Raw genomic sequence first — 57671 nt, 5'->3', positions numbered from 1 at the left:
CCACCCGGTCACTCCCGCGGAGAGCCTGTCCCAGCTGGACCGCGTCGCCGACGGACTCGCCATCGCGCCACTGGTCACCGCTGTCCACGCCCGGCTGGTCCCCAAGGGCGGCGGCAGCTGGCACGCGGCGTGGTCCAACGCCGGCCACCCCCCGCCGCTGCTGCTGCCCGCCGACGGACCGCCGCGCTATCTGGAGGGCACCGGTCCCGACCTGCCGCTGTGCGTCTCGCCGTCCCACCCCCGTACCACCTGGCATCACGACCTTGAGATAGGCGACACACTGCTGCTCTACACCGACGGGCTCATCGAGGTCCCCGGCACCGACCTCGCCGAGGGCATGGCCCATCTCGCCGTGCACGCCCACGCCGCCCAGCGCGCCGGCGTCCCGCTCAGCACCCTGTGCGCGCAGCTCCTCGCGGCCATCGCCGAGCGCCGCGACGACGCCGCCATCATCGGCTTCCGCCCGGTCCACGAGGCGAACGCGGTGGTCTGACGGAGACCCTCCGCGCGGTACGCGCCGGGCCGGGGGCGGTCAGGGCGGTCAGGTGCGGGCGGCCATGAGGACGCCCAGGGTGAGCATCGTGGCGGCGATCAGCGCGTCCAGCGCCCGCCAGGAGCCGGGACGGGCGAAGGGGCCGCGCAGCAGCCGGGCGCCGGAGCCCAGCGCGGTGAACCACAGGACGCTGCCGGTGGCCGCGCCCAGACCGAACGGCCAGCGGCCGGCGCCGTAGCCGTTGGCGACGGAGCCGAGCAGCAGGACCGTGTCGAGGTAGACGTGCGGGTTGAGCCAGGTCATCGCGAGACAGGTGAGGACGGCGGCGCGCAGGGACCCGCCGGTGTCGTCGGCGGCGGTGAGGACGGCCGGACGCAGGGCCCGGCGGCCGGCCAGCAGGCCGTAGCAGACGAGGAAGGCGGCGCCCACCCAGGAGGTGACGGTGACCGCCGAAGGCCACCGCTTGACGACCGTGCCGATCCCGCTGATCCCCACCGCGATCAGCACCGCGTCGGACCCCGCGCAGATCGCCACCACCGGTGCGACGTGTTCGCGCCGGATCCCCTGCCGGAGCACGAAGGCGTTCTGGGCCCCGATGGCCACGATGAGCGACAGACCGGTGCCAAGACCGGCCAGGACCGCGACAAGGACTCCCTGCATGCCCCGAGGCTAGGAGCGGTCCGGTCATGAGGCCAGCTCATGATTCTCACGTAGCATCAGCGCAGCTTCATCTGCTGCCGACCGCGGAGAGGACCGCTCGGTGCCCGAACTGCCGCTGGACCAGGTACGTACGCTGCTCGCCGTGGTCGACGAGGGCACTTTCGAGGCGGCGGCCGAGGCGCTGCATGTGACCCCGTCCGCGGTGAGCCAGCGGATCAAGGCCCTGGAGCAGCGCACCGGCCGGGTCCTGCTGCTGCGCTCCAGACCGGTGCGGCTCACCGACTCCGGCGAGGTCGTCGTACGGTTCGGGCGGCAACTGGCCACGCTGGAACGGGACGCCGGGAGCGAACTCGGACTCGACGAGGCGGCGGGTCCCGCCACGCTGCCGATCGCGGTCAACGCCGACTCGCTCGCCACCTGGTTCCTGCCGGCCCTCGCCGAGGTCGCCGCCCGCCGCGACATCCGCTTCGACCTCCACCGCGACGACCAGGACCACACCACCCGGCTGCTCCGCCAGGGCCGGGTGATGGCCGCGGTGACCTCCTCGCCCGAGCCCGTCCAGGGCTGCTCGGTCCGCGCTCTCGGCACGATGCGCTACCGGGCCATGGCCACCCCGGACTTCGCCGCCCGCCATCTCGCCGGCGCGCCGCTGCGGCACCTGCTGGCCGGCGCGCCGGTCGTGGTCTTCGACCGCAAGGACGACCTCCAGGACCGCTTCCTGCGCGGTCTCGCGCCGCACCGCACACCGGCCGGCCGGTCCCGGAGCTACGTCCCCTCCTCGGAGGCATTCGTCGAAGCCGTCGCGGCCGGCCTCGGCTGGGGCATGATCCCCGACGCCCAGTCGGCCCCCCACCTGTCTGCCGGCACCCTCACCGACCTCGCTGAGGGCCGCTTCGTGGACGTCCCCCTGTACTGGCAGCAGTGGAAGCTGGACTCACCCCCGCTCGCCGCCGTCGCGACCGCCGTCGCCGCTGCGGCGGCCCGCTCCCTGGCCCCGGCCCCGGACCGCCGCCGAGGCCCCCGGGCCGCACCGGGCGCTCCCGGGTGACGCGGTCGGACCGGGGCCGGACCCGCGGTCAGACCACCTTGCGGCGGACCAGGGCGCCCAGCGTGAGGGCGGCCGGGAGCAGCGGCAGCCAGACGGTGACGATGCGGTAGGCGAGGACCGCAGAGGTGGCCGCCGCGGTGGGGGCGCCGGCCGCCACCAGCGCGATGGCCAGGGCCGCGTCCACGGAACCGACCCCGCCCGGAGCGGGTATCCCGGCCGCCAGGCAGGTCGCGGCGAGATAGGCGATGGCGACATGGGCGGCCGGCACCGGAAGCCCGAGCGCGTTGGTGACCGCGACCAGGGAGACCGCCTGGAGGGCGGGGAAGGCCAGCGAGCCGCCCCACAGTGCCAGCGCGCGCGAGGGCCGCATGTGCAGCGAGCGGACATCGGTCAGCGCGGTGAGCAGGAAATCCCGGATGAAAGCCCGTACCCGGCGCAGCGACACCAGGACCAGCGCCGCCGGCAGCAGCCCCGCCGCCAGCACGGCGCCGAGGAAGAGCAGGGTGTCCCCGCCGGGCAGCAGCCCGTTCAGGCGCAGCGCGTGCGGGAAGACGGTGAGGAGCACCAGCAGCAGCGTCACCCGGCCGACCGACTCGGCGAGCGCGTAGAGCGCCAGCGCCGCCGAGGTCCGGGCCAGCGGCAGTCCGCAGCCGCGCAGGAAACGCAGGTTCACCGCGCCGGCGCCGATGCCCGCGGGCGTCAGCTGGTTGGCGGCGGTCGCGGCGAACTGGGTGGCCAGCAGCCGCCCGGTGGGCAGGGGTTCGAGCACCGTGCCCTGCCGGGCGCAGGCTATCGCCACCCAGCCGAGGCCGGTCGCGGCCAGCGCGCCGAGCAGCCAGAAGCGGTCGGCGGACAGCAGATCGTGGCCGCCCGAGACGAGCAGCGTGCGGTGGCCTGCCGCCCACACCCCGACGGCGAGCGCCGGCACCAGGCAGGCGATCGTCCGCCAGGGCAGCCGGCGCCACCGTGGCACGGCCACGGCCCCCTGGGGGACTGACGGATTGCCCATTGCTCTCGCTGGTCCCCGCTCGTCCGCGCGCCGGCAACCGCCGACGATCCGGTCCTGTCGCGGGCAGCTTCCCCGTCCCGGAATACGTCCGGGCATCGTACGGCCGAGGGGCAGTGGTCGGTGCGGTGACCGCGAGAAGTCGGGGCCGCGGCCGGAACAGCCGTATCCCCGCGGCACGTTGGGCTCACATGAGGTCCCGACGCGACTCCCCTGCGTACTACGCGGCGGCCGTGCTGCTGTCGCCGCTCCTGCTGGTGGCCGGCGACCCGCTGCAGCGTGCGGTACGCCGTGCCCTGCTCGGTCCGCGCCGTGCGGGCGCCTTTCACGTGACCGGCCGGCGCGCCCGCGTGCTGCCGTTCTTCTCCAACCAGCTGGTGATCGCCCTGTCGGCCCCCAGCCGCTGGGCCGGCGACCGGCTCCGGCGCCCTTAGCGGTCCTGCGGGTCTCCGTCCTCGTCCGGTTCCCCCATCGCGCCCGGGCTGCTGAAGTCCGGGCTGGAGAAGCCGGGGCTGGAAAAGCCGGTCCTGTCGTCCTCGCCTGCGTCCTGTCCGGCGTCCTCTGCCTCGTAGTCCGGGCCCTCGAAGGGCGGCACGACGAAATCGGGCGGGGTGTAGTCCGGGATGTGCGAGTCCGGGCCGCTGAAGTCAGGACTGGAGAAATCGGGGCTGGAGAACCCCGGGCTGGAGAAGTCAGGCCCCTCGGACTCTGGCCCCTCGGACCCGGTCCCGTGCCCCTCCGACCCGGGCCCCTCGTCCTCGGCGGCGCTCCCGGCCGGCTGCTCCGTCGCCCCCGGGGGCCTGGTTTCTTCCTGGCTCATCCCGGTCCCCTCTCGCCCGCCGGCCCTGGAATGAACGGGGGGCCGTCGCGGTTGACACGCGTGAACAGAACAGTACGAGCAGGAAGGTGCCCCGAATGAAGGTCCGTAACTCGCTTCGGTCGCTGAAGAACCGCCCCGGGGCCCAGATCGTCCGCCGTCGCGGCAAGGTCTACGTGATCAACCGCAAGGACCCCCGCAGCAAGGCGCGCCAGGGCTGACCCCGTCCCGCGCGGCACCCGCACTCCGCGGGACAGACGCGCGGCGGTGTGCGCAGCACCGAAACCGCATACGAAACGCACATACGAACGCCGCCGGCCGGGCCTCAGCCCGGCCGGCGGTGGTGCGTACGCGGCCCTCAGGGCGCCGCGGTGCGCAGGACCGGCCAGCAGATCTCGGTCCGCCAGCTGTCCTGGTCGGTGACCTCCGGGCCGCCCACCAGATAGCGCTCCCGGACCGGCCCGTCCACCGCGATCAGCCGCTCGGCGACGAAGGCCCCCAGCTCGCCGTAGGTGCGTCCGGCGTTGTCGTGCGACCCCTCGTGGAGGGCGACCGCCAGCTCAGCGGCCGGCAGCTCGGTCATCGCCACCCGGCCGGACGCGGGCAGCTCGGCGCCGGCCGGTACGTAGACCGTGGCCGCGCCCTCCTCGTCCGCGAACAGCTCGGTGGCGTAGAGCCCACCGGGCGGCCCGGCCGGTTCGGCCCCGGCGGCGCGGATGGCCGCGTACAGCTCCTCCAGCGCGGTGCCCCACCACTCACCGACCTCGCCGCGCCGCACCACCGCACTGATCGCGGGAACCCGCAGCGCCGGCACCGAGCGGAACTCCACCGCGATGGCCGGGCGGGGCGCGGCGCCGGGGTCCAGGAGTTCGCGCAGCGCGCCGACCGACTGCCGGGTCTGGTCCAGCTGGCTCTCCATCCGCCGCAGATGTGCGGCGATCACCTCGTTGCGGGCGCCCACGTCCGGTGCGGCCAGCACCGCCTTGACCTCGGCGATCGGCATGTCGAGCGCGCGGAACCGGCGGATGATCTCGGCGGTGCGCACCTGCGAGGTGTCGTAGTGGCGGTAGCCCGTCACCGGGTCGATCGAGGCCGGGGCGAGCAGCCCCGCCTCGTGGTAGTGCCGCAGCGTCTTCCTGCTCAGCCCGGTCATCACCGAGAACGCGCCGATCGGCACCTGCGCGGCCATGGTGCTCCGCCTCCTTTTCTCCCCCCGTCGCTCCTTGCCCGACCATCATCACCGGGCCGCGGTCGTCACACGATCCGCAGCGCGGCGATCCGGTCGTCACGCAGGGTGAAACCGAACCGCAGATCGGCCACGCCGCCGGGGAAGTCGCCTTCCACCCGCACGTTCAGCCGGTACTCGCCGTCCTCGCCCGGCTCCTCGACGCCGGTCACCGTGCTGGTGTACGTGAACTGCCCGGCCAGCGCGGTACGCCAGCCGGCGATCTCGTCCCGGCCCCGGTAGGTCTTCCCCTCGTCCAGCACGGTGCCGTCCGGTGTGAAGCAGTCCGCGACGGCCTGCGCGTCCCGGCTGTCGGCGGCCTTCAGATAGCGGTCGACGGCCGGGGGAGTGGTGGTGCTCATGGGAATCTCCTCGTTCCGTTCCGTTGCGGCGACGGCAACGGGAGCGGCCGCCGCGACGATGATTTCTCCTCCCTTGAGCCTCAACCGTCCCCCAGGGGGAAGGTCAAGCGACACGTCCCGGGCAGTTGTGCGAAAGTGTCCTGGCCCGCCCGGCCTGCGGCGCGGGCAGAACCGCCGGGGGGCGCGGGGGCGTCCCCTTCCGGTGGGATGACGGTGCGGCAGGGGCCGCACCGCACGGCGCTCGGGGAGGCGTGCGATGAGTGCGGAGATCTACTTCAGCAACAACTACCGCGATCTGTGCCAGGAGCACGGCACAGGAGCGGGTTTCCAGTTCGAGTTCTCCTGCAACCGGTGCTACGACACCTGGCGTTCGCCGTTCGAGGCGTACACCAGCGGACGGGCGGCCAGTTGGGTCGGCAAAGGGGTCAACGCCGCCTGGGGGATGCTCGGCAGGACCGGTTACGGCATGTCCAGCGCGGCCGACGGCCTGGCCGGCATGGGCTACGGCAGCGCGCGTGACTCGGCGTTCCAGCGGGCGATCACCCATGCGCAAGGGCACTTCAACCGCTGCCCGCGGTGCACAAGTTATGTCTGCAACCGGTGCTGGAACGCGGGCCAGGGCATCTGTCTGAACTGCGCGCCGGACACCGCGGCCGAGGCGCTCGCCGCCCAGCAGCGCGGTCTCAACGACGCCGTCTCGGAGCGCGCGTACGACGCGGGCCAGCAGTCGGCCCAGCAGTTCGACGTGGGCACACCGCGGCAGCTGGTCTGCCCGCAGTGCCGCACCGAGACGCACGGCACCCCGTTCTGCCCGGGCTGCGGTCACCGGATGGCGCAGGAGCAGACGTGCGGGTCGTGTTCCGCCACGGTGCCCGAGGGCGCCGCCTTCTGCCCGGGCTGCGGCACCCGGCGCTGAGACCCCGGCCGGAAAGGCCCGCGGCGCCGTACTCAGGACACCATGAGCGGTGTCCCGAGTACGGCGCCGCGGCGGCTCACCGGGCCCGGGCGGTCAGCGGCCGGTGCCCGCGGTGACCCGGGTCAACTGCTCACGGCTGACCGAGGGCAGGCTGCTCGGCAGCCGCGCGGAGCGCAGCCCGGCCAGGTGGATGTCGAGGTGCCGCTGCCACGCGTCCGGTACGACGCCGCTGCCGGTCTCCACCACGCCGCGCAGCCCCCATACCAGCGTCATGATGTCGCCGAGGGTGACGTCCGGACCGATCTTGCCGAACTCCTGTGCCTGGGAGAGGAGTTCGACGATCAGGTCCCGCAACTGCTCGACGCAGCCGGCCTTGGTGTGGCCGACCAGCTTGTCGGCGTAACCGTGGTGGACGGTCATCGAGCGGCCCACCGCCCACAAGAAGACCTCAAGACCGGTGCCGTCCCCGCGCTCCAGCGCCTGCTGCGCCTCGTCGGCGAGCTCGGACAGGATCTGCGTGGCGATCTCGTCCACCAGCGCCTCCTTGTTGGGGAAGCGCCGGTAGACGGTGCCGACGCCGACCCCGGCCCGGGAGGCGATCAGCTCCATACTGGCGTCGGTGCCGAACTCGGCCAGCACCGCACGGGCCGCCTCCATCACCAGCTGATGGTTGCGTACCGCGTCCCGCCGCATCGGCCGGGGCTGCGTGTCGTGCGGTGCCATCGTCAACTCCCGGTCGATGCGGCAGAGCGCGACCCGGGGGTTCGCGCCCGGGGTCACTCCGACTTGTCCCCCACGACCGTACCGCCCGGGACCAGCGCCGGCTCGGCGTGTGCGGGCCCGGCAGCTTCGGCGGCCTCGGCGGGCTCGGAGAGCGTGATCCGGGTGCTGCGGCGGGAGGCCGGGATCAGCGCGGCGGCGAACGCGGCGATCAGCAGCGCACCGCCGAGCATCGCGAAGCCGTTGGTGTAGCCGGACTCCTTGGGCAGGCCGTCGGCGGCCGGGCTCGCGGTGACGACACTCGCCATCAGGGCGGCGCCGATGGAGCCGCCGATGGTGCGGATGTTGGCGTTCATCCCGCTGGCCACACCGGTCTGCTCCGGCGGCACCGCGTTGACGATCAGGCTGGACATCGCCGAGAAGGCGAGCCCGAAGCCGATGCCCATGACGGCGGTCGCCACGTACAGCTCCCAGGTCTGGGTGTGGGCGAAGGCCAGCAGTGCCATCGAACCGGTGCCGATCAGGGTGCCGAGCAGCACCACCGTCTTGCCGCCGATCCGTGCCGCGAAGCTGCTCGCGCCGAGGCCCACCAGGAACATCGTCACGGTCATCGGCAGCAGGATCAGGCCGGACTCGGTGATGCTCGCGCCGAAGCCGTAGCCGGTGGACTTCGGGGACTGCACGAACTCCGGCAGGAAGGCGAAGACCGCGTACATGCCGATACCGAAGAGCAGCGCGACCAGGTTGTTGGTCCACACCGCCGGGCGGCGCATCATGTTCATGTCGATCAGCGGCTGCGCGGCACGGCGCTCCACCTCGACCCAGCCGGCCGCGAGCACCACGGCGGCGACGAACAGGCCGATCACCTTGCCCGAACCCCAGCCCCAGACCGGAGCCTGGCTCAGGCCCACCAGCAGGGCGACCAGCCATGCCGAGAGCAGCACGGCGGGCAGCCAGCTGATCCGGCCGGCCGTCCGCACCGGCGACTTCGGGATGAAGAACGCGGCGGCCACGGCGGCGGCGATGGTGAGGATCATCGGCAGCCAGAAGAGCCAGTGGTAGTCGAGCGCGTTGACGATCGGGCCGGCCAGCACGATGCCCAGGCCCGCGCCGACCGCGATCAGCGAGGCGATGGCGCCGACCGCGCCGTTCAGCTTCTCCTTCGGGAACTCGTCCCGGACGATGCCGAAGGCCAGCGGCAGCACACCGCCGCCGATGCCCTGGATCACCCGGGCGATGATCATCACATCCACGTTGGTGGCGAGCGCCGCCAGCAGCGAGCCCAGGGCGAGCGCGGCGAGCGTCGCGACGAAGACTCTCTCCTTGCCGAGGATGTCGCCTATCCGGCCCATGATCGGCGTGAAGATGGAGGCCGACAGCAGATAGGCGGTCAGCACCCAGGTGACGGTGTTCTGGTTGGTGTGCAGGTTTTCCTGGATCGTCGGCAGGACCGGGGTGACCAGGGACTGGAGCAGCGCATAAGCGGTCACGCCGGCCGCGAGCACCGCGAACGTGACCTGATAGGGCGTGCGCCGCGTCTCGGACGCCATGGATCTCCTTCAGCAAAAAGAGGGGAACCGCTCGGGAGAGCGGGGAAAAGCCGTGCGGGGAAGTGCGGAAAGCCGGTGCCCGCAAGAAAGCGGAATCACAGTTCCGTTACGAGGGCAACAATATCCCATCGGGAATGACGATTCCGTTTCCTTGCGATGAGGTCTTGCGCACACCCGAAGCACGTTCGCCGTACCCCCGCGCGGGAGTGCGCGACCTACGCCACCGGTCAACCGCCGGGGGCCTCTCGGTCTTCCCGGCCCTGCGGTGGCGCAGGCCGGAAGCGACGCAGATCACATGTTTACCGGTCCGGCCCCGCCGCCCGTCCCCGCTTCCGGGACCGCCTTCCGGCGCGGGGGCACGCCCTAGGCTCACCCCCACGCGGACAGACCGTGCCGGGGACGGGCCGGCGCGGCACGGAAGGACGGCACGCATGCGGATCTCCGCTCCCCTGTACGGCCTCTACACGCGCCGGTTGCGGCAGAAGGTACGCGGCTCGGGGGCGCTGCCCCGGCACGTCGGCCTGATCATCGACGGCAACCGCCGCTGGGCCCGGGAGACGGGTCTTGCCAACCCGAGCCTCGGCCACAAGTACGGCGCCGAACACATCCACCACGTGCTGGCCTGGTGCGGCGCCCTCGGCATCAAGCACGTCACGGTCTTCATCTGCTCCACCGAGAACCTGCGGCGCCGCGGTGACGGCGAAGTCGCCTTCCTGATGGGGCTGATCGAGCAGGTCGTCACCAACAGGCTGGCCCGCCCCGGCGGCGCCTGGCAGGTGCACATCGCCGGGAGACTCGACGGCCTGCCGGACAGCACCGCGCACGCGCTCAAGGAAGCGGTCGAGGCGACCCGGGACCGGACGACCGGCGCAAGCGTGACGCTGGCCATCGGGTACGGCGGCCGGCAGGAGGTGACCGACGCGCTGCGCGGGCATCTGACCGAGCGGGCCGCGGCGGGGGAGACGCTGGCCGACCTGGCCGAGAGCATCGGGCCCGAGGACATCGCCCGGCACCTGTACACCGCGGGCCGCCCCGACCCGGACCTGGTGATCCGGACCAGCGGCGAGCAGCGGATGTCCAACTTCCTGCTGTGGCAGAGCGTCCACTCCGAGCTCTACTTCTGCGACGCCTACTGGCCGGCCTTCCGCGAGATCGACTTCCCGCGGGCGCTGCGCAGTTACGCCGACCGCGAGCGCCGCTGCGCAGCCTGACCGCGGGCACCGCCTAGGGTGGGCGGATGTTCTCCTCCGAGGGGCCGGGTCTGCGGGAACTGGCGGTGCAGGCGCTGAGTTCGGTCGAGCGCGGCTACGACCTGCTGGCGCCGCGTTTCGACCACACGCCGTTCCGGACGCCGGACCGCTTCCTCGACGCGGTGGCCGGCGCGCTGGCGCCGCTGGGTCCGTTCCAGGACGGGCTCGACGTGTGCTGCGGGACCGGCGCCGGGGTGCGGGTACTGGCGCCGCTGTGCCGGGGCGGCGTCACCGGGGTGGACTTCAGCGCCGGCATGCTGGCGCAGGCCCGCGCGGCGCACCGCGCGGGCGGCCCCGCGCCGCGCTGGGTGCGGGCGGACGTGCGGTCGATGCCCTTCGCCGCGGGTTTCGACCTGGCGGTCAGCTTCGGGGCCTTCGGCCACTTCCTTCCCGCCGAGCGGCCGGGGCTGTTCGCCGGGGTGCGGCGGGCACTGCGGCCGGGCGGCCTCTTCGCCTTCCCGATCGGCGCGCCGCCGCCGGTCACCTCGGCCTGGTACTGGGCCTTCGCAGGTTTCGACACGGCGATGCGGGTGCGCAACGCGGTGCGCCGGCCACCCTTCGTGATGTACTACCGCACCTTTCCGCTGGGGGCGGTCCGCGACGATCTGGAACGTGCCGGGTTCGATGTCGCGCTGCGGCCGCTGGCCGAGTTCGGCCGGCGCCCCGACGGCAGCCCGCGGGCGCGACTGGTGCTGGCGCGCAGAACCTGAGGCGTCCCGGGCCCCGTACCCCCGCCTCTTTCGCCTGTGGCGGCACCCTCACCCGCACCAAGGAGGAGCCGCAGCTGCTTTCCGGCCACCGCTGAGGGCCGTTTTTCCCCGGGCGGACGGACGCCGAAATACCCGCACATAAAGTGGCGCCGCTGTCACCGAAAGCGACAAAGCGCCGCGGCCGTGTGATCCCCTCTATAGGACGCGCGTCACATACTAAGCCGCTTAGTGCGCGGTGGCGCCGACCTTTCCGGTGACCGGCAAGGAATCCCAGCCGCTCTTCCGGCACGTCTACGTATTCGTCCGTAGGTGGGCTCGTTGACCTTTGAATTCGGAACATTTAACACTTCTGGGGTCCGCAAACTGGAAGAGGTAATCCTGTATGCAGCTCCCCACGATCCCGACCAAGTTCCCGAAGTTCTCCACGTTCAACCGGCTGTCGAAGAAGCGCAAGATCACGGTGGCCGGCGCAGCCGCCGCAGCCGCTGTCGTGCTGACGGTCACGGGCCTGGAAGCAACCGCGGGTGCCGGATCGGCGACCGCGGCGGGCAGTCCCACTGCCTCCACTGCGTCCCTTGCGTCCGGCGCGTCCACCGGTTCCACCGGCTTCGTCGTCTCCACCGGCGACCACGCCAAGCGCATCGACCCGCAGGCCGGTATGGCTTCGCAGCGCGCCATCCACGACGCCGCCCAGAAGAAGCAGGACGCCGCTGACGCGGCGAAGAAGAAGGCGGCCCAGGCGGCCACCGACAAGAAGACCGCCGCGAAGAAGGCGGCCGAGAAGAAGTCCGCCGCGGCTGCCAAGAAGGCCGCAGCCAAGCGCGCCGCGGTCAAGCAGGCCGCGAACCGCTCGCACGTACGTACCGTCGTGGCGAAGTCCGCCAAGACCCACAAGGTGGCGGCCAAGCCGGCCGCGAAGACCTACGCCAACAACCTCGACGGCTGGATCCGGCAGTCGCTGGACATCATGCACGCCAAGGGAATTCCCGGCAGCTACGAGGGTATTCACCGCAACATCATGCGTGAGTCGAGCGGTAACCCGAGGGCGATCAACCTGTGGGACATCAACGCCCGCAACGGCATTCCCTCGAAGGGTCTGCTGCAGGTGATCAACCCGACCTTCAGCCGCTACCACGTGGCGGGTACGTCCTGGGACATCTACAACCCGGTCGCCAATATCACCGCCGCCTGCAACTACGCGGCCGACCGGTACGGCTCGATGGACAACGTGAACTCCGCGTACTGATCGGCCGTATCTCCCGGTGAGTTTTTCCGCACCGGTCCGCTGAAAGAAAGGGCGGCGCGACCCGCACGGGTCGCGCCGCCCTTCGGCATGCCCCACGGGGCCCGGGTCAGCCTGCCGCGGCTGCCGGACCCGCCCCCGGCAGCCGGCCGGAGCCGCCCCCCAGCGGGTGGTCAGCGGGCGGTGGAGACCGCGAGGAGGAACCAGCCGGTGTGGGGGATCCACTGTTCGGCCCAGCGCCAGCTGTCGCCCTCGGGGGCGTCGGGGGGCAGGAAGGCGATGTCGTCCTCGTCGGCCCAGCCGGAGGTGATGCCGTTGACGATCCCGCCGGGCAGGTTGGGGAAGTCGGAGGCGTAGTCGACGTTGTTGCGGCCGCGGCCCTGGAGCATCGAGGCGTCGAAGGGGTTGCGGCCGGTGATCCAGGCGAGCTGGTCGTCGCCGAACCGCAGCAGCCGTTCCCGGTCCGCTCCCGGCACGCCGGGCAGCTCCGCGCAGGCCGCCGCCGCCGCGGCCAGCGAGGCGATCCCGGCGTTCTCGCCCTGCCACCAGTAGCCGGTCTCGTTCGCGTGCGGGAAGAAGAACGCGTCCCGGTCGGTGCCCCCGGCCGGCCGCACCCGCTGCCGCGGATAGCCGAACGGATTGGGCACCGCGGCCGACCGGTCCAGCGTGTCGAGCATCGCCTCGACGGCGAGTTCCCCGGCCACCCGGGCCTCGGGTACCTCCGGCAGCACCTCGGTGAAGCGCGCCAGCGCCAGCGCCGGCAGCCCGCCCTCCGCGGCGTGGAAGAACGGCCGCCCCTCCTCGTCCCCGCGGAACCACCCGGGCCCCGCACCGCGCCGGTACCGCCCCGCCAGCGACCGCACCCGTTCCCGCGCGGCCACCCGGACCACCTCCAGCGTCCCGGCGCCGAGCTCGCCCGCCGCGACCAGCTCGCAGGCGGCGAGCAGCGCCGTGTAGTCGTCCTGCACCGTCTCGGTGCCGTCGTCCAGGTACTCCTTGTTGTGCGCCTCCAGGTGCAGGAAGCCGTCCACGGCCGCGGACAGGTACTGCTCCGAGGTGAAGTCGCCGTGGTCGCCGACCGCAGAGGCCCGGGCCAGAGCCGCGATGGCGAGACCGCCGCCCTGGCGGTACGCCGCCTGGTAGCGGTCGGTGCGCACGCAGTCCGGCAGCGGCGCGGTGACCACCCGCTCCTCCAGCCGCTTGGTCAGCGCGTCGAAGATCCCGGTGTAGAAGTAGCCCTCGGGGGCGCGGAACCGGACCAGGAAGTCGGCGCCCCACAGGGCCTCGTCGCGCAGCCGGGCGCCGACCGAGCGCAGCAGGGCCGGGTGCTTGCGGGCGAGCGCGTCGCGCGCCGCCAGCATCGCCCAGGCACACAGCGGCGTCTGCTGGGGGCTCATCATGCGGGTGTAGGTGAGGTGGCTGAGGAACTTGCTGGTGTCGCCGCTCGCGTCGAGCCAGCCCCCGCGCGCGTCCACCTCACGGCCGCTGTCGTCGCCCCAGAACCGGGCGTGCCGGTCCTTGCGGTCGATCTCGCCGCTGGAGCGCATCGCCTTGAAGTACGCCAGCACGTCCGACATCGTCTGCCGCTGGAGCCGGTCCGCGGCGATCTCGAACGGCTCGCTCGCGGCGGCCCGGCCCGCGCCGTCCAGCAGCCGTACGGCGTACCGGCCGGCGGGCAACTCCCGGGGCAGCTCGATCCGGGCGTACGGGCCGGTGTGCCAGCCGGGCACCGCCTCGACGGGTCCCGCGGTCAGCTGCCGGACCGGAAGGCCGGAGCCGGCCGCGGGGTCCGTACCCGCCAGACCGCCGGAGCCGGCCGTGCTCGCAGAAGCCGCCGTGCTCGCCGCACCGGCCGCGCCGTCCAGGCGGACCAGCTCCACCCGCCGCGGCGGCAGCCCGTCGGGCAGCTCCGCCAGGACGGCGCCGGCCGCCGCCAGCCCGTGTCCGAGGTGCCCGGTGAGGATCCGCGGTCCCGCTCCGTGTGCCGCCACTGCCGGTCCACCGCCCTTTCGTCCCGAACGAACAGGGGGACAGCGTACAAGGTGGCGGCGCTGTTGGTCTGCAGTGGTATGCAGTGGTCTTGATGTCGGCCGGTGTCCGGGGCCGCGGGCGGCAGCGGCGACTTTCGCCGGTACCGCCCGCGACCTCGCGCTCTGAGCGCCCCGCGGGAGATCAGCGGTGGCCGTCGGACCGCTTGCGGTGCAGCGTGAACTTCTCGAAGACCGACAGCTCGCCGTTCGGCTTGTTCACGTTGTAGTACGTGACGTGCAGCCGGGTGGTGTCACCGGCGAACCGGCCCGGGTCGACGGTGAAGGCCGCGAAGCCGTAGGGGTGCTCGATGTCGCGCACGCCGACCCACACCGCCTCCTCCTTGACATACGTCGCCGCGCGCTTGCCGCCCTCCGGACGGGTGTCGGAGACCGCGGTGAGCACCTTGGCGGTGCCGTCCTTGAAGAAGGACTGGTTGGTGGTGCCGGAGACACCACCGCCGCCGAGCACCATGTGCACCGTGCCCAGGCCCGTGTCGATGTCGTCGGTGCGGGTGGAGGTCGGGTTCGGGGTCAGCGTCTCGCTGCCGCTGACCACCCCGCGGACCGAGAGCGACCGCTCGTAGTTGTGCTCGTGACCGCAGACCACCAGGTCGACGCTGTAACGGTCGAAGAGCGGGCCGTACTTGGCCCGCAGGCCCAGGTCCGCGCCGTTGGCGTCGGAGGAGCTGATCATCACCTGGTGCATGGCGACGACGACCCAGTCGATGTCGCGGTCCTTGCGGGCCGCCTTCAGCTCCCGCTCCAGGAAGGCCAGTTGACGGCCGCCGGAGTAGCCGCTGACGTAGAGGTCGCCGCCGTCCTGCAGGGCGTTGTCGTCGTTCTGCAGCACGATCACCCGGACCGAACCGGCGGTGAACGCGTACCAGAGTCCGGCCAGTTCGTCGTCGGTCTCGGTCGACGGCAGCTCGAAGTACGTCTGGTAGGCGCCCAGGCCGATCGGGCCGTTGCCGCTCTCGATCTCGTGGTTGCCGGCGGCCGGCATCCACGGCCGGAAGCGGGCCGAACGGGTGTTGTTGGTAAAGAAGTTGTTCCAGGTGCGGACCCGGTCGATGTCCAGGTTGGCGTAGCAGAGGTCGCCGTTGAGCAGGTGGAAGAGCGGCGCGACCTGCTCGACGCCGGTCACGATGTCCTTCGTGGCCGGGGTGGAGTTGGCGTCCAGCGTCACCGTGCCGTCGGTCGCCCAGGTCACCTGCGGGGCCGACTGGTCGCCGAAGCTGGTGAAGGTCAGCGGCTGCCGGCCGCGCGGCGCGGTCTTGAAGGTGCCGCTGTCCGGGGTGGCGCCGTCGTGCGAGACCAGGTACAGGTAGTCGGTGCCCGGCCGCAGCTTGCTGATCAGCGCGTGGTGGACGTAGACCTTCCGGCCCGACGTGCCGTCGGTGTACGTGCGGGTCTTCGCGTTGGCGCCGGAGCCGAGGCCGTGCTCGATGGTGCCGTAGAGCACCCGGGGCCGCTTGACCGGGCCGTCGGTCAGCCAGGAGACCACCATCTGGGTGCTGGGGTCCTTGCCGAAAGTGAGGTGCAGGCCCTGCACCGGCGAGGCGCCACCGGAGTCCGGAGTGGGGTGGAAGGCGGGCGCGCCGGCCGGCGCGGCGGCGGCCGGGCCCGCGGTCAGCAGCGGTGCGGCCACCGCGCCCACTCCCGCGGTGCCCAGCAGGCCGACGGCGGTACGGCGGCTGAGGCGGTCCCCGGAGGGCTCCGGCGTGTCCAACTGTGCGGCCATCGTTGCTCCTTGGCGCATGGGCGGCTGAAATCCCGTGAAGAGTCCCGCTCCCCGGCGACAGCCAGTTGAACGCGGCCTTGCCGGATGCCGTCGGAACGCGATGTGACGGACCGATCGCAAAAGCGGGCAAGTCCCTTTACGTCCCGACCCTCGCTACCCTCTGGTCCCATGGGAACCACCGGACGCGACACGCCGTGTCCGGCCGCCCTGTTCCCGACGCGTACCGCCCGCTGTCACATCCGCGACACCGGCCCGTCGCCTGTTGTCGCTCCTCTGGGGGCACCCCTCTCACTCCACCCGCTCACCCCACTCGCGAAGAGGCCAGGTCAGTCATGTCCGAACTCAACCGGCGGCGCTTCCTGCAGATCGCCGGCGCCACCGCCGGCCTCACCGCTCTGTCCGGCAGCATCACCCGGGCCGCGGCCATCCCGGCCGCCCGGCGCACCGGCACGCTCAAGGACGTCGAGCACATCGTCGTCCTGATGCAGGAGAACCGCTCCTTCGACCACTACTTCGGTTCGATGCGCGGCGTGCGCGGCTTCGGCGACCCGCGCCCGGTGCGGCTGCCCAGCGGCAAGCCGGTGTGGCACCAGAGCGACGGGACCGGTGAGGTGCTGCCGTACCGGCCGGACGTGGACGACCTGGGCCTGAAGTTCATCGAGGGCCTCAACCACGAGTGGACCGGCAGCCACGCCGCGGTCAACGGCGGTGCGTACGACCGGTGGATCCCGGCCAAATCGGCCGGCACCATGGCGTACCTGACCCGGGACGACATCCCGTTCCACTACGCGCTCGCCGACGCGTTCACCGTCTGCGACGCCTACCACTGCTCCTTCATCGGCGGCACCGACCCCAACCGCTACTACATGTGGACCGGGTACACCGGCAACGACGGCAAGGGCCGCGGCCCGGTGCTGGACAACTCCGAGGCCGGCTACGCCTGGAGCACCTACCCGGAGCGGCTGGAGGACGCCAAGGTGTCCTGGAAGATCTACCAGGACATCGGCGACGGCCTGGACGCCGAGCATTCCTGGGGCTGGATCGAGGACGCCTACCGCGGCAACTACGGCGACAACTCGCTGCTCTACTTCGACCAGTACCGCAACGCCAAGCCCGGTGACGCCCTTTACGACAAGGCCCGCACCGGCACCGACGCGGCGGCCGGCGAGGGCTTCTTCGACCGGCTGCGCGCCGACGTCCAGGCCGGCACGCTGCCGCAGATCTCCTGGATCGCCGCCCCGGAGGCGTTCTCCGAACACCCCAACTGGCCCGCCAACTACGGCGCCTGGTACATCTCGCAGGTCCTGGACGCGCTCACCTCCAACCCCGAGGTGTGGAGCAGGACCGCGCTGTTCATCACCTACGACGAGAACGACGGCTACTTCGACCACCTGGTGCCGCCGATGGTCCTCGACGGCCGCGGCGCCTCCACCGCCGACACCTCCCTGGAGGTCTTCGCCGGCGACGCCACCTATGCGGCGGGCGCGTACGGCCTTGGCCAGCGGGTGCCGATGCTGGTGGTCTCGCCGTGGAGCACCGGCGGCTACGTCTGCTCCGAGACCTTCGACCACACCTCGATCCTGCGCTTCATGGAGCGGCGCTTCGGGGTGCGCGAGCCCAACATCTCGCCGTGGCGCCGCGCGATCTGCGGCGACCTCACCTCGGCCTTCGACTTCGGGCTCAAGCAGGACCGCCCGGCCCGGCTGCCGGACACCGACGCGTACCAGCCCGCCGACAAGGACCGGCACGACAGCTTCGTACCGGTGCCGCCCGCCCGCCAGAGCGTGCCCGGGCAGGAGCGCGGCTCCCGCCCGGCCCGCCCGCTGGCCTACGCGCCGCTCGTCGACGCCGCGGTGAGCGCGGGCCACGGGCACGGCGCCACGCAGCAGATCACCCTCACCTTCAGCGGCGGGCCCGCGGCCGGCGCCGCCTTCCACGTCACCTCCGCCGGCGCGGCAGGCGGCCCCTGGTCGTACACCGCGGCGGCCGGCCGGAAGATCGCCGGCAGCTGGGACGTCACCGCCGCCCACGGCGCGTACGACCTGACCGTGCACGGCCCCAACGGCTTCCTGCGGGCCTTCCAGGGCTCGGCGTCGCACACCGGCGCCGAGGTGACCGCCCGGCACGACGCCCGCACCGGCCGGGTCGAGCTGACCTTCACCAACTCCGGGCGGGGCACGCTCCGGTTCACCGTCGGCAACGCCTACGGCGGCCACCGCGAGACGTACACGGTGGGGGCCGGCCGGCGCGTGACGCGGTCGGTCGACCTGGGTCACAGCGGGCACTGGTACGACCTGACCGTGCGCAGCGATCACGACGCGGCGTTCAGCCGCCGCTTCGCCGGCCACGTGGAGACCGGCCGGGCGGGTGTCAGCGACCCCGCCATCGCCACCCGCTGACCGCCCCGCGGCCGGCGGCCGGGCGGCGCCGGATTCAGCGGTGCCGCCCGCCCCTGGCGTACCGGGCCGGCGAGATGCCCAGATGCCGGGTGAAGTGCCGGCTCAGATGGGCCTGGTCGTAGAAGCCGACCGCCGCGGCCACGTCGACCGGCCGCTCGCCGGCGAGCAGCAGCCGGCGGGCCCGGTCGATGCGCCGGCCGGTCAGATAGGTGTGCGGGGGCAGCCCGTAGGCCCGGGAGAAGCTGCGGATCAGGTGGGTGGGGTGCGCGTGCAGGAGCGCGGTGGCCTCGTCGAGGGTCAGCCCGTCGCCGATCCGCGCGTCCAGCAGTTCGCGCAGCCGCGCCGCCAGCCGGTCGCCCTCCCGGCCCGGTTCGCGCACCCGGTGCGCGTCCAGGTGCACCAGCAGCCGCTCGCGGACGAACGCCAGCCGTGACTCCGCCTCCAGGGCGTCGTCCTCGTGCCGCAGCGCCGCGTGCAGCCGGTGCACCCGGTGGTGCAACTGCTCGTCGCCGAGGATCGGACCGGCGACCGCGGTCCCGGCGAGCCGCTCCGGCAGCACCGCCGTACTGAGATAGATGACGCGCTTGCGGAAGCCCAGCGGGTTCACCGTACGGCCGTCGTGCGGGACCCCCGGCGGCAGCAGCACCACCCGGCCCGCGTCGGTCGCGTCGTGCCGCTTGCGGTCCAGCGCGAAGTCCACCATGCCGTCGTCGAGCAGCATCAGGTCCCAGGTGTCATGGGTGTGCACCGGGTAGGCGTGCCGGGTGAAATGGGCGTTGAGCACCTCGGTGACGCCCGGGACGGCCGGGCGCCAGGCGTGCACCTCGGCGGCCTCCGGGCGGGGTGCTGCGCTCATCCCGGGATCCCTTCGGGTCAGTTCTGTACAAGCCCCGCACCCGCCCGATGCGGCAGGCTGGGGGCATGACCGACACCACCAAGCCTGCCACCGCGGTGAACATCGACGCGAAACTGGCCCAGTTCGCCGAGCACTGGGCGCCCCGCCGGATCGCCGGGATCAACGACTACGACGTGAAGATCGCCAAGGTCCAGGGCGACTTCGTCTGGCACACCCACGACGAGACCGACGAGCTGTTCCTGGTGATCAGCGGCCGGCTGGTCCTCCAGCTCCGGGACGGCGACGTGATCCTCGGCCCCGGCGAGATATACGTCGTCCCCAAGGGCGTCGAGCACTGCCCGCGCGCCGACGAGGAGACCGCGATCCTGCTGCTGGAGCCGGCCGGCACGGTCAACACCGGCAGCGCCGGCGGCCCGCGCACCCGCGAGCCGGTCCCGCTGGACTGACCCTGGCGCCACCGGACCGGCCGCGGCAGGCCGGTCTCCGTGGGCCGTCGGGCAGCGGCCGGAACGCGAAGCTCCGGCCCCGCTCATCCCTCCGCCCCGGCCGGGCGCAGCCCGCTGCGGGTCACCGCCCGGCGGGCGGAGGCGAGCAGGACGTCCTGCAGGACGCGGGCGGCGCGGGGCGGCGCCACGTCCGAGCGGTGGGCCAGTGCGACGGTACGGCGCAGGCCCGGGCGGGCCAGCGGGGTGACCCGCAGGTCCTGGCCGGTGCGGGCGGCGACCGTGGTGGGGACCAGCCCGACGCCCAGGCCCGCCCTGACGAAGCCCAGCACCGCGTCCATCTCCCCGCCCTCGACACTCAGGTACGGCTCGAAACCGGCCGCGCGGCAGGCGCCAAGTGTCAGGTCCCGCAGGTCGTAGCCGTGCCGGAACATCACCATCGGCTGCCCTTCGAGGTCGGCGATCCGCACCGGTGAGCGCGGCGCCGGCGAGTCGGTGGAGGAGACCATCACCAGGTCCTCCTGGAAGAGCTCCACCGTGGTCAGCGCGGGGGAGGGGCTGGGCAGCGGCAGCACCACCAGCGCCAGGTCGAGCGCGCCGCGGGCCAGCTCCCGTACCAGGTCGTGCGAGCCGCCCTCCTCAATCAGCAGCTGGATGCCCGGATGCCGGTCGTGGAAGGCGCGCAGCACGTCCGGCAGCAGACCTGTGCAGAGGCTGGGCGTGGCCCCGAGCCGTACCCGGCCGCGGCGCAGCTGTGCCAGCTCCAGCACCTCGTGCCGGGCGGTGTCGGCGTCGGCGAGGATCCGCCGGGCCAGCGGCAGCAGTGCCTCTCCCGCGTCGGTGAGGGTGATGTTGCCGCGCGCCCGGCTGAAGAGCGAGGCGCCCAGCTCCCGCTCCAGGGCGAGGATCTGCTGGGAGAGCGACGGCTGCGAGACGTGCACCGCCTCGGCGGCCCGGGTGAAGTGGCGGGTGTCGGCGACGGCCACGAAGTACGCCAGTTGCTGGAACTGCATACCGCCAGCCTAGCCACTGCCATAGGCGCTCCCTATGGAGACGAGCCTGATCATGTCTTGGACCACTGTTCAGTGCCGGCCTTAGCTTCGTGTCCATGGCATTGGCAACCAGGACGGACCGTCGGCCGTCGATGGCGAAGACGGTCTGGGACTCGACCGTCGGCAAGAAGACGATCATGGCGGTGAGCGGCCTTGTCATGCTGCTCTACCTGGTCGTCCACATGTACGGGAATCTGAAGATCTTCTTCGGGCCCGGCACCTTCAACGGCTACGCGCACTGGCTGCGCACCCTCGGTGAGCCCTTCCTGCACTACGAGTGGGGGCTGTGGATCGTCCGCGCGGCGCTGGTCGTCGCGGTCGTCGCGCACATCGTCTGCGCGTACCAGCTCAGCCGCCGCGACCTCAGGGCGCGCCCGGTCGGCTACGTCCACCGCAAGGCCCGCACCAGCTACGCCACCCGCACCATGCGCTGGGGCGGGGTGATCCTCGCCCTCTTCATCGTCTGGCACATCCTGGACTTCACCACCCTCACGGTGAACCGCAACGCCGAGCCCGGCCACCCGTACCAGAACGTCGAGGCCACCTTCCACACCTGGTACGGCGACGTGATCTACATCGTCGCCATGCTCGCCCTCGGGCTGCACGTCCGGCACGGCTTCTGGAGCGCCGCACAGACCATCGGCGCCGGCAGCGCCACCCGCGACCGGGCACTGAAGATCACCGCCAATGTCCTCGCCGTGGTGCTGACGGCCGGCTTCATCGCCGTGCCCGTCGGGGTCATGACCGGCATCGTCAACTGAGCAGGCCGAGGGAAACACGACCATGAACGACTTCACGCAGTACGCGACCGGTGCCCCGCTCGTCGACACCACCGCCCCGACGGGCCCGGTCGCGGACCGCTGGACCACCCGCCGTTTCACCGCCAAGCTGGTCAACCCCGCCAACCGCCGCAAGCACACCGTGATCGTCGTCGGCACCGGCCTGGCCGGCGGCTCGGCCGGCGCCACACTCGCCGAACAGGGCTACCACGTCGTCCAGTTCTGCTATCAGGACTCCCCGCGCCGGGCACACTCCATCGCCGCCCAGGGCGGCATCAACGCCGCCAAGAACTACCGCAACGACGGCGACTCGGTGCACCGGCTCTTCTACGACACCGTCAAGGGCGGCGACTTCCGCGCCCGCGAGTCCAACGTCCACCGGCTCGCCGAGATCTCGGTGGAGATCATCGACCAGTGCGTCGCCCAGGGCGTGCCCTTCGCCCGCGAGTACGGCGGCCTGCTCGACACCCGCTCCTTCGGCGGCGTCCAGGTCTCCCGCACCTTCTACGCCCGCGGCCAGACCGGCCAGCAACTGCTGCTCGGCGCCTACCAGGCGCTCTCCCGGCAGATCGCGGCCGGCAACGTCGAGATGCACCCGCGCACCGAGATGCTCGACCTGATCGTCATCGACGGCCGCGCCCGGGGCATCGTCGTCCGCGACCTGGTCAGCGGCGAGATCAGCACCTTCTTCGCGGACGCCGTGGTGCTCGCCAGCGGCGGCTACGGCAATGTCTTCTACCTGTCGACCAACGCCATGAACTCCAACGCCACCGCGATCTGGCGCGCCCACCGCCGCGGCGCCTGCTTCGCCAACCCGTGCTTCACCCAGATCCACCCCACCTGCATCCCGCGCACCGGCGAGCACCAGTCCAAGCTCACCTTGATGAGCGAGTCGCTGCGCAACGACGGCCGGATCTGGGTGCCGAGCGCGAAGGGCGACACGCGCAACCCCGCCGACATCCCCGAGGACGAGCGCGACTACTACCTGGAGCGGATCTACCCCTCCTTCGGCAATCTGGTGCCCCGCGACATCGCCTCGCGCGCCGCGAAGAACGTCTGCGACGAGGGCCGCGGCGTCGGCCCCGGCGGCCAGGGCGTCTACCTCGACTTCGCCGACGCCATCGGCCGGATGGGCCGCAAGGCCGTCGCGGAGAAGTACGGCAACCTCTTCGAGATGTACGAGCGGATCACCGCGGAGAACCCCTACGAGGTCCCGATGCGGATCTACCCGGCCGTGCACTACACGATGGGCGGCCTGTGGGTGGACTACGACCTGCAGACCACCGTCCCCGGGCTCTTCGCGATCGGCGAGGCCAACTTCTCCGACCACGGCGCCAACCGGCTCGGCGCGTCCGCGCTGATGCAGGGCCTGGCGGACGGCTACTTCGTGCTGCCCGCCACCATCAACGACTACCTCGCGCGGCACCCGCGGGCCGACACGCCCGACGACTCGCACCCGGCGGTCGTCGCCGCTCTCGCCGAGACCCGCGACCGCCTGCACCGGCTGGTGAGCGTCGACGGCGACCGCACCGCCGACTCCTTCCACCGCGAGCTGGGCGAACTGATGTGGGAGCACTGCGGCATGGCCCGCTCCGAACAGGGCCTGCGCAAGGCGCTCGACCGCATTCCGCAGATCCGCGAGGAGTTCTGGCGGCGGATCAAGGTCCCCGGCACCGAGGCCGAGTTCAACCAGTCGCTGGAACGCGCCAACCGCGTCATCGACTACCTCGAACTCGCCGAGCTGATGTGCCTGGACGCGCTGCACCGCGCCGAGTCCTGCGGCGGCCACTTCCGCGAGGAGTCGCAGACGCCCGACGGCGAGGCGGCCCGCCGCGACGAGGAGTTCTCGTACGCCGCCGCCTGGGAGTTCACCGGCACCGGCCGGCCGCCCGTCCTGCACAAGGAAGACCTCGTCTTCGAGTACGTCCACCCCACCCAGCGGAGCTACGCATGAGGCTCACCCTGCGCGTCTGGCGGCAGCACGACGCCGACGCCCCCGGCACGATGGCGGACTACCAGGTCGAGGACGTGTCACCCGACATGTCCTTCCTGGAGGTCCTCGACTCGCTCAACGAGCGCCTCACCCTTCAGGGGGAGCAGCCGGTCGCCTTCGACCACGACTGCCGTGAGGGCATCTGCGGCGCGTGCAGCCTCGTCATCAACGGCGAAGCGCACGGCCCGGAGCGCACCACCAGCTGCCAGCTGCACATGCGGTCCTTCAAGGACGGCGACACCATCGACGTCGAGCCCTGGCGGGCCGCCGCCTTCCCGGTGGTCCGGGACCTGGTGGTCGACCGGGCCGCCTTCGACCGGATCATCCAGGCCGGCGGCTATGTCAGCGTCCCCACCGGCGCCGCGCCGGAGGCCCACGCCACGGCGGTGCCGAAGGCCGACGCCGACCGGGCCTTCGAGCACGCCGAGTGCATCGGCTGCGGCGCCTGCGTGGCCGCCTGCCCCAACGGCTCGGCGATGCTCTTCACCTCGGCGAAGATCAACCACCTCGGCGCCCTGCCGCAGGGCGCGCCGGAGCGTGAGACCCGGGTGCTGGACATGGTGGCGCAGATGGACGCCGAGGGCTTCGGCGGCTGCACCCTCACCGGGGAGTGCGCCACCGCCTGCCCGAAGGGCATCCCGCTCACCTCGATCACCGCGATGAACAAGGAGTGGCTGCGCGCCAACCGGAAGGTCAGCCGGGACTAGACGCAGAGGGAGAGGGGAGCCGCGCGGGCCACCGGCGCTACTCGTCGGCCAGGGCGGGCGTCGCCGGCAGGACGGCGGGGACCAGCGAGAGGTCGTCGGCCGGCTGGTCGAGCCGCTTCTCCGCCCAGATCGTCTTGCCGCTCCCGGTGTAGCGGGTGCCCCACCGGTCCACCAGCTGACCGACCAGATAGAGCCCCCGGCCGCCCTCGTCCAGCGGCTGGGCCCGCCTGGCGTGCGGCGAGGTGCTGCTGCCGTCGGAGACCTCGCAGATCAGCGCGTCGTCCTGGATCAGCCGTACGGTGACCGGTCCGCGTGCGTGCCGCACCGCGTTGGTGACCAGCTCGGTGACCACCAGCTCCATCGCGAAAGCCTGCTCGGCCAGGCCCCACGACTCCAGCTGCCCGGTGAGCGCGGCCCGCGCGGCCGGCACCTGCTCGGGCACCGCCGGGTACTGCCAGGTCGCCACGTGCCGCTCGTCGAGGGTCCTGGTCCTGGCCAGCAGGAGCGCCATGTCGTCGTCGTGCACGGCGGGCAGCCCGTCGAGCACCCGGTTGCAGATCTTCTGCAGCGACCCGGTCGCGGGCAGCAGGGCGGCGGCGAGCGCGGTGATCGCCTCGTCCGCCTCGCGGTGCCGCAGGTCGAGCAGCCCGTCGGTGTAGAGCGCGATCACGGTGCCCTCGGGCAGCGTCACACAGGCGGTCTCGAACGGCGCGGCGCCGAAGCCCAGCGGCGGGTTGGCGGTGTTGGGGCGCACCTCGATCGCGCCGTCGGGCGCGATGAACGCGGGCGGCGTGTGGCCGGCGCTGGCGATGCAGCACTCCCGCGATATCGGGTCGTAGACCATGTACAGGCAGCTGGCCCCCAGTTCGCCGGCGCCCTGGTCGCCGTTCATCCGGTGCACCAGGTCGTCCATCCGGGCCAGCAGCTCGTCGGGCGCCAGGTCCAGGTCGGCCAGGGTGTGCACGGCGGTCCGCATCCGGCCCATCGTCGCCGCCGCGTGCAGCCCGTGCCCGACCACGTCCCCCATCACCAGGGCGACCCGCGCCCCGGACAGCGGGATCACGTCGAACCAGTCGCCGCCGACGCCCGCCGCCGAATCGGCCGGGACATAGCGGGACCCCGTCTCCACCGCGCTGTTGCCGGGAAATTCCCGTGGCAGCAGGCCCCGCTGCAGGGTGAGGGCGGTGTCCCGGCTGCGGTGCAGTTCGCGTTCCCTGGCTCTGGCCTGGCTGAGCAGCACCCCGACCACCGCCGCGGCGGCCACCAGACCGAGCTTGATCGACCACACCCCGGCACCCTCGGAGCTGACCTCGTACCGCAGCAGGGCGTACGTCCCGACGGTCAGTGCGCCGATGACCGCGGTCGCCGACACCCCGTGGGTGGCGGCGGCCAGAAACGGCACCACCGCGAGGAACAGGCCGTAGTGGCCGCCGGGGCTGGTGAACAAGATGGCCAGCGCGGTGGCGGCCAGCACCAGCAGCGGCAGGGAGAGCCTGAGCACCTGGCCAGGGGTGAGCCCGGGGGAACCAGGAACGCGTTCCCCCGACCCCAAAACCGCCGTCAGATGCATGACCCTTCCACTCCCGGCACCCCGCCCTCGCGGCATACCTGTCCGATTGAGGTGCTTGTGTCCGTAGTGTCAGCGTACGTCACGTCGCTGGGGGCACCGGCGGGGCACCTTCCGGGCCCTCACCAGCGGTGGAAATCCCGTTGCCGCCCGCCGGCCGGCTCTGCTGTAGTCACAGCCGAACCCGTCCCCGGCCGAGGAGCAATGATCATGCGCGGTTCCGTCATGCCCGCCCCGACAGGTATCGCTCCCTACCCCGAGGACATGACCCTTCCGTGCAATCGCTCAATCTCGGCATCCTGGCGCACATCGACGCGGGCAAGACCAGCCTGACCGAGCGGCTGCTGTACGCCGCCGGAGTCATCGGCACGATCGGCAGCGTCGACGCCGGCAGTACGCAGACCGACTCCCTCGCGCTGGAGAAGCAGCGCGGCATCACGATCAAGTCCGCCGTGGTCTCCTTCGTGCTCGACGGCGTCACCGTCAACCTGATCGACACCCCCGGTCACCCGGATTTCATCGCCGAGGTCGAGCGGGTGCTCGGCGTGCTCGACGGCGCGGTCCTGGTGGTCTCCGCGGTGGAAGGCGTCCAGCCGCAGACCCGGGTCCTGATGCGGACCCTGCGCCGGCTGCGGATCCCCACCCTGATCTTCGTCAACAAGATCGACCGCGGCGGCGCCGACCCGGACCGTACGTTCCAGGACATCGCGGCCCGGCTCACCCCGGACGTGGTCGCGGTGACCGCGGTCACCGCGCCCGGCACCCGCGAGGCCCGCGCCGCGGCCCGCACCGGGGGCCCCGGCTTCGCCGCGCGGCTGGCGGACCTGCTCGCCGGTCACGACGACCGGCTGCTCGCCGACTGCCTGGCCGACGAGACGGCGGTGCCCTACCGCAGGCTCCGGACCGAACTGGTGAAGCAGACCCGGCAGGCGCTGGTCCACCCGGTCTTCGCCGGCTCGGCGGTCACCGGCGCCGGCGTCGACGCCCTGATCGCCGGCATCACCGAACTGCTGCCCGCGCGCACCGGCGCACCCCGGAAGCCGCTCAGCGGCGAGGTGTTCAAGATCGAGCGCGGCCCGGCCGGTGAGAAGATCGCCTATGTGCGGATCGCCTCGGGCACGGTCAGGACCCGGGACCGGGTGCCCGTCCACCGGGCCGGCGGCGCACCGGGCGACGGCGGTGAGCGCGCCCAGAAGGTCACCGCGATCAGCGTCTTCGACCACGGCACCGACGAACGCCGCAGTACCGCGGAAGCCGGCCGGATCGCCAAGCTGTGGGGGCTGACCCGGGCCCGGATCGGCGACACCATCGGTGAACCGCCCGGCGAGCGGGCCGCCGAGCCCCACTTCGCCCCGCCCACCCTGGAGACCGTCGTCACCGCCCGTCGCCCGGGCGAGCGCGGCGCACTGCACGCGGCGCTCTCCCAGCTCGCCGAATCGGACCCGCTGATCGCACTGCGCCGGGACGGAACCCGCCAGGAGATCGCGGTGTCGCTCTACGGCGAGGTGCAGAAAGAGGTCATCCAGGCCACGCTGGCGGACGAGTTCGGCGTCGCGGTGGACTTCCAGGAGACCACCACCGTGCACATCGAGCGGCCGGCCGGCACCGGCGCCGCCTTCGAGATCAAGGAGAAGGACGGCAACCCCTTCCTCGCCACCGTGGGCCTGCGGATCGAACCGGCCCCGGCCGGCAGCGGCGTGGAGTTCCGCCGGGAGGTCGAACTCGGCTCGCTGCCCTACGCGTTCTTCACGGCGGTCGAGGAGACGGCCGGTGAGACGCTGCTCCAGGGCCTGCACGGCTGGCAGGTCACCGACTGCCTGGTCACCATGACCCACGCCGGCTACAACGCCCGGCAGAGCCACGCCCACGCGGTCTTCGACAAGAGCATGTCCAGCACCTCGGGAGACTTCCGCAACCTCACCCCACTGGTGCTCGCCGAGGCACTGCGCCGGGCCGGCACGGTGGTGCACGAGCCGATGCACCGTTTCCGGCTGGAGATCCCGGTGGACGCGCTCGGCACGCTGCTGCCCGTACTGACCCGGCTGCGGGCGGTGCCCCGCACCCCCGGGACGCTCGGCGGCGGGTATCTGCTGGAAGGCGACATCCCGGCGGCCCGGGTGCACGACCTGGAGCAGCTTCTGCCCACCCTGACCCGCGGCGAGGGCGTACTGGAGAGCGCCTTCAGCCACTACCGGCCGGTCACCGGGCCGGTGCCGGAACGGGCCCGTACCGACCACAATCCGCTCAACCGCAGGGAGTACCTGCAGGCGGTGCGGCGCCGGCTGACCGGAGGGGGGAACAGGGCCGACGGCGGGAGTGTTTGACCGGTCACGTCCCGGCTGCCTACGGTCGGGGCAGGGCAGGAACAGACCGGTCTACCCATCGGAGAGCGCCATGGAACGCACCGTCAAGACACCCGGCCCCGACCACCCGATCACCGTCCGGCCCACCGCACAGCGCGTGGTGGTCAGGGCCGGCGGCCGGGTGATCGCCGACAGCACCCGGGCGCTCACCTTGCAGGAGGCGGACTACCCGCCCGTGCAGTACATCCCGCTGGAGGACATCGCGGCCGGGGTGCTGAGCCCCACCGACAGCCAGACGTACTGCCCGTACAAGGGCGACGCCTCGTACTACGCGCTGACCGCCGACGCCGGCCGGATCACCGACGCGGTGTGGACGTACGAGAAGCCCTATCCGGCGGTCGGTGAGATCGCCGGGCATGTCGCCTTCTACCCGCAGCACGTCGACATCGCCCTCGGGGACGACGCCTGACGGTCGCCCGCGGGGCACACCGGCCGCACCGGCCGCCCGGGTGAGAGCAGGACGCCGGATGCCGCCGGGCGTCCCCGGCCGCACCGCGCCGTGACGGTGCGGCCGGCCGCCCGGGAGGTCAGGTCTCCGGCGAGGTCAGGTCTCCGGCACGGTGGCCGGCCGCGGCGCCGGCCCCGTCGACTCCCGCAGCACCAGCTGGGTGGCCAGCTCCACATGGAGGGTGTCCACGGTGTGCCGGTCCAGCAGCCGCATCAGCAGCGAGACCGCCATCCGCCCCAGCTCCTCCAGCGGCTGCCGCACTGTCGTCAGCCGCGGCACGGTGCTCCGGCTGAGGTAGGTGTCGTCGAAACCGGTGACCGACAGGTCCTCCGGGATCCGCAGCCCCCGCTCGTAGGCCGCGCGCAGCACCCCGACCGCCGCCTTGTCGTTGAAGGCGACCAGGGCGGTGGGACGGTCCGGCAGGTCGAGGAGTTCACAGGCGGCGGCGTAACCCCACTCGGAGGTCGGCTCGATGCTGCGCAGCAGCTCGGGCGCGGGCAGCACTCCGGCGTCGGCGAGCGCCGAGGTGTGGCCGGCCAGCCGGGAGCGGCCCGCCAGCCAGTCCCCCGGCCCGCCGATCACGCCGATCCTGCGGTGCCCCTGGGCGACGAGATGCGCGCTGACACTGCGGGCCGCGGTCAGGTGCGCCGCGGAGACCGACGCGATGTCCGGCGGCAGCGGAGTGCGCGGGTCGACCACCACGAACGGGAAGTCCTGCGCGCGCAGCGCCTCCAGCTCCTTCTCCGGCTCCGGCGGCACGATCAGCACCGCGCCCGCGATCCCCGGGTCGGTGGGCAGGCTCGCCAGCACCTGGATGTCGCGGGCCGCGTCCCCCGCGCTCAGCACCAGCCGCCGGCCGTGCAGGTCGAGCGTCTCCGCGATCGACGAGACGATCACGCCGAAGTAGTCGGTGAGCACATACGGGCAGCGGACGTAGATCGCCCCGTTCGCGGTGCCGCGCCGGGCCGGCGCCGGCGCGCCGAGCCGGGCCACCGCCTTGCGCACCAGTTCCTGGGTCTCCGGGGCGACATGGGCATGGCCGTTCATCACCCGCGACACCGTGGCGATCGAGACGCCGGCCTCCGCGGCGATGGCGCGAACCGTGGCGCGCGTGCCCTGCTGCCTAACCACGTGTTACACGGTTTCGTTTCATGTGCGCAGCTTAGCGGCAGCGCAGGGCTGCCACACCAGGACCGGAGCGAGAACTGTCCGGGATATTGACACACCGGGGCGGTCCCGGATTACGTGGTCGCGCAGACATTTTGCTGAAAATGTTTCAGATTGTTTCACTGTTCCAGACCTTCACCAGCCCGAGGAGATCGAGCGATGACGAGGAGACGACGCGCCTACGGCGTCACCGCGGTGGCCGCCGCCGCGCTCTGTCTGACCTGTGTGCCCGCCGCCCCGACCGCCGCGGTGGCAGCGTCGCACCCCGCGGGCCACGCCGGCCCCGCTGCCCCGAGCGCCTCGGTCTGGGTGACCACCCCGGACGGCGCCGAGGAACTGCGGCCGTCGACCCCGGTGGCCTTCCACCCCGGGGCGTCCGATCTGACCACCATCACCGTCGACCCGACCCGCTCGTACCAGAGCGTCGACGGTTTCGGCGGCGCGCTCACCGACTCCTCGGCCGCCGTCCTCAGCACGCTCCCGCCGACCGCCCGCGACACCGCGATGCGGCAGCTCTTCGACCCCCGGCAGGGCATCGGCGTCAGCTTCCTGCGCCAGCCGATCGGCTCCTCCGACTTCACCGCGGCCCCGGCGCACTACACCTACGACGACATGCCGGCCGGCCGGACCGACTTCTCCCTGCGGCACTTCAGCATCGCCCACGACCAGCGGCAGATCCTCCCGCTGCTGCGGCAGGCGAGAAAGCTCAACCCGCAGCTCACCGTCATGGCCACCCCGTGGAGCCCGCCGGCCTGGATGAAGGACAGCGACTCCCTGACCGGCGGCCACCTCAAGGACGACCCGGCGGTCTACCAGGCATACGCCCGCTACCTGGTGAAGTTCGTCCAGTCCTACGCGGCGGCCGGCGTGCCCGTCGACTACCTCACCGTCCAGAACGAGCCGCAGAACCGCCGGCCCAACGCGTACCCCGGCACCGACCTGCCCGTGCAGCAGGAGGCCAAGGTCATCGAGGCGCTCGGCCCGCTGCTGCACCGGGCCAGCCCCCGCACGAAGATCCTCGCCTACGACCACAACTGGACCACGCACCCCGACGACATCACCACCGCGGAAGAACTCGGCGAGGACCCGCAGACCGACTACCCCTACCAGGTGCTCGACGGCCCGGCCGCCACGTGGGTGGCGGGCACCGCCTACCACTGCTACTCCGGGGACCCGAGCGCCCAGTCCGCCCTGCACGACGCCCACCCGGACAAGGGCATCTGGTTCACCGAGTGCTCCGGGTCGCACGGCGCCACCGACACCCCCGGCCAGATCTTCCGCGGCACCCTCACCTGGCACGCCCGCACCATCACCGTCGGCACCACCCGCAACTGGGCGAAGTCCGTCGCCGACTGGAACCTCGCCCTCGACGCCGCCGGCGGCCCGCACAACGGCGGCTGCGACACCTGCACCGCGCTGCTCACCGTCGCGGCCGACGGCACCGTCACCACCAACGCGGAGTTCTACACCATCGGCCACCTGTCGAAGTTCGTGCGGCCCGGCGCGGTACGGATCGCCAGCACCAACTACGGCACCACCGGCTGGAACGGCCAGCTCACCGACGTCGCCTTCCGCAACCCGGACGGTTCCACCGCGCTCGTCGTCCACAACGAGAACGACGCACCGCGCTCCTTCGCGGTCGCCGTCGGCGACCAGTCCTTCGACTACAGCCTGCCCGGCGGCGCGCTGGCCACCTTCACCTGGCCGAAGTCGGCCCGCCTGACCACCGCCCTGCGCGCGGTCCCGCTCACCGGCGCCACCGCCACCACCTCTCCGGCCGGCCAGGGCGACCCGGCCCTCACCGTGGACGACGACGGCACCACCCGCTGGACCAGCGGCGCCGCCCAGAGCCCCGGCCAGTACCTCCAGGTGGACCTCGGCAGGCGCACCGGCTTCCGGTCGGTCGCCATCGACAGTGGTGACAACCCCGGCGACTACGCCCGCGGCTGGCAGCTCCAGGTGAGCGACGACGCCACCCACTGGCGTACCGCCGCCGCCGGTACGGGCACCGGCCAGCTCACCACCGTCACCCTCCGCCCCACCCGGGCCCGCTACCTCCGCGTCACCCAGACCGGCACCGCCGGCAACTGGTGGAGCCTGGCCGACCTGCGCCTGTACCGCTGACCCCCGAACTGCCGTGGGTCCGGCCCTCCCCGCTACGGGCCCACGGCAACCACCCCTCGTCGCCAGGGGTGCGGGCGAGCGGACCGGCAGGTGCCGCCGCGGTCCGCCCGGCCGGTGAGCGCCGCGTCCTCCACGGCCGGGGAGCACCGCGTCCCTCACGGCGTACGGCCTCGCCCGTCGGCGGTCACCGGCGCCGGCCGGACCCGGGGAGGAAACGCGCTCTCCACCCAAAAGCCTTCCGCTGACCACCTGTTGGCGGCACAATCGCCGTTCGTGACGATCGCTGAGCCCTCCACGCCCGCCGCGGCCGGGCGGGCGGGACCGGCCGCCGCACTCCGCGGATTCCTCGCCGCCCTGGCGACCGGCGCCGCGCTGGCCGCTGTCGTGGTCGGCATCGTCATCGGGAACGCGGCCCTGGGCTGTGCCGGCGCCGGGCTCCTGGTGGCCACCGTCGTCGTGGCTGCCGTCACCGGGCACCGTCGCCGGCAGGGGAGACCGGTTCCGGTCAGGGTGACGGCCCTGGCGATGATCGAGAGCCGGCGCGCCATGGACGGTGAGAGCGCGGACGTCCCGATCAGATTCGTGCTGACGGTGGCGCCGGACGACCGTGCCCCCTACCGGGTGGAGTTCACCCAGGCGATCAACCTGGTCGACATCCCCGACTACCGGCCGCGCGGCATCGTGGTCGTGGAGCATCCCGACGACGCGCCGTGGGACGTCAGGATCGTCACCCGCCCCGATCCGGAATGGGAGCGGCGGGCCGCCGGGGCCGCACTGGACTCGGCGCCCGCATCGGCCCTGCTGACAAAGCCGGCCACCGAGGGATCGTGCTGCCTGGTCGGCGTCCCGGGGCTGCTGATCGGCGCCGCGGTCGTGGTCCTCCTCTTCCGGGCGGACCTCTTCCAGCACCAGGACGCGGCCGGACCGCAGAAGAGCCCGGCCGCGTCGGCCCCGTCTTCACCGTCGGCACCTTCGTCTTCGTGGTCCTGGACGTCCTCGACCGGCACCGTCTCCTCCCGCACGACGGTCGCCGAGACCTCGGACTCCCTGCTCGCCGACGGGGAGTTGCGCCGTACCGCGGAGTCGGTGATCAAGGCGGCCGGCACCCCGACCGCGGTCGGCTTCAGGGCCGAGGAGCACCGCATGTCCGTACGCTGGGCCGCCACCGCGGGGTCGAGCGACACGCAGCCGCCGTTCGACCTGCGCTCCCTGCCGTACGAGCGGCTCCCCGGGCTGGTCCGCCAGGCGCGCGGCGGCCTCGGCATCGACGCACCCACCGGCTGGCGGATCGACGTCGACCACGACGCCCGTACCAAGGCGCTGGTCCTCCGGGTGACCGTCTCCGACGCGCAGGGGTCCGCCTCCCTGCGGGCGGACGCCCAGGGCCGCGTGATCGGACGCGACCCCCGCTGAACGGCCGCCCCCGGGGCTGACCGGACCGACCGGGGCCGTTCCGGACACGGGTCAGGCCCGCTTCCGGCCGGGATGTCCGCGGCCTCAGGAAGTGACGAGGTCGAACTCCTCCCACGGCCCGATCGCGTCGCGGTTGGCGATGAGCGCGGCGGCGCCCGCGTTCTCCGCCGTCACGTACTTCCCGTTGACCTGCGCCTTGAGGCTGTAGCTCTGGTCGGGGTTCCGGAGGAGCTGGAAGGTCTCCCAGGACCCGACCGACGCCCGGTTGGCGATCAGCGGTGCGGCCCCGGCGTTCTCGGCGGTGACGATCTGGTTGTCGGCGTGCGAGCGCAGCGCGATCAGGCCGTTGCCCTGGTCGAGTTCGTCGAACTCCTGGGCGGTGCCCACCGAGTCGCTGTCCGCGATCAGCGCCGAGGCGCCGCCTTCCGGAGCGGAGACGAACTTGCCGTTGGCGTGCGAGCGCAGCGCGATCCAGTTGCCGGCCGGCTGGGTGGGACCGCCGAAGACGCTGAGGTCGACCGCGTCCGCGATGGCCTGCAACCCGGCCTCGTTCGGGTGCAGATGGTCACCGGCGTCGTAGGCGGGCAGATAGCGCGTCGGACTGGCCGGATCGTGGGTCGCGGTGTCCTGGTCCACGACCGCGTCGCAGCCGCTGCCCGCGCCGCGGACGAAGGCGTTGACCGCGGCCCGGGAGTTCTCCGCGGCCTGTGACCAGCCGCCCGAGCCCTGGAAGGGGGTGAGCGTCGAGCAGAGGAAGGAGATCCCGGCCTGGTGCGCCTGGGAGATCAACTGCTGCAGCGCGGCGATGAGCTGGCTGCCGCTGGGCGGGTTGGCCACGCCGACGTCGTTGATCGGGTCGTCGGAGAAGATCACCCAGCGCACTCCCGGCTGGCCGACCACGTCCCGGGCGAAGCGGTTGAGCGCGCTCTGCCCCGCGCCGTCGGTGAGCAGCTTGTTGCCGCTGATGCCCTGGTTGAGCACGCCGACCGTACGGCCGCTGTCCGACAGCCGCCGGGCGAGGTCGTTGGGCCAGCGCTTGTTGGAGTCCTGGGAGGAGGCCACGCCGTCGGTGATGGACGCGCCGAGGGTGACCACCGCGCCCTGGGCCGCCGGATTCTGCACGTCGAGGTTGGTGAGGAAGGCGTAACTCCCAGTGGTGGCTGCGCCGTTGAGGGTCGCGTTCGCGCTGACGTCGCCGCCGGCCACGTAGTTGGTCTGGGTGCCCTGCTGGTGGTAGGTCGCCGAGCCGGTGCCGTTCGGCAGGTAGAAGCTCACCGCGACATCGGACTGGGCGGCGACGGTGAACGAGGCCGCGTCGCTGACCGCGACGGCGCCGGCCGCGATCGTCACCGAGGTCTGCCCGCCGAAGGTCACCGCGCGGTCGGTGCCGGCCGACACGGACGACCCGGAGGTGCGCTGCGCCACGTGCACATCCCGTACGGTCAGCGGCGCCGAGCCGAAGGCGTTGGAGATCCGCAGCCGCGCCGAGCTGCCGCCGATGCTGGTGTGCACGATCTGCCGCAGCGTCTGGTTGCTGTACGAGGGGCCGCCGCTCTGCGGGGACACCGACCAGGTGCCGGTCCAGCCGTCGGCGGCAGCGGCAGGCGCGGGCGCGGCATGGGCGGTACGGACCGCGGGCGCGACCGGCGCGACCGGCGCGGTGGGCGTGCCGGGGGTGGCGGCGGAGACGGTCCAGGCGGTCAGCGGGACGAAGAGCCCTACGGCGAGGGCGGCGGTGAGCAGGACCCTCGCCCGCCGGGCCGAGGGGGAGGAGGCATGTCGTGGCACAGGGAACTCCTGGTGTGGGGGAGAGGAGTGTGTGGCGTGTCCGGTGGAGCGACGGCAGGGATGACAGGAGTCGGCAGGAGACGGCAGGAGACGGCAGGAGTCGGCAGGAGACGGCAGGGACAAGCAGCGGACGGCAGGGACTGTAGTGCCCCCGATCCGCCCCGCCAATCCCCGGGCGGCAGCGCAGAGTTCGGATGACTTGTCCCATCGGGCCGTCCTCCGCCGCGAGTTGCCGCGTCCCGGGCCTGTGACATCGGATGACTCGGCGGGCGGGGAGCGCGAGCCGGGCCGCGCGGCGCTCCCCGGGCCGGAGCGCGGCGTCTGCCTGCGAATTTTAGTTTATTAGTAATAATCGTTGACACCCCTCGGTGCCGCCCGCACAGTTCTCGTCGATGACCCCAACCCTTCGGGAGAACCACGTGATTTCGCATCGTTCAGGGATGGTGCGCGCCCGGCGGGCGGCGGCCGCGGTGGGCGCCGCGGCACTGCTCGCGCTGGCGGTGCCCGGCGCGGCACAGGCGGCGGACCGCCATCCGGCCGGGCACGGCGACGCCGGGGTGCCGGCGTACTACGACAGCGGCCTCGCGCCGACGCCCGCCATGGGCTGGAACACGTACTACGGTCTCGGCGCCCCCACCGAGACCCAGGTGAAGAGCGTCGCCGACTTCCTGGTCAGCAGCGGGCTGCGCGGCAGTGGTTACGACATCGTCTGGCTCGACGGCGGCTGGCAGGCGGACAACCCGCGTGACGCCCAGGGCCGGCTGACCGCGAACCCCGAACGGTTCCCCTCCGGCATCCCCGCACTGGTCGACTACCTGCACCACCGCGGCCTCAAGGCCGGCATCTACACCGACGCGGGTGACTACGACCCGGCCAGCTGCGGGCTGGGCAGCCGGGGCCATTACCAGCAGGACGCCGACGAGTTCGCGAGCTGGAAGATCGACGCGATCAAGGTCGACTTCCTCTGCGGCATCGGCGAGAAACTCGACCCCGGGCCCGCCTTCAAGCAGTTCAGCGACGCGGTCGCCGCCTCCGGCCGCCCGATGCTGCTCAACCTCTGCAACCCGCTCACCGACGACTGGGGCCTGCCGCACACCCCCGAGCAGGACGCGCACAACACCTACGTCTACGGGCCGACCACCGCCGACTCCTGGCGCACCGGCACCGACATCGCGTACGGCTCGCCCACCCCGGGCGAGTTCCCCAATGTGCTGCGGAACATGGACGCCAACGCCTGGCACCCCGAGGCCCAGGGCCCCGGCCACTTCAACGACCCCGACTACCTCATCCCGATGCGCACACTCCCCGACGGCTCCTACGAGTTGAACCAGGAGGAGTCCACCACCCAGCTGGTGATGTGGGCCGAGATGGCCTCGCCGCTGGTCATCGGCTCCGACCCGCGCACGCTGCCGAAGGCGATGCTCGACACCCTGCGCAACCCGGAGATCCTCGCCGTCGACCAGGACCCGCTCGGCATCCAGGGCGTACGGGTGGCCACCGACGCGACCGGTGACACGTACAGCAAGGTCCTCCAGGGCGCCGGCCGGCGCGCGGTGGTGCTGCTCAACCGCTCCGACCAGCCGGCCCAGCGGACGCTGACCTTCGCGCAGGCCGGGCTCACCGGCAAGGTGGCGGTACGCGACCTGCGCGAGCGCGCCGGCAAGGGCACGCACACCGGCGGCTACACGGTGACCGTCCCCGCACACGGCACCGTCATGCTCGGCCTGACCGGCACCGACGACGCCCCCGGCGTCAAGCTCGGCGGCCCCGCCGCGAGCGCCGACCCGGCGCTGGTCCGCGACGGCGACCGGCTCACCGCCTTCACCCGGGACGCGGCCGGCCACCTGCGTGAACAGACCGGCCGGAGCGGGCAGTGGACCGGGCGCGCCACCGACCTCGGCGGCCCGACCGGCGGCCGTTTCCTCGGCCAGCCCGCCGCCTACGCCTCGGCCGGCGGCCGGATCGACGTCTTCGTGCGCGGCACGGACGGCCACGCCTACCTGCGCAGTCTCACCGGCGGTCACTGGGGCCGCTGGCAGGATCTCGGCGGAAAGCTCGCCGACGCGCCCACCGCCGCGTACCAGGGCCCCGGCGCCTGGACGCTCTTCGCCACCGGCGCCGACGGCACGGTGACCAGCCGGGGTGCGAGCGGCGGCTGGACCTCGATCGGCGCTCCCGCCGGGCCCGCGCTCTACGGCCGCCCGTCGGCGGTCACCGACGCGGCCGGCCGGGTCCATGTCGCGGTGCGCGCCGCGGACGACGCGGTGTGGAGCCGGGTACGGGACGCCTCCGGCACCTGGTCGCAGTGGACCTCGCTCGGCGGCACCATCGGGGGCAGTCCGACGCTGGTCACCACCGGCGGCACCGTGCAACTGCTCGCCCGCGCCTCGGACTACACGCTCTGGCAGCGGACCTACGACAGCGCGGCCGACAGCTGGGGCGGCTGGTTCCCGCGCAGCGCCTTCGTCAGTGGCGCCTTCGACGGCGCGCTGGGCGCCACCGCCGGTCCCGGCGGCCAGGTGCTCGCGGTCGCCCGCGGCGTCGCCGGCGTGGTCCGGCAGAGCTCCCTGTGACCGGTCCGTTCCCGGTCTGAACGCTCCCCGGGGTGTCCGCGACGGGCACCCCGGGGCCCACCGCGCGATCCGTTACTCAATAAATTACGAATTAATCTTGACGCCGCGCCCGCGGCCCGCCAGTCTGTAGCAGCCGACAAGGGAGTCACATGAACACCGCGAACATCTCACCGACGAACCGCCGTCAGTTCCTGGCCGGCGCCGGCGCCCTCGGAGCCGCCGCCCTGATGAGCGGCTGCGTCACGTCCAGCTCGTCCGGCGGCAGCAGCAGCCAGTCCAGCGGCACGGTCAGCGTGCAGTCCAACCTCTCCTCGCCGCAGGCGAAGTCCGCGATGGAGAACCTGGTGGCCGCCTTCAACAAGCGCGGCGGCCCCAAGGCGAAGCTCAACACCGTCGCCTCGGAGACCTTCCGGACCCAGCTGCCGACGTACCTCACCTCCGCCAACCCGCCGGACCTGCTCACCTGGTACCCCGGCTCGGTCGCGGACACGTACGCCAAGAAGAACCTGCTGCTGGACGTCAGCGACATCTGGACCACCGGTGAACTGGCCGGCTACTCCGACGCGCAGAAGAAGCTCTGCACCGACTCGGCCGGCGCCAAGGTGTTCGTGCCCGCCAGCTACAACTGGTGGGGCGTGTTCTACAAGAAGTCCAACTTCGCGCGCTGGGGCGTCCAGGAGCCCACGACCTGGGACGAGTTCATGGCGCTGTGCGACACCCTGAAGTCCAAGGGCGTCACCCCGATCGGCCTCGGCGCCGGCAGCGGCACCGCCTGGGTCGCCTCCGCGTGGTTCGACTACCTCAACATCCGGATCAACGGCGCCCAGTACCACCGCGACCTGCTGGCCGGAAAGCACCGCTTCGACGACCCCGAGGTGCACAAGGTCTTCGACAAGTGGACCGAGGCGCTGCCGTACTTCGACCCCAACGGCACCGCGCTCGCCTTCCAGGACGCCACCACCGCACTGCTCAACAACCGCACCGGCATGATGCTGATCGGCACCTTCTTCGCCGACGCCGCCCCCAAGGACCAGGTCGGCGACCTCGACTTCTTCCGCTTCCCGGTGATCGACCCCAAGGTCCCGCTCGCCGAAGAGGGCCCCACCGACGGCTACTTCGCCAGCGCGCACACCAAGCACAAGGACGAGGTGAAGCAGCTGATGAGCTGGCTGGCCACCGTCGAGGCACAGGAGACCTACCTCAAGGGGTCGTCCGGCATCTCCATCCCGGTCAACCCCAAGGCCAAGGACTCCGGCACCCCGCTGGTGAAGAAGGGCCGCGCGCTGATAGAGAACGCGCCCGACATCACCCAGTTCTTCAACCGCGACTCCAGCGACGCCCTGCAGCCCACCGCGGACACCGCGCTGACGAAGTTCCTCGCCAAGCCCAAGGAGATCAACTCGATCCTCACCACCTGGCAGCGCGACGCACAGAAGATCTGGAGCCAGTGAGATGGCGGTACTGACCGCCGCGGGCCGGCGCACCTCCCGCGGCGGGCGCAAGCGGGCCACCCGCGTCCCCCCGGTGGTGCTCGCCTTCGTCCTGGTGCCGCTGCTCGCCGAGGGCTTCTGGGTGTTCTGGCCGGCCCTGCAGGGCTTCTACCTGTCGCTGACCAAGTGGGACGGCATCTCCCCGCCGCAGTTCATCGGCCTGGGCAACTACCGGGAGATGATCCACGACACCGTCTTCCACACCGCGATCCTCGACACGGTGCTGTGGCTCGCGCTCTTCGGCGGCCTGTCGGCGGTCCTCGGCCTCGGCGCGGCACTGCTGCTCCAGCAGGAGCGCCGCGGGGTCGGCTTCTACCGGGCCGCCCTGTTCCTGCCGGTGGTCTTCTCGCTCACCGCCACCGCGCTGGTGTGGCAGGCGATGTACCAGCCGGACGGCCTGATCAACAAGACCCTCTCCGGAGTGGGCCTCGGCAGCCTCACCCACCCCTGGCTCGCCGACCAGGACACCGCCCTGTACGCGGTGATCGTGCCCGCGCTGTGGCGCCAGATCGGCTACGTCATGGTGCTCTACCTGGCCGGCCTCAAGGGCATCGACCCGGCGCTCTACGAGGCCGCCAAGGTGGACGGCGCGAGCAAGTGGCAGCAGCTGCGGCACATCACCCTCCCGCAGCTGCGCAGTGTCAACGCCGTGGTCCTGTCGGTGATCATCATCGACAGTCTGCGCTCCTTCGACGTCGTCTGGGCCCTCACCCGCGGCGGCCCGTACCACTCCTCGGAACTGCTCAGCACCTACATGTACTCCACCGCCTTCCAGTCCCTGCGGCTCGGCTACGGCTCCGCGCTCGCCGTGGTCATCTTCGTGCTGGCCTTCGGCGTCATCGCCTCCTACCTGGTCCGCGCGTTCAAGGAGGCCGACTGATGAGCGTCACCCACGCCGCCGCCCCCGCCGCCGAGCAGGGCGCGGACACCCGGCCGGCCCCGCCGCGCACCACCAGGGGACGGCGCCGCGTCTGGGGCACCGTCGCCTTCCACACCAGCGCCGGACTGATCTCCGCCCTGTGGCTGGTGCCCATCGCGGTCGTGCTGATCACCGCCACCCGCTCGTTCGACGACATCGCCGGACACGGCCTCGGCAGCGCCCCGCACTCCTTCACCCTCGGCGGCTTCCGCCAGGCATGGGTGGACGGCGGCCAGCAACAGGCCCTGATCAACAGCCTGCTCGTCTCCGTCCCCACCGTGCTGGTGTCCCTGCTGCTCGCCTCGATGGCCGCCTTCGCGCTGAGCCGCTACGACGTGCCGCTGCGCCGGGTACTGCTGCTGCTGATGCTCAGCGGCAATCTGCTGCCCCCGCAGATCCTGCTGATCCCGGTCTCCAAACTCAGCGAGCACCTGGGCATCTACGACTCGCTGTACGCGCTGATCGGCGTCCAGGTCGGCTTCGGCGTCGGCTTCTACGTCTTCGTCCTGCACGGCTTCATGCGGGCCATCCCGCCGGAGATCCAGCAGGCCGCGGTGATCGACGGCGCCGGACCCTGGCAGATCTACACCCGGATCATCCTGCCGCTGGCCCGTCCTGCGCTGGCCGCGCTCACCGCCCTGGCGTTCACCTGGATCTTCAACGACCTGCTCTGGGCGATCACCGTGCTGCGCAGCGACACCAAGATGCCCATCACCGCCTCGCTGCTCGGCCTGCAGGGCCAGTACGTCTCGCAGTGGAACGTGATCGCGGCCGGTTCGGTGATCGCCGCCGCCCCGACCGTCCTGGTCTTCCTCCGCTTCCAGCGGCACTTCGTGGCCGGACTCAACCTCGGAGCCGTCAAGTGACCATCGCCCCACAGGAGTTCCCGGCCGGCCCGTGGCTGCTGCGCACCGAGCACACCGTGTACGCGGTACGGCTCGCGGACGGCGGCCGGTGGGCGGAACTCGCCGCCTGGGGACCGCACGGCGCCGAGACCGGGCCGCCGGTGCTGCCCGCCACCCGGCGCACCCACTTCATCACCCCCGCCGACGCGGCACCCGCCGAGTACCTCCCCTACGGGCTGCGGCCGTTCACCGGCGCCGACCTCACCGTCCGCCGGCCCGGCGGCGAGCGCGGCCTGTGGTGGACCTTCACCGGCGCCGGCGGTGACGAAGACCGCACGCTGCGGCTGGAGTTCACCGACGAGCCGACCGGACTGCGGGTGGCGCTCCACTACGCGGCTGTGCCCGGCACCGATGTGATCCTGCGCTGGGCCGAGTTCACCAACCTCGGCGCCGAAGAACTCCACCTGGAGAACCTCGACTCCGCCGCCGTCAACGTCCCCGTGCGGGCCGGTGCGCGGCTGACCTACCTCGCCGGGCAGTGGGCGCAGGAGTTCCAGCGCCACCAACTGGACCTGGTCCGCGGCCGGTTCGAGATGGCCTCCACCCAGGGCACCCCGGGGCACGCCTACGCCCCCTGGCTCGCCGTCCAGGACGCCGCCGAGACCGACGGCCCCGCCTACGGCCTCGCCCTGGAGTGGTCGGGGAACTGGCACATCACCACCGACGCCGAACCCGGCGGCGCGGTCCGGATCAGAGCGGGCCGGGTCCCCCACGAGGGGGCCGTCCTGCTGCGCCCCGGCGGAGCGCTCACCACCCCGCGGCTCGCCTGCGCCTTCAGCCCCGGAGGACTCGACGGCCTGTCCCGCGTCTGGCACCGCTACGAGCGGCAGCTGGCCGGCGACAGGCTGCACCGGACCCGCAAGGTGCTCTACAACTCCTGGGAGGCCACCGGCTTCGACGTCCAGGCCGGCGCGCAGCTCGAACTCGCCCGGATCGCCGCCGGGATGGGCGTCGAACTCTTCGTGGTGGACGACGGCTGGTTCACCGGCCGGCTCGACGAGAAGGGCGGCCTCGGCGACTGGCAGCCCGATCCGGCCGCCTTCCCGGCCGGCTTCGACGACTTCATCGCCCAGGTCCGCGCCACCGGGATGGACTTCGGCCTGTGGGTGGAACCCGAGGCGGTCAGCCCCGCCTCCCGCCTGTACGCCGAGCACCCTGACTGGGTCTACCGGACCGAGGGGCGCACCGCCACCCTGGTCCGCGAGCAGCTGCTGCTCGACCTCGGCCGCCCGGACGTCCAGGACTTCGTCATCGGCACCCTCGACACACTGCTCGGCGGCCACGACATCAGCTACCTGAAGTGGGACATGAACCGGCCGCCCACCGAACGCGGCCGGCCCGGCGCAGGACCCGCGGGGGAGCAGGACCTGGACGCCGCCCATGTGGCCGGCTACCTCCGGGTGCTCGACCACCTGCGGGCACGCCACCCGCAGGTCACCGTCGAGGGCTGCGCCGGCGGCGGCGCCCGGATCGAACACGCCACCTTGGCCCGTACCGACGTGGTCTGGCCCAGCGACAACACCGCCCCGCTGGACCGGCTCGCCATCCAGTACGGCTATCTGCACGCCCACGCCCCGCACACCATGAGCAGCTGGGTCACCGACGCCCCCGGCGTCTTCGACCCGCGGCCCCGCTCGCTCGCCTTCCGCTTCGTGCTCGCCGCTGCCGGCGTGCTCGGCATCGGCGCGGACCTGCGGCACTGGAGCGCCGGGCAGCGCGCCGAGGCCGCCGCCTGGGTCGCCCGGTACAAGCACCTGCGCGAGGTGATCCACCACGGACAGGCCCGGCTGCTCGGCGCCCCCACCGACGCCACCTGCGGCGTGCAGTACGACGCACCCGGCGGCGGCCGTACCGTCGTCGCCGCCTGGAGCACCGGCCGGCTCGACGGGGCGCCCCTGGTCCCCGGCCGCCCGGCCCGGCTGCGGCTGCGCGGCCTCGACCCGGCCGCCCGCTACCGGGACACCGCCACCGGCACCGAGTACAGCGGCGCCCATCTGCTCCACTACGGCCTGCCGCTGGCGTGGACCGCGACGTACGACGCCGACCTGATCGAGCTGCTGGACCCGACCGGGCGATGAGACCTCCCGGCCCAGCACCGAGCACCTCACTAAAGTCGCCGAGAAGCGCCCACCCCGAGGAGACGAACCGCCACATGAACGTCACCGCAGCCCGATTCACCGGACGGGTGGCAGTCGTCACCGGCGCCGCCTCCGGGATCGGCGCCGCCACCGCGCAGCGTCTGGCGGCCGAGGGCGCGGCCGTGGTCCTGGCCGACGTCGCCGAGCAGAGCGGGGAAGCGGTCGCGGCCGGCATCCGGGCCGGCGGCGGCCGGGCCGCCTTCGTCACCGCTGACGTCTCCTCACCGCAGGCGTGGGACCGGGTCGCCGCGGCGGCGCACACCTTCGGCCCGGTCGGCGTGCTGGTCAGCAACGCGTACACGGTGGACGTCACACCGGCCGGTGAGATGACCCTCGCCTCCTGGGAGCGGCAGCTGGCGGTCAACCTCACCGGCGGCTTCCTCGGCTTCAAGACGCTCCTGCCCGACCTGCGCGCCAACGAAGGCGCGGTCGTGCTGACCTCCTCGGTCCACGCCCACAAGGGCATCCCCGGCCACCCCGCCTACGCCGCCTCCAAGGGCGCCCTGCTCTCGCTCTCCGGGCAGCTCGCGGTCGAGTACGGGCCCGAGGTCCGGGTCAACGCCGTCCTGCCGGGGCCGATCCTCACCGCGGCCTGGGACCGGGTGCCGCAGGAGGACCGGGACAAGTCCGTGGCCGAGACCGCGGCCGGCCGCTTCGGCAGACCCGACGAGGCAGCCGCCGCCATCGCCTTCCTGGCATCCCCCGAAGCGTCGTACATCACCGGATCGAGCCTGCTGGTGGACGGCGGCTGGAGCGTCGTCAAGGCATCCGCCTGACCGGCGCCCCACCCGCCCGGCACGCCATCTGACATGGCACCCGACATGGAGAAAGGCAGAACGACATGACGCCATACGCGCGCCGCGGAGTGCACGGCCAGACCGTGGAGACCCTCGCGCGCCGGGTGCTCAGCGGTGAGATCGCCGAGGGCGCGACCCTCGACCTCGTAGCGCTGCAGAGCGAGTTGGACGTCAGTCTGACCGCGCTGCGCGAATCGCTGAAGGTGCTGGCGGCCAAGGGCATGGTGGACGCGCGGCAGAAACGCGGCACCTTCGTACGGCCCCGTGCCGACTGGAACCTGCTCGACGCCGACGTACTGCGCTGGCAGTTCGCCGGCGGCACCGGAGCGGGCGCCGACCTCGCGCTGCTGCGCAACCTCGGGGAGGTCCGCGGCATCATCGAGCCGGCCGCGATCCGGCTGGCCGCGCTGCGCCGCACCGACACCGACCTGACCGCCCTCGACGCGGCGCTCACCGCGATGGGCGAGCAGGACGGCGGGCCCGCGCACGCCGTCGAGGCGGACCTCGCCTTCCACCGCGCCCTGCTCGCCGCCACCCACAACGAACTGCTGGAACGGATGGAGATGGTGATCGAGTCCGGCCTCGCCCACCGCGACGAGATCGTGCACAGCTCACCGCACGGGGAGGACCCGGTACCGAGCCACCGCGCCGTGCTCGACGCGGTCCGCGACCAGGACCCGGACGCCGCGGAGGCCGCCATGCGGGCCCTGCTGGAGCAGGCCGTGCGCGACCTCGACCTGGTCCACGGCACCGACGCCACGGTGGAGGGCGCCCGGTGAAGATCGTCCGCATCGAGACCTTCCTCGTACCGCCCCGCTGGCTCTTCTGCCGGATCGAGACCGACGACGGGGTCGTCGGCTGGGGCGAACCGGTGGTGGAGGGCCGGGCCGAAGTGGTCCGCGCCGCCGTCGAGGTCCTTTCCGAACACCTCATCGGCCAGGACCCGTTGCGGATCCAGGACCACTGGCAGGTGCTCACCAAGGCCGGCTTCTACCGCGGCGGCCCGGTGCTCTCCAGTGCGGTGGCCGGCCTCGACCACGCCCTGTGGGACATCGCGGGCAAGGCGTACGGCGCCCCCGTGCACGCCCTGCTCGGCGGCCCGGTCCGCGACGCGGTACGGGTCTACGCCTGGGTCGGCGGCGACGAACCGGCCCGGCTCACCGAGGAGATAGCCGCCCAGATCGAGGCCGGCTTCACCGCGGTCAAGATGAACGCGGCCGGCCGCACCGACCCGCTCACCTCACCGGCCGGCACCGCCGCCGTGGTGGACCGGGTGGCCGCGGCCCGCGAGGTGCTGGGCCAGGACCGCGATGTCGCGGTCGACTTCCACGGCCGGTTCAGCCCGGCCGGCGCCCGGCGGGTGCTGCACGCGATAGCCCCGCTGCACCCGCTGTTCGTGGAGGAGCCGCTGCTGCCCGAGTACGGCCATCTGACCGCGTCGCTCGCCGCGTCCACCCCGGTGCCGCTGGCCACCGGCGAACGGCTCTACGGGCGGGCCGAGTTCCTGCCGGTGCTCAGCGCCGGCATCGCCGTCGCCCAGCCGGACCTGTCGCACGCCGGCGGCATCACCGAGGTGACCCGGATCGCCGCACTCGCCGAGACCTTCGGCGCGCAACTGGCCCCGCACTGCCCGCTGGGACCGATATCGCTCGCCGCGAGCCTCCAAGTCGCCTTCTGCACACCGAACTTCCTCATCCAGGAGCAGAGCCTCGGCATCCACTACAACAAGGAGGCCGACCTGCTGTCCTACCTGGTCGACACCGAACCCTTCCGGTTCGTCGACGGCCACGCCCGCCGCACCGCGCTGCCCGGCCTCGGCATCACGGTCGACGAGGCCGCGGTCCGTGCCGCCGACCGCGCCGGGCACGCCTGGCGCAACCCGGTGTGGCGGCACCCCGACGGGTCGTTCGCCGAATGGTGAGTCCGGTGCGGGTGATCACAGAACCGGGGCTCGGCGGGCGCTGGACGTCGCTGCGGGTCGGCGCCCGGGAGTGGCTGTGGCACCGCGACGAGCCCCGCCGGGCGGGAGTCTCGCCGGGGGACGCGTTCGCCGACGCCGGCGGGCTGGAGGAGTGCGTTCCCACCGTCCGGGGCACCCCGGACCACGGCGACGCCTGGAGCAGGCCCTGGTCGGTGGCGGACGGCGCCGCATCGGTGCGGTGCCCCGACTTCCGGCTCACCCGCAGGCTGCGGGAGCTGCCCGGTGCCGTGGTCGCCGACTACCGGCTGACCGCCGCCCCCGGTTACCGCTTCCTGTGGGCGGCGCACGCGCTGCTCGACGTCTCCCCCGACGGCCGGATCACCGTCCCGGACGGCACCCCCGGCCGCTGCTATCCGGACGGCGGCGCCCACTGGGACGGTTTCACCTGGCCGGTGGCGGCCGGCGGTGCCCGCTTCGACCGGCTCGGACCGGACGACGGTACGGCGCTGGGCGCGATCGTGGCCACGGCGGAGGCGACCGTCCGGGACGGCGCCGACGCTCTCCGCTTCACCCTGGACGCCCCGGACCAGCCGGCCTCCGTCGCGCTGTGGCGCAACCTCGGCGGCTTCCCCGAGACCGCCCCGTACCGCTCGATCGGCGTCGAGCCGATGCTCGGCCGGGTCTTCGACCTGGCGGCGGCGGGGGAGCAGGACGCGGCCCGGGTCCCGGACACGGGCGAGGTCCGGTGGCGGCTGACGGTCACCGCCTCGCCGCCGTCCCGGCCCTGACTCTGCCTTGTCCCCCCGCCCTCGCCCTGACGCCGTCTCGTTCCCTCGTCCTCACTCTGACTCCGCCTTGCCCTCGTCCCTGCCCCAGCCCTCGCCCCTGCCCTGACCCCGCCTCGCCCTCGTCCCGTCCTCGACCCCGGCTCTGCCGCTGTCCCCGCGTCCCGCGGCCGGCCACTCCTGCCCGCCGCGTCGCCCTGACCCCGGTCCCGCGTCACCGCCCCCGCGGCCGACCGCCGTTCCCCGCCCCGTAGAAAGGCCCCCCGCAGATGGACCTGCTCGCCGCACTGCGTACGCACCGGCTCGTCGCGATCGTGCGCGGCACCGACCCCGAGGCCTCCTTCCGGTCGGTGGTCGCGCTGGCCGAGGAAGGCGTCGCGCTCATCGAGGTGTCGCTCAGCGGCGCCGGCGCCCTGGAGGTGATAGCCAGGGCCCGGGCCGAACTCGGTCCCGCCGCGCCGCTGGGCGCCGGCACCGTGCTCAGCACCGAGGACGCGCGGGCCGCGCACACGGCCGGGGCCGACTTCGTGGTCACCCCCGGCCTCGGCTCCGGGGTCACCTCCGCCCGCCGGTTGGGGCTGCCGGCGCTCGCGGGCGTGATGACCCCGACCGATGTGGTGGCCGCGCTCGCGATGGGCGCGGAGGCGCTGAAGATCTTCCCCGCCGAGCAGGCCGGCGGCCCCGGCTATCTGCGGGCGCTGCGCGGCCCGTTCCCCGCTCTGCCCTTCGTGCCGGTCGGCGGGGTCGACGCGGCTGCCGCCCGGGCCTACTTCGCCGCCGGGGCGGTCGCCGTCGGTGTCGGCTCGCCGCTGCTGGGGGACGCCGCGGACGGCGGCGACCTGGCCGGACTGCGGGCGCGGGCGGCCACCTTCCTTGCGGTGGCGGCGGAGGCCGGCCAGTGACCTCGACGGTGGCAGGGCCGGTGGTCTGCGTCGGCGAGACGATGGCCGCCCTGGTCCCAGAACCGGTGGGGCCGCTGGCCGGCGCGGCGGCCCTGCGGATCGCGGTGGCCGGCGCCGAGTCCAATGTGGCGATGTACCTCGCCGACCACGGGGTGCCCGCCCGCTGGGTCTCCGCGCTCGGCGACGACCCGTTCGGGCAGCGGGTGCGCGCCGAGGTGGCCGCCCGGGGCGTGGACGTCAGCGCGGTGCGCACCGACCCGCACCGCCCGACCGGACTGCTGGTGAAGGACCCCGCGGCGGTGGCGACCCGGGTCCACTACTACCGGCAGGGCTCCGCCGCCTCCGCCCTCGGACCCGACCTGCTCGACGACACCGCCGTCCAGGACGCCGGCACGCTGCACCTGACCGGGATCACCGCCGCGCTGTCGGCCTCCTGCCTGCTGCTGGTCGAGGAGGCGCTGCGCGGTCCGCACCCGGTGAGCTTCGACGTCAACCACCGCCCCGCGCTGTGGACCGACGGCGCCGCCCCCGGCGTGCTGCGCGGCCTCGCCGACCGGGCCGACCTGGTCTTCGTCGGGCTGGACGAGGCCCAGGCCCTGTGGGGCGCGGGCATCACCGGCCCCGGCGACGTACGCGCCCTGCTGCCCGGCCCGCGGCTGCTCGTCGTCAAGGACGGTGGCCGCGCGGCCACCGCCTACGACGGGCCTGACCCGTACACCGTGCCCGCGCTGCGGACCGACGTCGTGGAACCGGTGGGTGCGGGCGACGCGTTCGCGGCCGGCTTCCTCGCCGGACTGCACCGGGGCGAGAGCGTGCCGCGGGCGCTGCGGCTGGCCCACCTCACGGCAGGCGCCGCCCTGCGGGTCACCGGCGACCACGGCCCCCTGCCGCCGGCCGCCCGGATCAGCGCCCTGCTGGCCGCACCGGACGAGGAGTGGGCCCGCACCGGCGCTGCGGACACCCGGTCCCAGGGCTGAGCCGGGACAGGCCGCAGGCCTGCGGGAAGAGGGCGAACAGCCGGGTCCGCGACGCTCGCTGACCGGTCCCCGCCGTGTACCGCACCTTCACGTGTCCTTCCCTGTTCGTACGCCTGCCCCTGCTTAATTGGTGAGATGGACCACATCACCTTCCTTGTGGCAATGGTCATCGTCACGGCTCTGGCCTTCGACTTCACCAACGGATTCCATGACACCGCCAACGCGATGGCCACCTCCATCGCGACCGGCGCGCTGCGGCCCAAAGTGGCCGTGCTGATCAGCGGCGCGCTGAATCTGGTCGGTGCGTTCCTGTCGACCGAGGTCGCCAAGACGATCTCCGGCGGCATCGTCAACGACGCCCTCGTCACGCCCGGCATGATCTTCGCCGGGCTGGTGGGGGCGATTTTGTGGAATCTCATGACCTGGCTCCTGGGTCTGCCGTCCAGTTCCTCGCACGCGCTCTTCGGCGGCCTGATCGGCGCGGTGTGGGTGGGCGCCGGCCGCAGCGGCGTGCACTTCGACATGGTCGTGGAGAAGATCCTGATTCCCGCCGTCGCCTCCCCGGTCGTGGCCGGCCTGGCCGCGCTGGGCGCCACCTACCTCGCCTACCGGCTCACCCAGCGGACCAAGAAGGACACCGTCTCCAAGGGCTTCCGGGCGGGCCAGGTCGCCTCGGCCTCCCTGGTCTCCCTCGCGCACGGCACCAACGACGCGCAGAAGACCATGGGCGTCATCACGCTCGCGCTGATCTCCTGCGGCGCCCTGGGCAAGAACGCCGGCCCGCCGGTCTGGGTGATCCTCACCGCGGGGCTCGCCATCGCGATGGGCACCTACATCGGCGGCTGGCGGATCATCCGCACCATGGGCAAGGGCATCGTCGACATCGAGTCCCCGCAGGGCTTCGCCGCCGAGTCCGCCTCCACCGCGGTGATCCTCACCTCCGCCAACCTCGGGTTCGCGCTGTCCACCACCCAGGTCTGCTCCGGCGGCATCCTCGGTGCCGGCATCGGCCGCAAGCTCGCCGAGGTGCGCTGGGGGACGGCCGGTCAGATGGCGCTGGCCTGGCTGGTGACGCTGCCGGCCGCCGGCGTGGTGGGCGCGCTGGCCGCCAGTGCGGTGGTGCACGGCGGCACCCTCGGCACCGTGCTGATCGCCGTCGCGGCGCTGGCCGTCGCCGCGGTCATCGTGGTGCTGTCCCGCCGCAACCCGGTCCACGCGGCGAACGTCAACAACGCCCCCACCACCGCGGTCCGCCCGCCGGCCCAGGCCGGCGTGAGCGCCTGAGCCGAACAGTCAGCCGAGAGGAAGGGAGAAAGGGAACATGAGCATCGACTGGGGATCCCTCGGAGAGGTTGCCGTGGTGAGTATCGGTGCCACCATCGGTGTGGTGGCGGTCTTCGCCCTCGGAGTACGCGCGCTCGCCGAACGCGACACGGTGCGCTCCGAAGGCGGCAATGGTACGTTTGCGCAGGTCAGTGCCGGTGCGTGCTTTGCTGTCTGTGCGGCGGCGGTGCTGTACGGGCTGTATCTGATCATCCCCCAGTTCCATCAGCGGTGACACGGGAGGGGACGGGCGGGCGAGTGACGAGAAGGCGGGCGGGCGATGAGTACCAGCTTCTCCACCAACGGGACTCCGCTGCCGGCGGGGATGCAGGTGGACTACACCGACCAGGACGACCCGGTGCTGATCCGCCCCGACGGCAGCGTCGTCGACACCTGGCGGGAGAACTACCCCTACGACGCCCGTATGGAGCGGCCCGAGTACGAGCACCACAAGCGCCTGCAGCAGATAGAACTGCTGAAGCTGCAGAGCTGGGTGAAGGAGACCGGCCAGCGGATCGTGATCCTCTTCGAGGGCCGGGACGCGGCGGGCAAGGGCGGCACCATCAAGCGGTTCATCGAGCACCTCAACCCGCGCGGTGCCCGGGTCGTCGCGCTGGAGAAGCCCACCGAACGCGAGAGCGGGCAGTGGTACTTCCAGCGGTACGTGGCGCACCTGCCGACCGCCGGTGAGATCGTGCTCTTCGACCGGTCCTGGTACAACCGGGCCGGGGTGGAGCGGGTGATGGGCTTCTGCACCGACGACGAGTACCACCGCTTCATGCGGCAGGCGCCCGCCTTCGAGCGGATGCTGGTGGACGACGGCATCCACCTGGTGAAGTTCTGGTTCTCGGTCTCCCGCGACGAGCAGCGCACCCGGTTCACCATCCGCCAGGTGGACCCGGTGCGGCAGTGGAAGCTCAGCCCGATGGACCTGGCCTCGCTCGACCTGTGGGACCGCTACACCGCGGCCAAGGTCGCCATGTTCCAGGAGACCGACACCGACTACGCCCCCTGGACGGTGGTCAAGAGCAACGACAAGAAGCGCGCCAGGGTCGAGGCCATGCGCAGCGTGCTGGCCCGCTTCGACTACAGCGACAAGGACGAGGAGGTCGTCGGCGAACCGGACCCGCGGATCGTCGGCGCCGCCGCCAACCTGCTGGAGGCGGGCGAGGACGCGGCGGCCCGCTCCGAACTGCAGTCGTGACCGGCGCCGTCACCGCCGTACTGCGCGGGCACGCCGTGCCGGTCACCGGCGAGGATGTGAAGCTGTAGCCGCGACCACGGGCGGCGCCCGACAGCACCGGCAGCGAAGGCGGGACGAGCACGTGAGCGGAGCGGGACGACCGGGCGCGGCGAACGCGCTCACCGACGTCGGCGGCCTGCGGGTCGGCCACGCCGAGCGGCGCGAGGACGGCTGGCTGACCGGTGTCACCGTGGTGCTGGCCCCGGAGGGCGGCGCCGTCACCGCGGTGGATGTACGCGGCGGCGGGCCCGGCACCCGGGAGACCGACGCGCTGGACCCGCGCAACCTCGTCCAGCGGATCGAGGCGGTCGTGCTCACCGGCGGCAGCGCCTTCGGGCTCGACGCCGCCTCCGGGGTGGTGGGCTGGCTGGAGGAGCAGGGCCGCGGTTTCCCGGTCGGCGCCGGCCGGGTGGTGCCGGTGGTGCCCGCCGCCGCGCTCTTCGACCTCGGCCGGGGCGGGCGCTGGACCGCCCGCCCGGGATCCGCTCTCGGCCGGGCCGCGGTGGAGGCCGCCGCGGCCACCGAGGAGGGCGCCGCGGTGCCGCAGGGCGTGGTCGGCGCCGGCACGGGAGCGGTCGCCGGCGGCCTCAAAGGCGGTGTGGGTACGGCGAGTTGGCTGCTGCCGTCGGGGACGACGGTGGCCGCGCTCGCGGTCGTCAACGCGGCCGGTTCCGTGGTGGACCCCGACACCGGGGCCCTGTGGGGGGCCAGGGCCGGGTGGGCGGACGAGTTCGGGCTCGACGGCTCCGCGCTGCCGCAGGCCACGGTCGCCCGGGCGCGCGCCCGGCTGACCGCCGTGCGCCCGCCGGCCTTCAACACCACGCTCGCCGTCGTCGCCACCGACGCCGCGCTGACCCGGGCCCAGGCACAGAAGCTGGCCGGCACCGCGCACGACGGGCTGGCCCGGGCGGTCCGACCGGTGCACCTCCTCTCCGACGGCGACACCCTCTTCGCGCTGGCGACCGGGCGCCGGCCCCTGGTCCCGCCGGACCCGCTGCCGCCCGGCGACGCGGCGTTCGGTGTCCACAGCGAAGCCGGCGCGGTCAACGAGATCCTGGCCGCGGGCGCGGACACCCTGACCCGCGCGGTGCTGCACGCGGTCCTCGCGGCCCGGAGCGTCACCGGACCCGGCGGTGACTTCCCCGCCTACCGGGACCTGTACGAACTCACCGACCGGCCCGCCTGAAAGCTCTGGGCGGCCCGGCCGGCCCGCGGACGTCGGACGGCGGGCTGCCGCCGGGCTGCCCGATGACGGGCCTGAGAGCTCTCGGCGGGCCGGCCGGACAGCCGGCGGGCGCCGCGGGCCGACCCGACGACGGGCCTGAGACCTCTTGGCCGGCCGGACAGCCGGCGAGCTGCCGCCGGCCGGCGCCCGGCGGCAACCCGGAGCGCCGCACCCGCCGGCCCGGCCGACCGGCACCCGCCGGCCGGCCCGAGCGACGGCTAGAAGGGGTCGGGGAGTGCGGCCGGGGCAGGCGCCAGGCCGTGGTGCACCTGCTCGATCAGCGTGCCGTAGGCGGCGATCATGCGCTCCCGGCTGAACCGCTCCCGGCTGCGCTCCAGGGCCGGTGCGAACGCGGCGGCACCGGCCGCCGCCTCGCTCCAGGCCGCCGCGATCACCGCCGGGTCCGGCGGCGTGAGCATCCCGTGCCCGGCCACCAGCTCCGCGCAGTCGCCGACATCGGTGGCCACCGGCACCGCGCCGCACATCATGCCCTCGATCAGGCACAGCGGCGCCGCCTCGCCCGACGACGAGGTGAGCGACACCACGTCGGCCGCCGCGTACACCGTCTCCATGTCCTGGCGCACCCCGAGCAGCGACATCCGCTCGGCCAGCCACGGCTCGTCGCCGAGCGCCGCGTCGATGTCCGCCCGCAGCCCCGGATTGGCCGCGGTCATCCCGGCACCGCACATCAGCACGTGTCCGCGCGGCTCCTGGCGCAGGAAGCGCCGGGCCGCCCGCAGGAAGAGGGGCACGTTCTTCATGCCCGCGTACCGGGCGGCGAAGACCACGAGCGGTGCCTGGTCGTCGATGCCGAGCGACGCCCGCCACCGGGCCCGCTGGACCGGATCGGGACGGAACCGCAGCAGGTCAACCCCGTTGGGGATCACATGCAGCAGCTCCGCGGGCACCCCGGCCGCCGCGTACGCGGCCCGGGTCGACTCCGCGCAGCACACGCCGGCCCGCAGCCGGCCCGCCTCGACCGCGGCGAGCAGTGCGTCCAGCGCCGGACCCTGGTTCTCCGGGTCGGACCGGTGCAGACAGACCACAACCGGCCGCAGCGGCAGACCGGCCTGATTGAGCAGGGCCAGCGGCTGCTCCTTCAGTGACAGCACCACATCCGCGGCGGCCGTCGCCCGCGCGGTGGCCGCCAGTTCTGTGGCGCTGAACGGCTCCCCCTCGGCCGCGTCCGTACCGCGGCGCAGTGCCGTGACGGGGACGCCCGCGCCGGTCAGGGAGCGGTAACAGGCGTCGTCCTCCATTCGCTGCCGAGTCGCTTCCCGGTGCATTTCGCCCTGCACGGTCAGCACCGCGTGCTCTTGCGCACCGCCGTGCAGACCGAGGATCACATCGCTGTGCAGAATGCGGGCTCCGCCTGAAAAGAAGCCTTCGTAAACCGACAGCACACGCAGTTCGCTCATAACGCGCACCCATCGCCGTCCCGCGGTGGCGGGAAATATACGGAACCCCCTTGACCAGCGGGTTAGCCGCGATCGGAGCACTCGAAACTAGATGCCGTGTGAATTCCGCATTGCCGATGATGACGCGGCAGGTTACATGGATGAATCACCCGTGGTGAGAGCGGCGCGGTCCGTCAACGCCACGACGGATGGCCTTCGGGAACATTGCCTGTGGTGAGCTTCCTGGCGCCCGTTCCGTCCGCTCTGACCGCCCATACGGCCGGCGTCTCGACCGGCCCGCGCACATACGCCACCCACTTCCCGTCGGGGGACCAGGACGGATCCATCTCCTGGTCGCCGCTGGCGGCCAGCGGGCGGTCGCCCGAGCCGTCCGCGCCGACCACATGGATGTCGCCCTGGCTGCCGGAGAGCGGCTTGCCGTAGGTGTAGACGAGGAATCTGCCGTCCGGCGACCACATCGGGTCCCGGGCGCGTTCGCTGCCATGGGTGATCTGTACGGGCGCGGCGTCCGGGTGGGCCAGGTCGATCAGGAAGATCTGGGAGAGACCGGAGACGTCCTTCCACACCGCGATCCTGGTGCCGTCCGGCGACCAGGAGGGATCGTCGAGCCCTGCGGTCCCGTGCGTGATCTGCAGGGCGGAGCCGTCGGCGGCGTTGACCGTCCAGAACTGCTGCACGCCCTTGGTCCGGCGCACGACCCCCAGCCGTTCGCCGTCCGGGGACCAGGTGGCCCGGCCACCCTGGACCGGCGCGACCTCATGCGGGTTCGAGCCGTCGGCGTCCGCCACCCAGACCGCCGACGACCCGGCGGTGGTCCGGGTGAAGGCGAAACGGGTGCGGTCCGGCGACCACTGCGGCAGCTCGTCGCAGCTCCCGCCGGAGACCAGCCGCCGGGGGTCGTCGCGGCCCGGGGCCCGGACCGCGATCACCCCGTGGCAGGTCTGCGGGAAGCCGGGCGCGGTGTCCTCACGGACCAGCAGCGGCTGGGCCGGCAGGGCGGCCGGAGCCGCGGGGGCGCTCGTGGAGCCGGTACTGGACGGGGACCCGGTGCCCGCGGCGTGGCTTCCGTTGCCCGCGGTGCCGGCATCGCCGGACCACGGCTGCGCCACCAGCAGGCCGGCGGCGGTCCCGGCGACCACCAGTACGGCGAGCGCGACCAGCAGCGCGCGCCGCCGCCGGGGCCGCACTGTCCCCGCGCTGTAGGGGGCCGCCGGCGGGCCGAAGGCGCTCGGCGTGCCGCCCTGACCCCCGGGCGGCGGCGGGGTGTCCGGCGCTTGCGGATAGGCCGAGCCGGGGAACGCGGCGGCGCCCACCGCCCCGCCGGCACCGGCGGCACCGTCGGAGGCCGGACCGGTGGGGCCGGGAGCAGGGTCGGCGTGCGCCGCCCTGACCGTCTGCGGGTGTTCCGGTGGGGGAGTGGCCTTGACCGTCTCCGGGTGGGCCGCCCCGCCGGCCGCCGCGGAGGCAGCCGCCTGGTAGGTGTCCGGGGTGTTCGTCGGCAGCGGCTCGATCCGCCGCAGCATCGCCGTCGCGGCGGCCGGCAGCCAGTCGCCGTCGGGGAGGTGCTGGACCGTCAGCCGGGCGAGGAAGTCCGCGGGGGACGGCCGGTCGGCCGGGATCTTCGCCAGGCAGTCGGCGATCAGCGGGCGCAGCTCGGGCGGAACGGCGGCCAGGTCGGGTTCCTCGTGGACGACGCGGTAGTGCCGGGCGGCCGAGGGCCCGTCGCCGAACGGGAACGCGCCGACGGCCTGGCTCAGCACCACCCCGAGCGCGAACATGTCCACCGCGGGCGTGACCGCGCCACCGGTCAGCTGCTCGGGCGCCAGATAGCCGGGCGTACCGATCTGCAGGCCGGTCTGGGTCAGTGCGGTGCCGTCCAGTGCCCGGGCGATGCCGAAGTCGATGACCCGCGGGCCGTCCTCGGCCACGATGATGTTGGCCGGCTTGAGGTCGCGGTGCATCACCCCGACCCGGTGGATCGCCTCCAGCGCCTCGGCGAGACCGGCCGCCAGCACGGTGACCGTACCGACCGGCAGCACCCCCACGTTCAGCAGTACCGACTGCAGGGTGGGTCCGGGGACGAAGGCGGTGACCAGCCAGGCCGGATCGCCGTCGGGGTCCGCGTCCACCACCGGCGCGGTGTGGAAGCCGCCCACCTTGCGGGCCGCGGCCACCTCGTCGGCGAAGCGGCGCCGGAAGCCCGGCTCGGTGCTCAGCTCCGGCCGCACCACCTTGACCGCGACCGCCCGCCCGGACAGCGACCGGCCGAAGTACACCACCCCCATGCCGCCCTGGCCGAGCCGTCCGACCAGGCGGTAACGCCCCTGTCCCACCGACGTGGGATCGCCCGTTTCCAGCGGTCTCATGCCGCCCCCCATTCCAGCACCGCCCGAGAGACGGCCCCTTGCCGTCCCAGACCGCGGAACACCGTGACGGCGGGCTATCGCGCCGTCCGCAGCCGCCGCCGGGCGACCATCAGCAGCATCCCCGCCAGGAGCAGGGTGCTGCCCCCGGTCAGGAAGGCGATCCGGGTCGTTCCGCCGCCCGTCACCGCCAGGGTATTGGGCGTATCGGCCGGTTGCACGTGCTTCGGCGCAGCCGCCGGGCGGGCGGCCGGCGAGGCGGGGCCGGTGGGCGGTCCCGTGGTCGCGGTCATCGGGTGCACGGGCAGTGCGGCGGGCAGCGGAGTGGGGGCGGCCGGGGTTGGCGTCGGCGTGGGGGTCGGTGACGGTACGTCGATCCGCCGGCTGAGCCCTCCGGTCGCCACGACGTCGAGATAAGGGTCGGCCGGTCCGTCGACGCTCGCGGTCACCGTGCCGGCCACGGCGGCCGGGAAGGTCACCGAGAAGCCTCCGTCGGAGCCGGTGGTGGCCTTCTCGACCAGCAGCGGGAGTCCGGCGGCCCGGTAGGTCACCCGGACGTCCGCGCCGGGGACGGGCAACGGGCCGAGCCCGCTGTCCCGTTGGAGGGTGCCCCGCGCGGTCACCGGCCGGCCGGCCGCCGAGACCGCGCCCACCTGGTAGTCCACGGTCAGCCGGGCGGTGCTCGGCGTGGCGGTGATCTCGACGCGGGCCTCGGCGTTCTGCGCCGGCGGCGTCGGTGAGGCGGTGCTCCCGGGGCCGCCGGGGCCGCCCGGGCCTTCGGGGGTGCCGGGCCGCAGCACCGCGCGGACCACCACCGTGCGCGGGCCCGGTACGGTGCCCGGCGCGGCCGGCAGGGCGATCGGGACGTCGTCCAGCCGGAAGGCGCCCTGCGCGTCGGTGGTCACGGTGCCCAGCGAATCGCCGTCGTCCGCCGGGACGGCGGCGGACCGCAGCAGCTCCACCGTCTCCCCGGCGGCGGCTTCCTCCGGACCGCCGCTGTTGAGGCGCCGCAGCAGCTCACCGGTGAGCGTCACCGTGCGGTGGTCGTAGTCGGTCGCCGCGGGCGCCGCGGTGAAGCCGGCGAACACGTAGGTCCAGGCGCGGTGTTCCGGCGGCGCCGGGTACGCCGTCGCGATCCCGGGCACGGCCGCGAGCAGCGCGAGCACGACGATCGCGGCTGCGCGCCCGCGCACGGCTGCGGCGATGGGTGACACCGGTCCCCTCCCCCTGACATCTGTTGGACCGCCGACCACGTACCGACGTTGTGCCCGGGAAAAGGGAATTTCGTGTGATCCGGGCATGAACCACCGCCCAACACGGGTGGCTGTCGGCTGCCCGTGCGGTGCGTACCGAGGGTATCGGCCGACTGGCCGTACCCGGTGACGCGGCCCGAATCATCACCGTTGGTGCGGGTAGACGCGATGCGACGCCGGGCCGGCGGGCGCGGGGCCCCTGCCGACGCCGCATCGCGAACCGGCCCGCAGGGTCCACCGTCGCGAGGGAGACACCAGCATGTCCGACACACCGGCCGATACGGCAGCACCGTCCACCGGGCCCCGCGACACCCCCGGGCAACCGGCCGGGACCGACGGGCCCGTCACCCGGACGGGCGTCATCGCGCCGGATCCGGCCACCACGGGCGGCGGAGCCCCGGAGCGGTCCGACACCGGCCGGCAGAGCACGGAGAGCCCCGAGAACACGGAGAGCGCCGGAAGCACCGGGAGGCCCGGGAGCCCCGAGAACGCGAAGAGCGGCAGAAGCACCGGAAGCCCCGGGGCCGCGGACGCCGACAGCAAGGACGACGCCGAGCGCAAGGACGACA

50 protein-coding genes (2 of these 50 running past the window's edge) are annotated in these 57671 nt (G+C 73.0%); 33 read left to right on the top strand and 17 right to left on the bottom strand.

What is annotated here, in order from left to right:
- Positions 1-493: the final stretch of a SpoIIE family protein phosphatase gene (locus OG552_RS04675; RefSeq protein WP_329129835.1), read on the top strand. 1577 nt of this gene lie to the left of the window's left edge; only the last 493 of its 2070 coding nucleotides appear in the window; the start codon falls outside the window, past its left edge; it ends in the stop codon at positions 491-493.
- A gap of 48 nt (positions 494-541) precedes the next feature.
- Here OG552_RS04675 and OG552_RS04670 read toward each other — a convergent pair whose 3' ends face one another.
- Complete coding sequence (locus tag OG552_RS04670) at positions 542-1153, bottom strand: LysE/ArgO family amino acid transporter (RefSeq protein ID WP_329129834.1); 612 nt, start codon at positions 1151-1153, stop codon at positions 542-544.
- 100 nt (positions 1154-1253) lie between these two features.
- On the opposite strand from OG552_RS04670, the gene OG552_RS04665 reads away from it, so the two are divergent.
- On the top strand, positions 1254-2201 hold the full coding sequence (locus OG552_RS04665) for a LysR family transcriptional regulator ArgP (RefSeq protein WP_329129833.1): 948 nt from the start codon (positions 1254-1256) through the stop codon (positions 2199-2201).
- Between the two features lie 28 nt (positions 2202-2229).
- Here OG552_RS04665 and OG552_RS04660 read toward each other — a convergent pair whose 3' ends face one another.
- Entirely contained in the window at positions 2230-3210 is a 981-nt protein-coding gene (locus OG552_RS04660) for a lysylphosphatidylglycerol synthase transmembrane domain-containing protein (protein WP_443070865.1), read from the bottom strand.
- A gap of 188 nt (positions 3211-3398) precedes the next feature.
- Between OG552_RS04660 and OG552_RS04655 the strand changes: the two genes are divergently transcribed.
- Positions 3399-3641: a hypothetical protein gene (locus tag OG552_RS04655; protein WP_329129830.1), complete on the top strand. Its 243-nt coding sequence runs from the start codon at positions 3399-3401 to the stop codon at positions 3639-3641.
- On the opposite strand, the gene OG552_RS04650 is transcribed toward OG552_RS04655, so the two are convergent.
- Positions 3638-4027 carry a hypothetical protein gene (locus OG552_RS04650; protein ID WP_329129828.1) on the bottom strand — a complete coding sequence of 130 codons (390 nt, stop codon included), beginning with the start codon at positions 4025-4027 and terminating at the stop codon, positions 3638-3640. The two genes, OG552_RS04655 and OG552_RS04650, sit on opposite strands and share 4 nt — an antisense overlap.
- 95 nt (positions 4028-4122) lie before the next feature.
- On the opposite strand from OG552_RS04650, the gene ykgO reads away from it, so the two are divergent.
- On the top strand, positions 4123-4245 hold the full coding sequence (ykgO, locus tag OG552_RS04645) for a type B 50S ribosomal protein L36 (RefSeq protein WP_033172643.1): 123 nt from the start codon (positions 4123-4125) through the stop codon (positions 4243-4245).
- A 137-nt stretch (positions 4246-4382) separates the two neighbouring features.
- Here ykgO and OG552_RS04640 read toward each other — a convergent pair whose 3' ends face one another.
- Positions 4383-5213: a MerR family transcriptional regulator gene (locus OG552_RS04640; protein ID WP_329129824.1), complete on the bottom strand. Its 831-nt coding sequence runs from the start codon at positions 5211-5213 to the stop codon at positions 4383-4385.
- A 65-nt stretch (positions 5214-5278) separates the two neighbouring features.
- Positions 5279-5611 (bottom strand): nuclear transport factor 2 family protein, encoded by a 333-nt coding sequence (locus OG552_RS04635; RefSeq protein WP_329129823.1) that lies wholly within the window; start codon positions 5609-5611, stop codon positions 5279-5281.
- Positions 5612-5867: 256 nt separating this feature from the next.
- Between OG552_RS04635 and OG552_RS04630 the strand changes: the two genes are divergently transcribed.
- Positions 5868-6527, top strand: coding sequence for a double zinc ribbon domain-containing protein (locus tag OG552_RS04630; protein WP_329129822.1), 660 nt, complete (start codon positions 5868-5870; stop codon positions 6525-6527).
- A 93-nt stretch (positions 6528-6620) separates the two neighbouring features.
- Here the strand turns inward: OG552_RS04630 and OG552_RS04625 are convergent, their stop codons facing one another.
- Positions 6621-7250 (bottom strand): TetR/AcrR family transcriptional regulator, encoded by a 630-nt coding sequence (locus OG552_RS04625; protein WP_329129821.1) that lies wholly within the window; start codon positions 7248-7250, stop codon positions 6621-6623.
- A 53-nt stretch (positions 7251-7303) separates the two neighbouring features.
- A complete protein-coding gene (locus tag OG552_RS04620) occupies positions 7304-8797 on the bottom strand; it encodes an MFS transporter (protein ID WP_329129820.1) in 1494 nt (497 codons plus the stop codon).
- 431 nt (positions 8798-9228) lie between these two features.
- On the opposite strand from OG552_RS04620, the gene uppS reads away from it, so the two are divergent.
- From uppS to OG552_RS04605, 3 genes are all read left to right on the top strand, one after another.
- Positions 9229-10008, top strand: coding sequence for a polyprenyl diphosphate synthase (gene uppS, locus OG552_RS04615; RefSeq protein WP_329129818.1), 780 nt, complete (start codon positions 9229-9231; stop codon positions 10006-10008).
- A gap of 26 nt (positions 10009-10034) precedes the next feature.
- Complete coding sequence (locus tag OG552_RS04610) at positions 10035-10757, top strand: class I SAM-dependent methyltransferase (protein WP_329129817.1); 723 nt, start codon at positions 10035-10037, stop codon at positions 10755-10757.
- Positions 10758-11139: 382 nt separating this feature from the next.
- On the top strand, positions 11140-12003 hold the full coding sequence (locus tag OG552_RS04605; protein WP_329129816.1) for a transglycosylase SLT domain-containing protein: 864 nt from the start codon (positions 11140-11142) through the stop codon (positions 12001-12003).
- A 170-nt stretch (positions 12004-12173) separates the two neighbouring features.
- Here OG552_RS04605 and OG552_RS04600 read toward each other — a convergent pair whose 3' ends face one another.
- Both OG552_RS04600 and OG552_RS04595 read right to left on the bottom strand, forming a co-directional pair.
- A complete protein-coding gene (locus OG552_RS04600) occupies positions 12174-13991 on the bottom strand; it encodes a glycoside hydrolase family 9 protein (RefSeq protein WP_329129815.1) in 1818 nt (605 codons plus the stop codon).
- A gap of 181 nt (positions 13992-14172) precedes the next feature.
- Positions 14173-15771, bottom strand: a complete 1599-nt coding sequence (locus OG552_RS04595; RefSeq protein WP_329129814.1) for a purple acid phosphatase family protein — start codon at positions 15769-15771, stop codon at positions 14173-14175.
- Between the two features lie 332 nt (positions 15772-16103).
- Between OG552_RS04595 and OG552_RS04590 the strand changes: the two genes are divergently transcribed.
- A complete protein-coding gene (locus OG552_RS04590; RefSeq protein WP_329129812.1) occupies positions 16104-18170 on the top strand; it encodes a phosphocholine-specific phospholipase C in 2067 nt (688 codons plus the stop codon).
- 34 nt (positions 18171-18204) lie between these two features.
- Here OG552_RS04590 and OG552_RS04585 read toward each other — a convergent pair whose 3' ends face one another.
- Positions 18205-19026, bottom strand: coding sequence for a helix-turn-helix transcriptional regulator (locus tag OG552_RS04585; protein ID WP_329129811.1), 822 nt, complete (start codon positions 19024-19026; stop codon positions 18205-18207).
- A 65-nt stretch (positions 19027-19091) separates the two neighbouring features.
- On the opposite strand from OG552_RS04585, the gene OG552_RS04580 reads away from it, so the two are divergent.
- On the top strand, positions 19092-19472 hold the full coding sequence (locus OG552_RS04580) for a cupin domain-containing protein (protein WP_329129810.1): 381 nt from the start codon (positions 19092-19094) through the stop codon (positions 19470-19472).
- 83 nt (positions 19473-19555) lie between these two features.
- Here OG552_RS04580 and OG552_RS04575 read toward each other — a convergent pair whose 3' ends face one another.
- The gene (locus tag OG552_RS04575) at positions 19556-20482 is read right to left on the bottom strand and encodes a LysR family transcriptional regulator (protein WP_329129808.1); all 927 of its coding nucleotides are present in this window, start codon (positions 20480-20482) and stop codon (positions 19556-19558) included.
- Positions 20483-20577: 95 nt separating this feature from the next.
- Between OG552_RS04575 and OG552_RS04570 the strand changes: the two genes are divergently transcribed.
- The 3 genes from OG552_RS04570 to OG552_RS04560 are packed head-to-tail and all read left to right on the top strand — an operon-like array spanning position 20578 to position 24000.
- Positions 20578-21282, top strand: a complete 705-nt coding sequence (locus OG552_RS04570; protein WP_329129806.1) for a succinate dehydrogenase cytochrome b subunit — start codon at positions 20578-20580, stop codon at positions 21280-21282.
- Positions 21283-21304: 22 nt separating this feature from the next.
- On the top strand, positions 21305-23254 hold the full coding sequence (locus tag OG552_RS04565; protein ID WP_329129804.1) for a fumarate reductase/succinate dehydrogenase flavoprotein subunit: 1950 nt from the start codon (positions 21305-21307) through the stop codon (positions 23252-23254).
- Positions 23251-24000, top strand: coding sequence for a succinate dehydrogenase/fumarate reductase iron-sulfur subunit (locus OG552_RS04560; RefSeq protein ID WP_329129803.1), 750 nt, complete (start codon positions 23251-23253; stop codon positions 23998-24000). The genes OG552_RS04565 and OG552_RS04560 overlap by 4 nt, the downstream gene beginning before the upstream one ends.
- Before the next feature lie 37 nt (positions 24001-24037).
- Here the strand turns inward: OG552_RS04560 and OG552_RS04555 are convergent, their stop codons facing one another.
- Complete coding sequence (locus OG552_RS04555) at positions 24038-25501, bottom strand: ATP-binding SpoIIE family protein phosphatase (RefSeq protein ID WP_329129801.1); 1464 nt, start codon at positions 25499-25501, stop codon at positions 24038-24040.
- A gap of 341 nt (positions 25502-25842) precedes the next feature.
- On the opposite strand from OG552_RS04555, the gene OG552_RS04550 reads away from it, so the two are divergent.
- Both OG552_RS04550 and OG552_RS04545 read left to right on the top strand, forming a co-directional pair.
- Complete coding sequence (locus OG552_RS04550) at positions 25843-27891, top strand: translation factor GTPase family protein (RefSeq protein WP_329129800.1); 2049 nt, start codon at positions 25843-25845, stop codon at positions 27889-27891.
- Between the two features lie 70 nt (positions 27892-27961).
- Positions 27962-28339 (top strand): DUF427 domain-containing protein, encoded by a 378-nt coding sequence (locus tag OG552_RS04545; protein ID WP_329129798.1) that lies wholly within the window; start codon positions 27962-27964, stop codon positions 28337-28339.
- Positions 28340-28474: 135 nt separating this feature from the next.
- On the opposite strand, the gene OG552_RS04540 is transcribed toward OG552_RS04545, so the two are convergent.
- Positions 28475-29509, bottom strand: a complete 1035-nt coding sequence (locus OG552_RS04540) for a LacI family DNA-binding transcriptional regulator (RefSeq protein WP_329129796.1) — start codon at positions 29507-29509, stop codon at positions 28475-28477.
- Between the two features lie 195 nt (positions 29510-29704).
- Here OG552_RS04540 and OG552_RS04535 point away from each other — a divergent pair, with 195 nt between their 5' ends.
- Positions 29705-31669: a discoidin domain-containing protein gene (locus OG552_RS04535; protein ID WP_329129795.1), complete on the top strand. Its 1965-nt coding sequence runs from the start codon at positions 29705-29707 to the stop codon at positions 31667-31669.
- Between the two features lie 273 nt (positions 31670-31942).
- Positions 31943-33082 carry a hypothetical protein gene (locus OG552_RS04530; protein ID WP_329129793.1) on the top strand — a complete coding sequence of 380 codons (1140 nt, stop codon included), beginning with the start codon at positions 31943-31945 and terminating at the stop codon, positions 33080-33082.
- A gap of 84 nt (positions 33083-33166) precedes the next feature.
- On the opposite strand, the gene OG552_RS04525 is transcribed toward OG552_RS04530, so the two are convergent.
- The gene (locus OG552_RS04525) at positions 33167-34870 is read right to left on the bottom strand and encodes a GDSL-type esterase/lipase family protein (RefSeq protein ID WP_329129792.1); all 1704 of its coding nucleotides are present in this window, start codon (positions 34868-34870) and stop codon (positions 33167-33169) included.
- Positions 34871-35310: 440 nt separating this feature from the next.
- Between OG552_RS04525 and OG552_RS04520 the strand changes: the two genes are divergently transcribed.
- The 15 genes from OG552_RS04520 to OG552_RS04450 all read left to right on the top strand — a co-directional run bounded on the left by OG552_RS04520 (position 35311) and on the right by OG552_RS04450 (position 52029).
- Complete coding sequence (locus OG552_RS04520; RefSeq protein ID WP_329129790.1) at positions 35311-37443, top strand: glycoside hydrolase family 27 protein; 2133 nt, start codon at positions 35311-35313, stop codon at positions 37441-37443.
- Between the two features lie 149 nt (positions 37444-37592).
- Positions 37593-38894, top strand: a complete 1302-nt coding sequence (locus tag OG552_RS04515) for an ABC transporter substrate-binding protein (RefSeq protein WP_329129789.1) — start codon at positions 37593-37595, stop codon at positions 38892-38894.
- 1 nt (position 38895) lies between these two features.
- On the top strand, positions 38896-39813 hold the full coding sequence (locus OG552_RS04510) for a carbohydrate ABC transporter permease (protein WP_329129787.1): 918 nt from the start codon (positions 38896-38898) through the stop codon (positions 39811-39813).
- Entirely contained in the window at positions 39813-40718 is a 906-nt protein-coding gene (locus OG552_RS04505; RefSeq protein WP_329129785.1) for a carbohydrate ABC transporter permease, read from the top strand. Before OG552_RS04510 ends, OG552_RS04505 begins: the two co-directional genes overlap by 1 nt.
- Entirely contained in the window at positions 40715-42835 is a 2121-nt protein-coding gene (locus OG552_RS04500) for an alpha-galactosidase (protein WP_329129783.1), read from the top strand. Before OG552_RS04505 ends, OG552_RS04500 begins: the two co-directional genes overlap by 4 nt.
- A 74-nt stretch (positions 42836-42909) precedes the next feature.
- Complete coding sequence (locus OG552_RS04495) at positions 42910-43671, top strand: SDR family NAD(P)-dependent oxidoreductase (protein WP_329129781.1); 762 nt, start codon at positions 42910-42912, stop codon at positions 43669-43671.
- 65 nt (positions 43672-43736) lie between these two features.
- Positions 43737-44471, top strand: a complete 735-nt coding sequence (locus tag OG552_RS04490) for a FadR/GntR family transcriptional regulator (protein ID WP_329129779.1) — start codon at positions 43737-43739, stop codon at positions 44469-44471.
- The gene (dgoD, locus tag OG552_RS04485; RefSeq protein ID WP_329129777.1) at positions 44468-45613 is read left to right on the top strand and encodes a galactonate dehydratase; all 1146 of its coding nucleotides are present in this window, start codon (positions 44468-44470) and stop codon (positions 45611-45613) included. The genes OG552_RS04490 and dgoD overlap by 4 nt, the downstream gene beginning before the upstream one ends.
- Positions 45607-46401 carry a hypothetical protein gene (locus OG552_RS04480; RefSeq protein WP_329129775.1) on the top strand — a complete coding sequence of 265 codons (795 nt, stop codon included), beginning with the start codon at positions 45607-45609 and terminating at the stop codon, positions 46399-46401. Before dgoD ends, OG552_RS04480 begins: the two co-directional genes overlap by 7 nt.
- A 266-nt stretch (positions 46402-46667) precedes the next feature.
- Positions 46668-47300, top strand: coding sequence for a bifunctional 4-hydroxy-2-oxoglutarate aldolase/2-dehydro-3-deoxy-phosphogluconate aldolase (locus OG552_RS04475; protein WP_329129774.1), 633 nt, complete (start codon positions 46668-46670; stop codon positions 47298-47300).
- A complete protein-coding gene (locus OG552_RS04470) occupies positions 47297-48277 on the top strand; it encodes a sugar kinase (protein ID WP_329129773.1) in 981 nt (326 codons plus the stop codon). Before OG552_RS04475 ends, OG552_RS04470 begins: the two co-directional genes overlap by 4 nt.
- 135 nt (positions 48278-48412) lie before the next feature.
- Entirely contained in the window at positions 48413-49561 is a 1149-nt protein-coding gene (locus OG552_RS04465) for an inorganic phosphate transporter (protein WP_329129771.1), read from the top strand.
- A 37-nt stretch (positions 49562-49598) separates the two neighbouring features.
- A complete protein-coding gene (locus OG552_RS04460; RefSeq protein WP_329129770.1) occupies positions 49599-49835 on the top strand; it encodes a hypothetical protein in 237 nt (78 codons plus the stop codon).
- A gap of 45 nt (positions 49836-49880) precedes the next feature.
- Positions 49881-50804: a polyphosphate kinase 2 gene (gene ppk2 / locus OG552_RS04455; protein WP_329129768.1), complete on the top strand. Its 924-nt coding sequence runs from the start codon at positions 49881-49883 to the stop codon at positions 50802-50804.
- Between the two features lie 121 nt (positions 50805-50925).
- Entirely contained in the window at positions 50926-52029 is a 1104-nt protein-coding gene (locus tag OG552_RS04450; RefSeq protein ID WP_329129767.1) for a P1 family peptidase, read from the top strand.
- A gap of 257 nt (positions 52030-52286) precedes the next feature.
- Here the strand turns inward: OG552_RS04450 and OG552_RS04445 are convergent, their stop codons facing one another.
- From OG552_RS04445 to OG552_RS04435, 3 genes are all read right to left on the bottom strand, one after another.
- Complete coding sequence (locus OG552_RS04445; protein WP_329129765.1) at positions 52287-53486, bottom strand: glycosyltransferase; 1200 nt, start codon at positions 53484-53486, stop codon at positions 52287-52289.
- 173 nt (positions 53487-53659) lie between these two features.
- Positions 53660-55852, bottom strand: coding sequence for a protein kinase domain-containing protein (locus OG552_RS04440; protein ID WP_329129764.1), 2193 nt, complete (start codon positions 55850-55852; stop codon positions 53660-53662).
- A gap of 74 nt (positions 55853-55926) precedes the next feature.
- On the bottom strand, positions 55927-57063 hold the full coding sequence (locus tag OG552_RS04435) for a hypothetical protein (RefSeq protein WP_329129763.1): 1137 nt from the start codon (positions 57061-57063) through the stop codon (positions 55927-55929).
- Between the two features lie 298 nt (positions 57064-57361).
- On the opposite strand from OG552_RS04435, the gene OG552_RS04430 reads away from it, so the two are divergent.
- On the top strand, positions 57362-57671 hold the 5' end (the start) of the coding sequence (locus tag OG552_RS04430; protein WP_329129762.1) for an AI-2E family transporter. Its footprint extends 1094 nt past the window's final position; 310 of the gene's 1404 nt are visible here — the first part of the coding sequence; its start codon is at positions 57362-57364; its stop codon lies off the right edge, out of view.

Source organism: Streptomyces sp. NBC_01476 (assembly GCF_036227265.1).
Classification (GTDB): domain Bacteria; phylum Actinomycetota; class Actinomycetes; order Streptomycetales; family Streptomycetaceae; genus Actinacidiphila.
This window is presented reverse-complemented; position numbering and strand designations above follow the sequence as displayed.

What these genes read in the sequence shown, in the direction of transcription:
- OG552_RS04670 (WP_329129834.1), bottom strand. Translation starts at nt 1,153, where the DNA reads ATGCAGGGAGTCCTTGTCGCGGTCCTGGCCGGTCTTGGCACCGGTCTG.
- OG552_RS04660 (WP_443070865.1), bottom strand. Translation starts at nt 3,210, where the DNA reads ATGGGCAATCCGTCAGTCCCCCAGGGGGCCGTGGCCGTGCCACGGTGG.
- OG552_RS04655 (WP_329129830.1), top strand. Translation starts at nt 3,399, where the DNA reads ATGAGGTCCCGACGCGACTCCCCTGCGTACTACGCGGCGGCCGTGCTG.
- OG552_RS04650 (WP_329129828.1), bottom strand. Translation starts at nt 4,027, where the DNA reads ATGAGCCAGGAAGAAACCAGGCCCCCGGGGGCGACGGAGCAGCCGGCC.
- ykgO (WP_033172643.1), top strand. Translation starts at nt 4,123, where the DNA reads ATGAAGGTCCGTAACTCGCTTCGGTCGCTGAAGAACCGCCCCGGGGCC.
- OG552_RS04640 (WP_329129824.1), bottom strand. Translation starts at nt 5,213, where the DNA reads ATGGCCGCGCAGGTGCCGATCGGCGCGTTCTCGGTGATGACCGGGCTG.
- OG552_RS04635 (WP_329129823.1), bottom strand. Translation starts at nt 5,611, where the DNA reads ATGAGCACCACCACTCCCCCGGCCGTCGACCGCTATCTGAAGGCCGCC.
- OG552_RS04630 (WP_329129822.1), top strand. Translation starts at nt 5,868, where the DNA reads ATGAGTGCGGAGATCTACTTCAGCAACAACTACCGCGATCTGTGCCAG.
- OG552_RS04625 (WP_329129821.1), bottom strand. Translation starts at nt 7,250, where the DNA reads ATGGCACCGCACGACACGCAGCCCCGGCCGATGCGGCGGGACGCGGTA.
- OG552_RS04620 (WP_329129820.1), bottom strand. Translation starts at nt 8,797, where the DNA reads ATGGCGTCCGAGACGCGGCGCACGCCCTATCAGGTCACGTTCGCGGTG.
- uppS (WP_329129818.1), top strand. Translation starts at nt 9,229, where the DNA reads ATGCGGATCTCCGCTCCCCTGTACGGCCTCTACACGCGCCGGTTGCGG.
- OG552_RS04610 (WP_329129817.1), top strand. Translation starts at nt 10,035, where the DNA reads ATGTTCTCCTCCGAGGGGCCGGGTCTGCGGGAACTGGCGGTGCAGGCG.
- OG552_RS04605 (WP_329129816.1), top strand. Translation starts at nt 11,140, where the DNA reads ATGCAGCTCCCCACGATCCCGACCAAGTTCCCGAAGTTCTCCACGTTC.
- OG552_RS04595 (WP_329129814.1), bottom strand. Translation starts at nt 15,771, where the DNA reads ATGGCCGCACAGTTGGACACGCCGGAGCCCTCCGGGGACCGCCTCAGC.
- OG552_RS04590 (WP_329129812.1), top strand. Translation starts at nt 16,104, where the DNA reads ATGTCCGAACTCAACCGGCGGCGCTTCCTGCAGATCGCCGGCGCCACC.
- OG552_RS04585 (WP_329129811.1), bottom strand. Translation starts at nt 19,026, where the DNA reads ATGAGCGCAGCACCCCGCCCGGAGGCCGCCGAGGTGCACGCCTGGCGC.
- OG552_RS04580 (WP_329129810.1), top strand. Translation starts at nt 19,092, where the DNA reads ATGACCGACACCACCAAGCCTGCCACCGCGGTGAACATCGACGCGAAA.
- OG552_RS04575 (WP_329129808.1), bottom strand. Translation starts at nt 20,482, where the DNA reads ATGCAGTTCCAGCAACTGGCGTACTTCGTGGCCGTCGCCGACACCCGC.
- OG552_RS04570 (WP_329129806.1), top strand. Translation starts at nt 20,578, where the DNA reads ATGGCATTGGCAACCAGGACGGACCGTCGGCCGTCGATGGCGAAGACG.
- OG552_RS04565 (WP_329129804.1), top strand. Translation starts at nt 21,305, where the DNA reads ATGAACGACTTCACGCAGTACGCGACCGGTGCCCCGCTCGTCGACACC.
- OG552_RS04560 (WP_329129803.1), top strand. Translation starts at nt 23,251, where the DNA reads ATGAGGCTCACCCTGCGCGTCTGGCGGCAGCACGACGCCGACGCCCCC.
- OG552_RS04545 (WP_329129798.1), top strand. Translation starts at nt 27,962, where the DNA reads ATGGAACGCACCGTCAAGACACCCGGCCCCGACCACCCGATCACCGTC.
- OG552_RS04535 (WP_329129795.1), top strand. Translation starts at nt 29,705, where the DNA reads ATGACGAGGAGACGACGCGCCTACGGCGTCACCGCGGTGGCCGCCGCC.
- OG552_RS04520 (WP_329129790.1), top strand. Translation starts at nt 35,311, where the DNA reads ATGGTGCGCGCCCGGCGGGCGGCGGCCGCGGTGGGCGCCGCGGCACTG.
- OG552_RS04515 (WP_329129789.1), top strand. Translation starts at nt 37,593, where the DNA reads ATGAACACCGCGAACATCTCACCGACGAACCGCCGTCAGTTCCTGGCC.
- OG552_RS04510 (WP_329129787.1), top strand. Translation starts at nt 38,896, where the DNA reads ATGGCGGTACTGACCGCCGCGGGCCGGCGCACCTCCCGCGGCGGGCGC.
- OG552_RS04505 (WP_329129785.1), top strand. Translation starts at nt 39,813, where the DNA reads ATGAGCGTCACCCACGCCGCCGCCCCCGCCGCCGAGCAGGGCGCGGAC.
- OG552_RS04495 (WP_329129781.1), top strand. Translation starts at nt 42,910, where the DNA reads ATGAACGTCACCGCAGCCCGATTCACCGGACGGGTGGCAGTCGTCACC.
- OG552_RS04490 (WP_329129779.1), top strand. Translation starts at nt 43,737, where the DNA reads ATGACGCCATACGCGCGCCGCGGAGTGCACGGCCAGACCGTGGAGACC.
- OG552_RS04480 (WP_329129775.1), top strand. Translation starts at nt 45,607, where the DNA reads ATGGTGAGTCCGGTGCGGGTGATCACAGAACCGGGGCTCGGCGGGCGC.
- OG552_RS04475 (WP_329129774.1), top strand. Translation starts at nt 46,668, where the DNA reads ATGGACCTGCTCGCCGCACTGCGTACGCACCGGCTCGTCGCGATCGTG.
- OG552_RS04465 (WP_329129771.1), top strand. Translation starts at nt 48,413, where the DNA reads ATGGACCACATCACCTTCCTTGTGGCAATGGTCATCGTCACGGCTCTG.
- OG552_RS04460 (WP_329129770.1), top strand. Translation starts at nt 49,599, where the DNA reads ATGAGCATCGACTGGGGATCCCTCGGAGAGGTTGCCGTGGTGAGTATC.
- ppk2 (WP_329129768.1), top strand. Translation starts at nt 49,881, where the DNA reads ATGAGTACCAGCTTCTCCACCAACGGGACTCCGCTGCCGGCGGGGATG.
- OG552_RS04445 (WP_329129765.1), bottom strand. Translation starts at nt 53,486, where the DNA reads ATGAGCGAACTGCGTGTGCTGTCGGTTTACGAAGGCTTCTTTTCAGGC.
- OG552_RS04440 (WP_329129764.1), bottom strand. Translation starts at nt 55,852, where the DNA reads ATGAGACCGCTGGAAACGGGCGATCCCACGTCGGTGGGACAGGGGCGT.